Below are 57671 nucleotides of genomic sequence, written 5' to 3'. Positions count from 1 at the left end.
CGTAAAATTCTACGAACGTCAAGAAGTAAGGGATATAATTGCATATTTGAGGCTTGTTACAAATAATAATGATGATCTCGCTTTTGAAAGGATCGTAAATCGTCCAAAAAGAAGCATAGGAGCTACAACTCTAAAGAAAATATACACGACTGCTCAGGATAACAAAATTTCTTTTTTTCAGGCAGCAAAAATATTGGTTAATAGTGATCAAGTAACCGAAAGAATTAAACTCTCACTAAATGATTTTTTAAATAAAATTAAAGCTTGGGAAGAAATAGTAAGCGTAAAACCACTGCATGAATTTGTTAAAATCGTAGCAAATCAATCAGGATATATGGAAATGCTTGAGAATGAAGGAGTGACGGGTTTAGCGCGAATAGAAAATGTTAAAGAGCTCATTTCATCTTTGAAGAATTTTGACAGCACTATAACCTTCTTGGAGCATATTAGTTTGGTGATGGAAGTGGATAATATGAATAGCGATGACACTGTATATGTTATGACTCTTCATGCGGCTAAAGGGCTTGAATTCCCGTGCGTGTTTTTACCTGGTTGGGAAGAAGGATTATTTCCTCATCAAAGATCTTTTGAAGATAAAAATGGTAAAGCTTTAGAAGAAGAGAGAAGACTTGCATATGTTGGCATAACTAGAGCAAAAGAAAGGTTGATCATTTCATGTGCAGATAGGAGGGAAATTAATAATCAGTGGCAACCAATGCGCACTTCTCGATTTATTAAAGAATTGCCAAGAGAAAATGTTGAGGTGATCAAGAATAGTGCCTACTGTTGAAGCTATAACTGCAGCTCTTACGACAAACACATCTGAATTACTTCAATTATATATTTCTCCTGGCAAAAATTCTCTGATGGTCTTAAATAAAATTTTCAGTGAATGATTATCAGACATGTTGTGTTCTGCTGATTTTATTAAGTGTACTTCAACGTCTGTTGACTTAATTTTTTCAGCTAAATTCAATGAAGTTTGATAAGGAACATCTTTATCATTAATGCTATGCAATAAGCGCACAGGACAGTTTATATCTATTGCTTCTCTGTTTAAAAGAAGGTTCTTTCTACCGTCTTCGATCAGATTTTTAGTTATTTTGTATGCACAATGCTCCGAAGTAAAATCTATTACACCTTTAGAACCTAGTTCTTCTTTTTGCTTGCCTGACAATTGCTTGAATATCAAATCTTCAGTAAAATCAGGAGCAGACGATATGCCGATTAATGCTGCAATTTTTTCTGGAAATTGAAGAGCAGTGAGTAGCATCAGCCATCCTCCCATACTTGAACCTATAATTATTTGTTTATTGCTAGTTAATTCACTTATCACTTTAGCACAATTTTTTTGCCAATCACTTATTGTATAATCAGCAAAATCACCGCTTGAATTACCATGGCCAAAATAATCAAAGAGCACAAGTGCTATATCATTTTCTTGGCAAAATTTGTAAACGGCAGTTGCTTTAGTTCCATCCATATTGGATGCAAAACCACTAAAAAAAACTATAGAAGCCTTCTTTCCTTGTAGCTTTCGATATGCTATATGGCCATTACTTCCATCGAGTAATTTACAATAATTCATACTACTTTGGCAAGGCAACCGGACTATCGCTCATCGAACGCAAATAGCTGACTAGATCTGCAATCTCTTGTGGATTGGAAATGCCTGCAAATGCCATACGTGTACCTTTTATGTAGGCTTTTGGATTTTTTAAAAAAGCAAATAACTCCTCATACTCCCATTTCCCACCTTTTTCAAGTAGTGCTTTTGAGTAATTGAATGAGCTGCCAAGATGGGCCTTTTTATTTCCAACCACGTTCCATAAGTTTGGCCCCACTTTATTCATTCCACCTTTCTCAAAACTATGACAAGCTATACATTTTTTTGCTGCTGACTTGCCTTTTTCAAAGCTAGCATTCTGCATGAGCTCTCCAATATCAAGTGCCACTTGTTCAATCTTTTGTTGAGGCTCATTGCTGGCTGCTACTATTGTTTGGTGTTCAATTTTATAATCCTCTGGGTTGTAGAGCATATCAACTACATTACTAACTATCATAATTATTAATCCAGAAAGTAAAATCGATGCTGCAATCTTATTAAGCTCCATAGTTAATTCTTATCAAGTAATGTTACTTAAATTATGCAAATATTTTCGCAAACAGTAAACAATTACCTTTATTTCACCAAAGATAGAAATTTCTATTACTTAGCTAAGTTAGGAGACTGCAATTCTATTTCTATCGGAGTAACTTGTGGTTCAATTACATAATGATCTGGAATAACATATTAAAATAGATTTCCTGCAAACTTGTCTGCAATGATTGAAACTGGAACTACTTCTATAATGTTCGTTTGCTTGACCTAAGATTCAGGAGCATTTAAACTGAATTTTATAAAGTACTAGAAATGATAGGAAATCTAAGAGGAATAGTTGATGAGGTGTGTAGCGATCACATAATCCTGAATGTGAATGATGTTGGCTACATAGTATATCTTTCAGCCAAAACTTTAAGTGCTTGTTCAATTGGAAGTAGAGTAAAATTACTTATCGACACTTATGCAAATAGCAGAGAAAACGTTACTCAGCTATATGGCTTTATAAGTAAAGAAGAACAGCAGTGTCTGCGTTTATTAGTTAAAGTGAGCGGTGTCAGCTATAAAACCGCAATGTCAATTTTGAGCAAATTAACTCCAGAGCAACTGTTTTTGGCAATTATAAATGAGGATAAACTAGCACTTAAGGTGAGTGGACTTGGCCTGAAACTCATAAATCGAATTATTACTGAGCTGAATGGCAAAGTAAGTAAATTAGAGATAAATAACAATCATTTTCACTCAATTAGTGAAGATGCTCTTTCAGCTTTGATCAATCTTGGATATGAAAGAACAAAAGCTTATGATACAATAAAAAAAATAGAAGATGAATCACCAAACTTGGACACTAAAGATATTATTCGTATGGCGCTTAAAACAATATGAAGTCAATATCATGTAGTAAGGAATACTCTGAAGATGTACGTAATTTAAATATCCGGCCTGAGCAACTTGATGATTTTGTCGGGCAAAAAGACTTAATACAAAATTTAAAAGTGTTTATAAATGCTGCACAGACGAGAGCTGAAGCTTTGGATCACGTATTGCTCTATGGTCCTCCAGGGCTTGGTAAAACAACTTTAGCACAAATTGTCTCTAAGGAGTTAAGGGTTAGCTTTCGTGCAACTTCTGGTCCATTGCTTAGTAAAGCTGGGGACTTAGCTGCAGTGCTCACTACTTTAAATGCAAAAGATGTTCTATTTATCGATGAGATCCATAGATTAAATCGTAGCATTGAGGAAGTTTTATATACTGCTATGGAAGATTTTTGCCTAGATATACTAGTAGGTGAGGGCCCATCTACCAGAACTTTAAGAATAGATTTACCACCATTTACACTGATTGGGGCAACAACACGGCTTGGACTGCTTTCTGCACCGCTGAGGGATCGTTTTGGTATTCCCCTGCATCTTGAGTTTTATTCTTTTGAGGAACTGGTTGATATTATAAAAAGAGGTGCAAGAGTTCTTTGTGCTGAAATCGAAAAGGATGCTGTGCAGGAAATTGCCTGCCGCGCCCGTGGTACTCCAAGAATTGCTTTGAGATTACTCAGAAGAATAAGAGATTTTGTTGAAGTAAAAGATGATAAAAAAATTACCTGTGAAATTGCCGGTTCTGCACTATCAAAATTGGGTATAGATAAAATGGGACTAAATAAATTAGATATGGATTATCTGAGATTTTTGTTTAACACCTCAGGACCTGTTGGAATTGACACCATATCTATTGCACTATCTGAAGATGTTGGCAATATTGAAGAAACAGTAGAACCTTATTTAATCAAGGTCAGTTTTGTAAAGCGCACACCAAGAGGACGTGTTTTAACTGATCAAGCAAGGGAATATCTCAGCATTAATTCAGTGGTATGCTAGTATTATACTATATTTTATAACATTGTATAGTATTACATTAAACATTATAATATTCTTTTATTATATGATTTGCAGGTGTTTTAGAGGCAAATAAGAAAGTCTTCTGTTATAGTGAATATGTTCTTGAAAAATTACGTAATATATGCTAGGCTGTATATAGTATGAATGTAAAAATATCAATAATTTATTGATATTTTTTAAGATTAATACTTATTAAATACTTCATATTGTAAGATTGAGTTATTGTATTTTATAGACTTAAGATAAAATGGTAAAAAGCCTTCTAAACAATTATAGAAACAGTAATTCAATTAATGGAGAAAAAGCAATGAAAAATTTTTTAATCAATAACAACGAAGAGGACGGTAGCTCAATCTACATTAATCGAATCAGAGAGCAAGATCTCTCTGCAGAGCAGAAGCTCAATGAATTAAAAGGATTCATGGAGGAGCTTGCTAGGAAAGCTGAGCTCAAGAGAATAGAGCTTGAGCGTCAGGCTGCGAGTTGCATTGATGAAACATTATCTCAAGTAGAGCTACAGATACAAGATAATGAGGATTACTTTACTGATAATAATCAAGGGGTATTCGCAAATTTCTTTGAATCCCTCTTTAATCTTTTTGAAGTAAATGTAGATCCGAAAGTCTACAAAATGCTCAAGGAGAAGAAAGAGAAAAATCTGCTTCTTTCGATAATTAAGTTTTTGCGTGATAAGCTTAAGGAATTAGTTAAAAAGATCTTCAAAAAAGATTTAGATTTAAGTTGGGATAAAAGGCTAGACAAAGAGATAAAAGAATTGCAGGAGAAATTACTCAGCGGTGAGTTATCTCCTGAAGAAGAAATAGCAATACTCGAACGTTTGCAAGCGTTGCAAAATTTAAAATTGAAGCTTCAAACTTTTCTCGTGGGCTCAGTCATTGCAATGTTTGCAGAAATTTTTGCAGTTGATTTAGCAGCAGTAGTAGAGCAAGATGTAACTGAGGAAAAAAGAGACAAAAAAGCAGAAAAAACAGAATCAAAAGAAGTTCGTCAAGAAATAGAAACAAAAGTGAATGAAATCATACCAATTTCCCTATTTAATTTTTCATCTCAAGTTCCAATGCCAATTGTTCTAGACAAGCAAGAACGTGCTATTTTACCAAAGCCTATAGAAAAATTAGTAGACACTCTACCTAAACCTGTTATAAGTCACAAAAATAGTGAAGTACAAAAACTGGAAAAAATGAATAAAGAAAAGAAAGAAGCAAAAGAAGAGAAAACTGAAAAACCAAAATTAGCTGTCTGTCCACCTGCTCCACAGCAAAAGGAACACAGGAGAGTGAAAAGAAACAAAGAGAGGGATGCTTGTGGGAAGAAACACAAGAGAGCAGGATCTTCTGCTAAGAGTCAGCAAAAAGCTGCTAATGCTGCCGTGGAACTGCCAAGAGGATTAACTGATGATGTAAGAGTTGAAAACCATGCTTCTTCAGTCAAAGAGAGAGGTGTGTAAAGGTTCTCTCTCTTTTTTTCATTCCAGACTGGTTTTTTATCTGGATTCCAGCATCAAGTGCTGGAATGACATGACGGAATGTCATCTAAGTAGCTCTCTCTTGTCATTTCAGTAGCCCCTTTGATGTCATCCCAGTCTGGGATCCAGAGAACTTAGTTTAAAAGAGTTGTTATTTCAGTTTAGGATCCATTTTCTCTTCTAGATTCCAGACTGGAATGACACCGTCTTGAATGGAAGCCAGTGCCAACGATGCGCCATATTGCAATGTTCGTACAGTTGTGTACTCAGACACTGTCATCCAGACACAATTTCATCATATAAATCTTTCCATTCTTGATTTGTTTTTTCAATTAAGTTTATTTTCCATTTTCTCTGCCAGCTTTTTAGGAGTTTTTCTCTACTAATTGCTAAGTTTATTTCTTGAAATTCTTCAAAATAGACTAGTTTACAAACATTGTACTTTGACGTGAAACCAGAGATGGCTTTGCTTTTGTGTTCCCAAATTCGTTTAGTCAAATTTGATGTTATACCTGTATATAGGGTTCCATTGCGTTCACTTGCAAGTATATAAATATAATAACTTTTCATATATAATAAATAAGTTTACTAGATTCCAGTGTCAAGCACTGAAATGACATTAAAGGAGCTACTTGATGACACCAAAGAGGCTATTCTTTGATACCAAAGAGGCTACTTGAATGACAAGAGAGGAAGTACTGGAATGACATTGTCTTGAGTGCATAATGCACCAAAGGTTGTGTACCAAAAAGGTGTCATACCAATTTTAAAAGGCTGTCATGCAAGTGGCCCCTCCGTTGTCATCCAAGTAGCTGACACTGGGATCCAGAAAACTTAGTTTAAAAAAGTTGTCATTCCAGTTTAGGATCCATTTTTCTTCTAGATTCCAGCATCAAGTGCTGGAATGACATGGCGGACAAGTAGCTCTCTCTTGTCATTCCAGTACCTCCTCTCTTGTCATTCCAGTGCGTGACACTGGAATCCAGAAAAAAAGAAGAGTGGATCCCAGTGTCAGCTACTTTCATGACACCATTTGCTACGGAAATTGTCACAATGTTCGTATAGTTGTATACTTGACACTGGAATCCAGGAGTATAAAAATGGTGAATAAAATTTATGTTAAAAAACTGCTTGTGCTAGTAGTTGATTCTTAATATACTCATTACATAATAATTTAATTTAGAGGTTGATATGCATGGCAATAATGATCCAAATAAAAAAGTACCTGATTCAGGGAGAGTAAAGATTGATCTGAGCAAAATAGATCCAAAGAAAATAGATGATTTTAGAGACATGATTAGACGTGAAGAGGAAAGAAAGAAAAATCAATCTAGTGGTCAGGGCAGCAGTAAATAATTATATTAGTTTAGGGGGGTGGCGTTATGCCTAATAAAAGTAAAATAAATCGAGAATTAGTAAAAGCGTTTAATAGTGTTCTTCTTTTTGATAATACTGCTATTACTAATCTCACTATAGAAAAAGATCATGTTGTTCTCTCATTTGATAAAAATATGAATATTGATCAGCGCAGAGAGTACTTGAGCAATATGAGAGAGAGTATAGTAAGAAAATTTTGTGGAGATGAGGGTGGCAAAGCTGCTGCCGAAGAAGCTGCCAATGATCTTTTTTATACAGACTCTTTTCCTTTTAACTTTAATCAAGGAAAATGGATTACAGATAGTAGCAGACATAGGTTTTCAGTGCCAATTAAAAAAGAGGTAGTTTATAATCTAAAATATTTGCTAGCTAATGAACTTATACGGTTTACAATAGCACGTATTATAGACGATCATCCTGATGAAGATTATGTGGAAGACAATGTATACGATGTGGGTTTTGAAAGAAAATCTTATTTATACTGTAAGGGCTTTGATGATCAAGAATTAAAAGACTCTTTTGTAAAATCATTCTCATCAAGGATGGAAAGTTATGAAAATAGTCCTAAAAATTTTAAGGATTTGTTTTTAACACAGGATAATTTTCCAGGAAATAAGAAGGCTTATGTATATTTAAAGAAAGGCGTTTTTGATGATCTTAAGTTCGTCAAAGACATAGTAAGGCATGAAATATACTTGACATGTCGTTGTTTTGATACTCCAAAAGGCGAGATTGGAGTTACTGACATGCTGAAATTTGCAGTGGTTGATTTGCTTCGTAAAGCAAACATACCAGTTGATCGTATATTGCGTGACTCTTACTTGAACAGTGACAAAGATTCAATTTTAATTCCTATTGTAAGTTATAATAATGAGGAGGGATATTTAACAAGAGAAGAAGTGAATCACGTTAATAATATGTTTGGTATGGATATATTAAATAGCTTTGAAGGTCGGACTTCACAGAAATCGCTATTGGGCAGTAAAGGAATGTATGGAATAGATTTTGCTAACCCAGACATTGCTTACTGTGTGATGGATAAGATCATAGAGAGCTCTGTAATCAATGAGGATTATAAACTGTCCATTGATCCTGCGCGTGTGCCAGCTATGAAACCACAAACTCTTGCCCCTTCTGAAGAAAAAGTAGGGACGGATGGACCAAGTGCAGATACAAGTGCAGATAGTGGTTTTGGTGATTCACCTAAGAATTCAGTTATAGGTAAATCACATGCTAAAAACTCAAGCAAATTCCTTAGGCCCGACTACTATGGTGAAGGTAAAGGTGGGGATGATGCTTCGGCTAAAGATAGTGGCTTTGGCCCTTCTTCAGCACGATCTTCAGCACGATCTTCAGCACGATCTTCAGCACGATCTTCTTTTAATAAGCCCAAAACAACATTTAACCAACCTTCTATATCACAGCCTGACCAATGTTCTGCAAAAAAGCAGACATCAACTAATAAAAAATCAATTTGCTCTATTTCATAGCTAAAGAAAATTAGACTATTTGAGGACGAATTGTGAATGAAAGGTTATGTATCCGTTTAGATGCATGTGAGACCAGTGCCTTCTTTCTTGTTATACAAGTAGCTGACACTGGGATCACACTTGATTATGCAAGAAATCTAATGTTAAAAAACTCACAGTTATCCTAGTACTGCTTTATTATCTGCAGTCTTTTCAGGTTTGACGGAATGCAATTGAGAATCAATAGCAACAACTCCTTCTATCAATTTAGCCTGTTTATAGTCTTGACTTAGGAAATATATAGACAGTCCAACTGCTATTCCAGCAACAAGAGCAGATACTGCGAGTGCGCATAATATAATAGTCATTGAAGGGACTAAAGCACCACCAACACCGAGTCCAATGCCAAGAAAAACGCCAGGTATAATGCCAATCAAACTATTACATCTAGCACTTTCTTTTTTCGATTGAGCTTGGTCTTGCATACATTTAATGAGTACTTTTCTTGTATTTTCTTGAGCTAAATCTAATGGAATTTTATTTCCTTTATTCTTTAACAAAGGATTTGCATTCTTCTGAAAAAGAACTTTTATTGCGTCAGTGTTATTACGTATAACAGCTTGGTGTAATAACGTCTCTTGATCTTGATCTTGAAAATTGATCAATTTGTAGAAATACTGAGGAGTAACAAATCTATTCACCGCTTCATCTAAAATCTTCATCACGTCTTGAAATGATAATTTCTCTTTTTTCTCAGATATTGCACTATCGTGTTCAATACAGTAGTGCAAAATAAGATACACCATCTTTTTTCTTATATCTACAGTATCCTCTATAGATAAAGCTGATTTAAATAACTCCTTATCAATAGGTATTTCGATATTTTTATTAAGAAATGCCTTCAATTCTCTAATTTTTTCTTTATGCTTTATCCCTGGCCTACAGACGATTTCAAGTAAAGTATTCATACCATCTCCTTATTCTAGTTATATCAATAATATAATAAACTCTAATAAAAGTCAAATCATTGATTAAAAAATTAATATAATTAATTCTGTGAATGTCAAATAAATTCAAATAGCATCAAAAAAAACTCACAGGATCAACATCTATTGTTACTGCAATATTTGAATTCAAGTTGTAATTTTTAATCCAATATTTTAGCTTTTTCTTTATAGATAAACTATGTTTATTGTGTATTTTGAGTAGCACTCTATACCGATATTTATTATTTAAGAAATTTATTGCTGCTGGTGATGGGCCAAAAATTTCGAGTTCTTTTTTTCTAGTCACGCACTGGAATGACAACGCAGAAGGAATAGTAGCTGAACATTGATCATGCAAAAAGCTTGTTATCTCACTTGCTGCTTTCTGCGTTGCAAATTGATCCTTACCGCAAACTATAAGCGCTATTAATCTACTAAATGGTGGCATTTTAGCTTTGCGTCTTGACTCAAGTTCAACTTCATAAAACAAATCCCTTTTTTGCTGCTGCAATGCTTTTATTATCAAACTTTCAGGATTATTAGTTTGCACTATTACCGTTCCTTTTTCGTTGAACCTCCCAGATCTACCCGCAACTTGATGCAATAATTGATACGTCTTTTCTGCTGCCCTAAGATCAGAATTTTCAAGTCCTAAATCTGCATTTATCACTCCAACCAAAGTTAACTTAGGGAAATTATGCCCTTTGGCAATCACTTGTGTACCGATTATAATATTCACCTCTTCCTTAAGCACTGAGTCAATGACGCTACCAAGCGACTTCTGATCGCTGCTGATAATCGCAGTTTTTGCATTTGGTATTAATTTCACTATTTCTTCAACTAACCTTTCAATTCCCACACCATAAAGAAGCAATGACTGCTCACTTTGACAATTGGAGCATTTTTCTGGAAGTTTTGATTGATAAGAACAATGGTGACACAAAAGGACGTTCTTCTTTTTGTGGTATGTAAGCCAGACAGCACAATTTGAGCAGGAAATTTTGTATCCACACTTTTTACAAACTGCAAGTTGTGCGTATCCTCTGCGGTTTAGAAAGAGCATAACTTGCTGTTTTTTCTCTATGGTTTGTTTTATTCCTTCGAAAAGTTCATTGGAAATCCATTGCTTATTATTTACTACTTTTATTTGTGGCAACTCTGCACCACCGAATCGTTTAGTCAATTTTACATGATTGTAATTCCCTTTTTTAACATGATAAATTGTTTCAAGTAGCGGAGTGGCGGATGATAAAATAATCGAAATATTTTCGAGCTTGGCTAAGATAATTGCCATATCTCGAGCATTATATATAATTCCCTGTTCTTGTTTAAAGGATGAGTCATGCTCTTCATCAATGATGATCAATTTTAGGTTTTTATAAGGTAAAAAAAGTGCTGACCTTGCCCCAATAATGATCTGCGCACTTCCATTTGCAATACTAAGCCAATTATTTCGGCGAGCTTTGGGAGTAAGTCCTGAATGCCACTCAGCTATATTGCCAGATGTCTGACTGCGAACACGATTTACCAATTGTGAAGTTAGGACAATTTCTGGCAGAAGGATAAGGACTTGTGCATTACCTCCTTCTGTTGTCATTCCAGTGCTTGGCAAAGGCAGTATGCTAAGTGTTACAGTGGGTTTTGCCTTAAATACAAAGGTGTCATTCCAGTGTTTATCCAGGAATTTTGATTCTAAATTAGGTATTGGTCTTAAATTAAAATAAACGTTTGTGATGAGATTATATGAAAAACTGGATCCCAGTGTCGGAGCACTGGGATGACAAGAGAAGAGGGCACCTGGATAACAAGAGAAGAGAGCATTGGAATTGCAAAAAAAGTAGGCACTGGGATGACAGGAGAAGGAAACACTGGAATTACAGGAGAAGGATAGACAATGTTCGTAAATACTATGATTCTTAATTAACTGTGAAATTACAGAGAGATAAACTTCCGTTTTCCCAGACCCGGTTTCACCGTCAAGTAAAGTCACTGAATACTCACTCAAATTACTTATTATTTTATCTCGAGCTGCTTGCTGCTCAGGGTTTAATTGGTAATCTATTTCGCTTATTTCTTGCTTTTGCTTAGTGCAAACTAACTTATCTATTTGATTTACCTTTAACACTCCTCCCATTATCACTTTTGCAAGTATACCAATAGGTATTACATTATACTGCGCAACCCACTCTGCAAATTCGATCAGTTTTGGTCTAATACTCGGTAAATCGACCTTTTGTTCAATAAATTTTAATTCTCGATCGCTTTTGCTACTTTCTCTCCAAACTATTCCAATCAAACGCTTTCTGCCAAACGGCACCACTACGTAATCTCCAATTGAAACTTCAGTATCTTCCTCAACTGCATATGAAAATAGCTGATCAATTGGAAGTGGCAGTAATACGTCAACTGTTTTTGTCATAAGTTAGCGCTGTTTTTAGATACATAGAGAAGCCTTAATGCTTTTTTCATAGTACACAATTTATAATCATAAATACTGGAAATGTGAGGAAATTCTGTATGTTTAGCGATAAAATAGTCCTAGACTTTGAAATAGAAAAAGGTGACCGAATAGATCGGTGTTACTTCTCTACACGCATCAAACTTACAGATAAGAGCAAGAGTTTTCTACGTGAAAAGCTCGGTAAACCTAACAATTTAGATGATTACTTTAATCTTAATCCTGAGAATTTTTATATTTATTACAACAAATATAGTGGTCACTATGGTATAAATGAGCTATATGTCAGAGATAATAATGGTAGATATTTAGCTACTAAACTTCCACTTGATCAGAGCGGATTTTCGATAGAGTTATCATTCGACGAGGTGAATTATGGTTTTTATCCTCTGTATGCAATCTATAATCCCACTCAATATGACAAAAAGCAGGAAAAGAGCTTTGAAGATAATGGTGAATTGCAGCCGTTTGTGTCAAGTGTATTGGATTACTTTCTAAATGGCTTAACCATTCAAGATATGTTTTTGCAAATACAAAATGAGCTTGTTGAAAAAGAAACAAAATTAGAAGAAGACAGAAGAAAGGCAGAGGAAGAATTAAATCAAAAGAATGAAAAGTTAAGAGAACTCATAGAAAATGATGAGATTAAAGTACTTAAAGTAATAAAAGGCCATAGTATTGGGAATGGACGTTCAGCGGCAATTTTACAGCTTAATGGTGATCTTGATGCAAGTAAATACTACATAGCAGAGTATGAAAGCAATGAATACTTACATTGCACGAGCTCTGGTTATGACATACTGCTTGACCAGAGCGATTTATTTTTTGTTCTGAATAGCAGCTCTTATCTTGAACTTGAAAGCGGTTTTTACTCAATCCCTGAATTTAATTCTAGAAGCTATGCTAAATATCTCAATACTAAGAATCGGCTTTTCAGCGATGATCAACTATCTCAGCAGTTGTGCAAAAACAAGGTAAAGGCTGAATCTACAGTTAACGCATTTTTCTCAAGACTTATTTATAGTGAAAATTTTTAAGAGGTGGATATGAAATTTAAAACAAATTCTGAATATGATAAATCACAAACTTTGATTAAAAAATTATTTCCAAATAAAGAAAGTATAGTAATAAACGATCAGCTTACAATAGAAGTAAAATATGGGGGATTAGCTAGTTATACCCCTGAGTATATAAAACAAACTGTAAAAGATGCTTACGGAGCCTGGTCTGATAATTTCTATTCACAAAAAAGCGTTCATTCTGGTCCAGTAAAATTGCAGCTTTATGTGCTGAAAAATTACGATGATTACAAAGCTCACATCAAGGAACTTTCAGGTGGTAAGGACCATAGAGAATTATGGGGTGGTGGAACAGTAAGAGCACACGAAGCTGACGGCACGATAGCAAAGACTTTTATTGTTGGAGATGTAAATGGCTTACTTTGTGCAAAATCTAAAATTTTAATGGAAAAAATGAGCGATGCATTTCTTGAGTACTCTACCGGTAATATGGATACAGTACCTGAAGTTTTACGTACCGGTATGAAGCTTTTCATGTGGAGCTATGATGCAGCTAAAAAAGAAAGCACTCGCGATATGCATTATACAAAAGAAGCATACAATAAAATGCATGAATCTGGGCATGATACACCATATAAAATAGCAAGTATGTCTAACGACTATAGAATATCAGATTGCTTAGTGACATTCCTACAAGAAAAACATCCTCAATTCATAAAGCAATTGCTTACTGAGATGTCCTTCGATAGAGTAGAAGCGATATCAAAATTCAAGCATCTTTTGAATAACTCAGAAGTTGAAAAAGAATTTAAGCAGTGGATGGATGTAAAAAGTGGCGATAAAATTGTGCCAGATAGTGAAGTTATGACTTTTGGCGAACACAAGCTTCAAATAAATATAAAATATGATGATGAGGAATTAACTCAGAGCAAATTGAGTAGTGTAAAAAATGCCATCGAGAGTACTATAAAAGATTTTGATTCAGCATTTGGCATTAATAATTCTCAGCCTTGGCACAACATACCAAATAAAGTTAATGTTTTCGTATTTAATACAAAGAGTGACTACGAAAATTATCTTAAGGAGTTGAACGTTAACTATAAAGGCGCTTCTGGCTTAACAGTTCAAGGGCGTGGCTCAGAAATTCATGTTTATTTTTATCTACAAGACCAATTTGATGACTCGTGTAAAACTTTGAAACACGAATTGGGACACGCCTTAACTATCATTAATTCCTATTATGGTACAGGTGATGTCTTATCTAAGGCTATGCATGAAGGGGTTGCTAACTATATGGCAAGTTTAGAAGATGGTCGGCATGTCAATGACCACGTAGATAAAGAGGCCTTGATTGCAATAAAGAATAAAGGTCTCAAACCAGATGAAATATTGCGCAATAATATTTGGAGTAATAAAGGGGAACATTATCATTCGGATGCTGAACAAGTGATCAAATTTCTTGAAGATAAACACCCAGATATGATTGATAATTTGCTCAAGAGCCTTTCTAAATCTGGTGCAAATAGGTCTCAAGGTAATAAATTATTTGAGGATTTTTTGGCTGAGCTGAAAGGTTATGATCAAGAATTTAAACAATGGGTTAAGGCTGAGCTGAGTGGTGAACAACATATGGAATATAATGTTGTTGAATCTAACAGTGTTGAAAGTTCAACAAGCCAACAAAGTGCAGGCAAGGGTCTATATGGTTATAGCCCAGTACATAATGTAAGTGGTGATAAAACCAAGATAGAATCTAAATCAAGTGTCAGTAGAGAAGATTCTATGCAACCTGCTAAAAAAGCGAGTGAAGACGAACAAGGAAAAGCTGTTACAACAAAAGTTATGAAGTATAATAAACAGCCTTTCTTAAAGGTGAATATTGATGACAATAATGTAGAAAACGCAAACGAGATAAATAAGGTAACAGGTGCGACGAGTTTACATTCTGCTGCTTCATTGGGAGATTTAAGCAAAGTAGCAACGCTTCTAAAACACAATTCATATACTGATACAAGAGACCATAATGGACAAACGCCACTACATTATGCCATTCAGTCAGGAAATACGGAAGTAGCAAAATATCTTATTGATCATGGAGCAAATCTTAATGTTCATGACAATTATTATCAGAAAACTAATACTAAATATGTGTATTATAAGACACCTTTACACTATGCTATTGAGTCTGGAAATATAGAGATAGCTAAATACTTAATAGATCGTGGTGCAAATCCTAATATTCAAGATGCTTATTCCAAAACGCCATTATACAGTGCTATTTATTCAGGTAATACAGAAATAGTGAACTATCTATTAGATCATAACGCAGATCCTAATAGTAAAAGTTATTATACTTTTCCGTTACTTGCTGCTATTAAGCTAGGGCATGCGGAAATAGTTAAGAGTTTAGTTGAGCATGGCGCAGATCTTGGTATCAAAAACACGTCAGCTCAAACACTGCTGCACTATGCAATTGAGCTAAAACATACGGAAATTGCTAAATACTTAATAGATCGTGGTATAGATGTTGATACCCGTGATATTAGCTCTGGTAAATCTCCACTGCATTTTGCCATGCACATGAAAAATATGGAAGTAGTTAAATATCTCATAGAGCACAATGCGGATATTGATATTCAGGATAGCTACGGCTTAACACCTTTGCACCTTGCTGTTGATCTTGGAAATAAGGAAATAATAGAACATTTAGTTGAAAAAGGTGCGAATGTTAATGTGCAGGATAATGATGGCTGGACACCTTTAGTTCATGCAGTGAGGCATGGAAAGTTAGATACAATAGAATATCTAATAAAAAACAAAGCTGACGTTGATGTTGTGGGCAAAGATGGCAGGACACTTATTGAACATGCTGAGTTATGGGCAGAAGAGAAAGGACTAGCAAGAGATGTAATAGATAGCAAAGGCGATAATGATTCTTATTATCGTGAGCTTTCAAAAGAAGCTGCAACTTGGGAAAAAGCTGGAAAGGATATGCTTAGCTATCTCAAAAAAATTACTATGCAAGAAGAAGAATCTAACGATATAGACCAAATGCCAGCAGATCAACCTGCGAGTGAAGAAAGAAGTAAAAGATCGATAAGAGGAGACGAAGAGAAGCAAGAGGAAACAATTGTTATAGATAATGTGAAAGAAGAATCACAACATCCTTTAAAAATCAAAGTGGGTGAGGCTGTTGAAATAGGGAAATATAAGGTAGAACTGCAAGTTACGTATGATGATGTAAGAAATTTTTATGACACTATACGTGGTAAATATCATGATGGTAGTGGATACAATTATGAGCAAGTAATGGTTTTGTACAATGAAATTGTTAGGCCAGCATCACAGCATCATGATGAACCATTTACTCTTGCTGAGTCCTATATTGCAGATGGGCATCTATTTATTAAAAATCAAGATTTTGGAATTTTGAATGATTTTAATGAGATGTTCTATAAAAGTGATGAGTTTATGTAACATAAAAGGTGGATGAGAATTAATTGATATAAGGAATTAGATCTTCTATTTTTATTCCAGCGTTTCCTTATCCTGTCATCCCAGTGCTTCGACACTGGGATGGCTTTGTTGCATAGCACCTTAAGCAGTGATGGTTTACGACAAATTTATGTAATGATTTCAAATTTAGCCATACCAATACCTAATTTAGAATCAAAATTCCTGGATTCCAGTATCAAGTACTGGAATGACATCATCTACTATGCAACTTACTTTCAAAAATAAACGTTCCAGTGGTTTCATTTGCTTTCATCCCAGTGTTTCCTTCTCCTGCCATCCTATGGCTTGACCATAGGATGGCTTTGTTGCATCGCTCAAGTGAAAAGAACTGGCAGTTACTGACAAAATTCATTATAAATAGCCATTTAACTGTTGAAGAAAAAATATGCCACAAAAAATGAGAGTCAGTAACTGCCATGAATATAACAAATTTCTCCAAGAAAGAGGAAGCATTTTTTGTTATATCAATGACGCCATAGAAAATTGGTACGAGAATTGTCCAAAAATGCAGGGCGGCAACTATATTTATAGTGATAAAGTTGTGATTTTAGTGCATATAATCGTCAGTTTCTTTAGAATTGGTTTAAGACAAACAGTCGGGTTTATAAAAGGGTATTTGCAACAAATAGGAAGAGATTTGCAGCTATTCACAAGCATCAAAAAAAACTTAATATTAAGATAAATGATTGCAGAAAATAATATAGAAGATATCGAAATTGTTATAGACAGTACAGGAATTAGTATATACAACGACACACAGCAAGGAAAATAGCACTGACAGAGTGGCTATGAGCAAACGAGAAAATTGCACGGAATGTTAAATATAAACAACAAAAAAGCCATAGCTGTAAAATACAGTAACGGTGTCTACTCTGATCACTTGTGATTTGCTAAAAGAAGTTGATTTTCAGCATGCCATAAAAGCACTATATGCAGATAGGGCATACGATAGGCAAAAACTTTATAAATTGTGTAAGAAATACGATATAAAAACAAAAGTTCTACCAAAAAAGGATGCAGCAGAACATTCAAAAATAGATTATATGTCTGACAGGAATGCTGCTATTAGGTTAATAAAATTATACGGTGAAGATGGCATGAAAGAATGGAAAAAGAAGTAAATTATGGGAAAAGATCTTATATTGAAGGGTTTTTCTCAAGATTAAAGCAAATATTCGGATTTAGTTTTAGGAATAAATCTGAGATAAATCGAGAAAAAGAACTAAATGCTATTTGCTTAATAAATTCACTGATATTGGTATGGCTAAATTTGAGATAGTCACATGAATTTACCATAAATCACCATCTCATAAAGTGTGATGCAACAAAGCCAATCGGGAGTCGCAATAGTAAAAGTGAAAGAAATCTTCAAAGTAGAACTATCCCCCAAAGCTGCACATGGACATAGAATATCCTTTATCAGGGATGGACGTAAACATTGAAGATCTTCCCCTAGAGCTGGATATAGATATAAAGTCATTTATACCATTACCTATATTCGAGAAAAATATCACATGCCAAGAACCTTGTCAAAATTATATAATCTATCTCTAGAGCAGGTTATTAAGAATATCAATCCGCATAAAAGAGCTAGGTATTCCTAACACCACTAAACTCACAAATTCATTTGCTAGAGTTTATAAGTTCTTGTTTATAATAATTTTATTATATCGTAAAACCATCTATATCGGCCTATTTAAACAGTATTTTACTTTCCTTAAGGATTTTTTAAAGATCACCTATTGAATTCTATGATATTATTTTTTGTGAGATTGTTATACACGTTATAGCAAGGAAGGCAGAGAGATTTGTTAAGTAGTTTTTGCATCTATATGAGCTACTTGAATAATGGTTACAATATAATTGTACAGCATGAGCTGAGTTCGCTTAGCCCTTATCTACATATTCAGTTCCACCAACAGTTATTGCATCGACCTTGAGTGTTGGCTGACCAACTCCAACAGGCACATTTTGTCCGTCTTTTGAGCACGTACCAACACCAGGATCTAACTTTAGATCATTACCAATCATTGATACTTTTTTTAGCACTGTTGGCCCATCACCAATTAGCGTTGCTCCTTTGACTGGTTGTGTAATTTTACCATTTTTTATTAGGTAAGCTTCCGAAGATGAGAAAACAAATTTTCCTGATGTTATATCAACTTGTCCACCACCAAAATTTACTGCATATAGGCCTCTCTTTACACTGGATATTATTTCTTCTGGTGTATATTTTCCTGGCAACATATAGGTGTTTGTCATGCGTGGCATGGTAACTTCTTTGTAACTTTCTCTTCTACCATTACCAGTTGGGCTTACACCCATGAGTTTAGCGTTCATATGATCTTGCATATATCCTTTTAGAATTCCATCTTCTATAAGCACATTATAGCCAGGTAAAGTACCCTCATCGTCTATGCTAATAGAACCACGCAAATTAGGTAGAGTTCCATCATCAATTACAGTAATGTTACTGGCTGCCACTTGTTTACCCATAGAATTTGAAAATGCCGAGATTCCTTTACGGTTAAAATCGCCTTCAAGTCCATGACCTACAGCTTCATGCAATAATATTCCTGGCCAACCTGAACCTAAAACAACTGTCATCTCTCCAGCCGGAGCTGGAATTGCCTCAAGATTTACCAGCGCTTGCTCTAACGCTTGATTTGCAACTTCTTTCCACTTCTTCTCAGAAACAAACTTACTATAAGAGTCTCTTCCACCGTGCCCTGAAGAGCCTTTCTCAGCTCGGCCATTTTTCTCTAGGATGACTAATACATTAAAACGTACCAAAGGCCTAATATCGCTTAACCTGTGATCACCCTTTATTATTTGTACAACTTGCCATTCTCCACTTAGAGTTATTTTTACTTGCTTCACGTAGTTATTCTTGGACCTTACATACTCATTAACCTCATTGAGTAGTTTAATCTTTGAGTTCAGATCCATTTCATTTATGGGGTTAATCTTTGAATACAGCTCTCTTGTTCCCTCATTTAAGTTTATTGAATTTGTTTTGTTTAAAGATACTGAGTTTTTCACTATAGAAGCAGCGTTACTAATTTCCTTTTCGCTAATTTCAGAAGAGCAAACAAAAGACGTACTATCCTCACAAAAGGACCTTAACCCAAATCCCCTTCTGATATTCAAATCCATGTGTTTCAATATGTTATCATCAAAAACCAGGGACTCTGATTGGCAAAACTCTAAAAATAGCTCACCACCATCACTATTGCTCAAAGCGTTGTTGACTATTTTATATACATTATTAATATTAACATTGTTCTGAGCAAAAAATATTTGATCTAGATTTGGCATTACCTTTGAGCTAAAAATTGTTTAAGTATACTATTTAATTTTAACATAGTAAATCACAAAAAGCCCGGGTGGCGGAATTGGTAGACGCGCTAGCTTCAGGTGCTAGTAAATTTTTAAGTTGTGGAAGTTCAAGTCTTCTCTCGGGCACTCTATATTGATTTTTGAGTTAATTAATGCTATAATATAACATATTTACTATACTTAAGTTTATGAGTTGCGACAAAGAGAGGCTTGTTTACAGAAAGAAAATAAGAACTTATTCAAAACGCTTAGTTACTGCATTATCTATTGCTTCTTTGAGTGGGTACATAGCAGCATTAGCTTTGAATATTTCTGCCTTAAGCTTGTATTTTACTATTGCCAGCACTATACTAAGTGCACTTTCTCTTGTCTTAAATGTATGGTCATTAACTGATCATTTCAGGCAGCGTGACCTTAATAAGCAACTCGTTCCTCGGCAAGAGAAACTAATGAAGATCTGTCTTGATATTGCATCTAGCGTTTCATTTTTAATAGGAGGAATAATATATATATTACCTCTCGAATCTCCTATTATTCCTTTCATTTCTACTGCTTTTTTTATTCTAGGCTGTACCTTTATGGCAACCAATTTCGTTTGTACTATGATTAGTCAGCCGCAAATAGATGAAAGTAATAATCTAAAATCTAGTAGTCATTTGAACATTTAATCCACGATAGCTGTCTAATTATCACATGTTAATAAATTAGCTTATTTAACTTGACAAATTACGCCATCCCCCTTACTATGAAAGTAAGAGTATTTATCCTTGTTTTTAATCTCTGCAGATTTAACAACAAAATTCAGTAAAAAACTCAAATATTTATTGGCAAATTACATAAAAATTATAGCGGCTGTATGTCTTTTAAATTTTTTCTACATTCAGCCAAATCGCGCTTATTTTAAGCGTTAGCACATTATCAATTTACATTATTAAAACTCGCTATACGGGTTTTTTTTGTCTTTTTTTTATTTAGTAAATTTCTTAATATTTGTAGCTAAAGTAATTTTAGAGAGCCAGCGCGTGACGCTGGTTCCTGGATCCCAGTGTCGGAGCACTGGGATGACAACAAAGGGCTACTTGAATGATACCCATATTCCGGCATTTGATGCTGAAATCCAGAAATTTTTAATATAAACAAGCATATTGAGCACAAAATTATGCTAAAACACAACGTTTTTTGAGATTACGGAAAGCCAGTGTAAGCTACTTGGATGACATCAAAGAGAGGGTACTGGGATTACACAAAAAGGGCTACTTAAATGACAGGATAGATAGAACTGGCATGAATTGGATTTGAGTAACTCAAATGACCAATGAAAACTGTAACCCTAAACATTGAAGCACTATTATGCACTAAATGATAACTTTCATACACTTGTCATGGTAGTCGTGAAAGAAATAATTCATACAATAAGCATGAATGAAATGATTTGGAAATTTATATATTATAAAGTATTAATAGTTAGTTAATTTATGAGGTGGAGACATGGGCTATAAGCTAAGAAAAAGAGAATATGATTATAATGAAAGTTTATTTAAAGAGATAGGCATTCAAGTGCAAGAAGTAGAAGGTCGTAACTTCTTAGAAATATCTAATATAATAGCAAAAATTATAGAAGGTTATCAATAAAGTGTCACCCAGATAAACCAGGAGGTAGCGATGAAAAAATACAGGCCCTTAACAGAAATAAAGCAGCACTTTTGCAATATATTAAACCACTAAGTGGAAAGAATCAGGGATTAATCATTCCTGAGGAATGGAAAAGGTATTTACAATCAATTTAGCAAGGTCAGAATGATAAGCATACAAAGTATTATGTTGTTTTTAGTTTAGTAAGCTTCCTACTGTTCATCTCGTCATTAGTGTCGTATATTTACTTGGGGTGTAAGCTATATAAGGCTGCTAATTTTACTGATACACCTGGCATTTTGTTTAGTGCGAGCCTAATAACATTTGTTACAACTTTTTTCTTATCTATTTATTTGATATCACCTTTAATGAAAGAAATTGTAGATTTGCAAAATTCTCAACGGGAACAAGGTGAAAATTTAGATCAAGAAGAGAGATGGGAAGAAATATTAAAAAGTAAAAGATTTAAATATTTCATTTTTACTTCCCAATGTTCGAGTTATCTCCCTCCTATTTTATTAATAGCAGGTTTGGTGTTACAGTATCAATCTAGTTGCGTAGACAGTAAAATACTCATTGGATTTGCTACAGTACTAGGTTGTAGTTTATTACTACACTTAGCAAGTGAAATCTACGAGAGAAAAGTTGTAAATCTTGTAAAAACTGAAGGAATAGGTGATGAACAAAATGTACCTATAGGAGCATCAACCGAAAAGCCAAGCAGCATTGTAAATCCTGATGGTGCTTTTAACGTCTCGGCTTATCAAGTAGGTTGATTATTCTCCATACTCAAATCTCTGGCTAAAAATAACGAGCCACAAATTAGTATGGTTTTGACGTTTTGAATAGAGGCTTTTAGTATGTGATTTGATATTGCATCACCGATTGATTCACATTCAATAGCATTTACTCCTATATTATTAGCTCCTTCTCTGATTAAATCTGTACTTGTTGCTTTAGGTTCAGATTTAACACAAACGGCGCATAGTAGTTTGATGTATGGCTTTAAGTGCTCTAAGAACTCTGCGACGTTTCTGTTACGAGTGACACCAAAGATCATATAAACACCTTCAGCAAAATTGTCTTTTACCCACCTAGCTAACACTCTGGCACCATCATTGTTGTGTGCACCATCTAGAAATAATTGCCAATCTTTTGGTAATAAAGAAATTAAATTACCTTCTTTTATAGACTCTAGCCGCGCAGGCCAATAAGTGCTCTGTAAACCTGAAGCAATGTCCTCTTCTCCAATATCAAATCCATATTTTCCACTCAAAATGCTACATGCTGCAATGGCGTTTCCTGCATTGATTATTTGGTGTTCACCCTTTAAAGATGGCAAAGAAAATTCTATTGATTGAATAGCCGATTGAAAGACCATTCTGTTATTCTGTTTTTCGCAATTCCATTCAAGTCCTCCTCTATACAGAGGAGATTTCTTATTTATTGCATGATGCTCTAGCGTGTTCATTATAGATTTTTCTTGTGGTGCTATTACGCAAGGAACATTAGGTTTCATTATTCCAGCCTTTTCACCTGCTATGGTTTCTACGGTAGGACCAAGATATTCTGTATGGTCAAGGGCAATTGAAGTGATGATCGTTAGAATTGGATTATCTATAACATTTGTTGCATCAAGCCTTCCACCCAGACCCACTTCAACTAAAGTAATATCAGCTTTATGACGAGAAAAAGCTAAGAAGGCTGCAGTCGTTGCGGCTTCAAATAGAGTGATGGGTTGTTCTGCGACTGCTATACGGCATTCTTCTAGTGAGTTATGTAATTCACTATCATCGATATCATTGCCTGCAATAACTATTCTTTCATTAAAATTCACTAAATGTGGAGAAGTGTAGGTATGAACTTTATACCCTGCTGCTTGCATTATATATCTTAGAAATGATAGTGTCGATCCTTTGCCATTAGTGCCAGCTATGTGAATTATTGGCGGTATTTTTTTCTCAGGATTGCCTAATCTATTGAGAGAGCTTTTTATGCGATCAAGAGAAAAATCCTTTGGTCTACTGCCAAGCGGCTTAGGCCAATGAGGCATGTATATCATAGATTATTGTTACATTTTAATTCATCTATTACACTTGCCATGCCGTGCGTGTCGATTTTTTCACTAAATTGAGAACGTTGATTAATAGCAATACTTATCCCACTCATTACAACATCGTTTATTAAGAAAGAATTGTCATTTTTAGTCACTTTAAAGTCAATGTTTGTAAATTCTTCATCACCATAAGAAAATCTTGTTCCTATCAGACAAGTTTCATCGTCAACTGCTTTTGTACTCATTATGGTCATTTCACTATTATTTATGTATTTATACAAAATTTTAGCGCACAAGCGCGCGAGATATACTTCATATTCTTTTAGAAACTCTTCTTTTTCTTTCTGAGTAGATAAATTCCAATATTTCCCTATGACAAATCGAGATATTCCTTTGAGGTCAACATTATTCTGAATAATTTTCAGAAGTTCTTCTTGTACATGTTCTAGATTTTTTCTATTCCCTTTCATAGACGTGTTGTCTACTTGCTGCTTCATGGCAAGCACAAAAGTTTTGTGCCCTATACAATTCGCGTAAGCACTTGAGGAGATTACAATAAAAATGGTTAAGAACTTAATAAGATTCATAAGATATATTTATTAGCTATGATACTTAAAATGCAAAATTTAACAAAGGCAAAATAATGATCGCTAGTTTTAATATATCTATAGACATACTCTATATAAATAATCTATAATTAATTTAGGGGTCTGTGCTATGCGTTATGAGTTAAGTTAAATTTCCCGAGCGATAATTTCTGATCAAGGGAATTGCCTCTGTTAATTTCATTGAAATTAGTACGTGATGCCCACCTTAACTTTAGGTCTCAGGAATCTACTAAGACTGACGGTAGATATGGATCCCTTTTCCATTATTTAGGTTTATGTTACACCAATATAAAGAACAAGGTGTTTTTTTCTGTTCATCTCATGAGATATTTCAAGTTGTAATTGACGTTGAGAAGTATCCTGATTTTGTTCCTTGGTGCAAAGCTGTTTATATAAAAGAAAAAACTGATAGCCAAATGATTGTGGACCTCCTTGCAGCTTTTCATGGCATTAAAGGAAGTTACACATCAGAAGTGACCTTTCTTTCTCCAAATGGAGCAAATAAAAGTTGGATAAAAGCTGTGTCGTCAAATGGAATATTTAAACATTTATACAACGAATGGAAATTCACTCCTATAGATGAAAGTAAAACTATGGTAGAGTTCTATATAAAGTTTGAATTTAAATCCAATTTGTTTTCCACCTTATTAAACTCAGTTTATAAATACACACAAAGTAAAATAATTGCTGCATTTAAAGACAGAGTAGAAAGTGTTGCCGAGAAAAAGTTATCTTGACATTATTTATATAAATGCATAAATTCTTTAATAAGTTAAGTGTTTCCATTGTAATGATTTTTAGATTATTGTTCTTACTTATTTTTATAAGTGTTAGTTCTTATGCAGCTATTGAACAAAACTTACCCAACACTCAAAAAACTGATGAAATAACATCAAAAGAACTACTGTCACTACTGCCTGATGATAAATTATTAGGTGATCCAAAAGCACCAATTTTAATGATAGAATATGCTTCGCTCACTTGTTATCACTGTTCTCTTTTTCATAAGAAAGTTTTTCCTAAAATCAAAGAGAAGTACATAGATACAGGTAAGATGTTATACATATTCCGTCATTTTCCTCTAGATTACAGAGGATTAAAAGCTGCAATGCTAAGTTATTGCTATGAAAAAGAAGAAGACTATTTTAATTTTAACAAAGCTGTGTTTAATGTAATAGACTCGTGGAACTACTCTAATTTTAGTGATTTAACTATACTACAAAAAATTGCTGCACTAAGCAATTTGAAGCAAGATGTATTTAACCAATGCATTAATGATAAAAAGATGATGGACAAAATTATAAATGATAAATCACTTGCAATTAATAAACTTGGTATAACAGCTACTCCAGTATTTATCGTCAAGCTTAACAATAATAAATCATATGTAGAGAATAATAAAATTAAACATGAAGGATATAGAGAGCTGGAATATTTCACTAATGTAATAGATGAGTTATATGGAAAAGCTATAGTGAAGTAATAACACTTTAGCTTACCATATAAAAACCCTATGCTGAATCAGTATTTTTTGATACTGTTTGTTGCTTTTTACGCTCAAACTCTCTTTTTTTACTGTGCCAAGCATAATAATACATAGCAATTTTATTCTCTATTAATACTATCGTTCCATCATAAAATTGGACCATATCCATAACTTTTTTCTGAGCTTCGTTAAAGCGTTCTTTGTACTTCTCGCGATAAGCTGGATTGTGCAGTAATTTCACTCCTTCATTATTATTAGATTTCTTGCTTAACGTTTCAACTTCGTTAGCAATGTTATAAGACATATAACCCCCTCTAATTGATTATAAAAATTACATTTTAAGAGAGATGTAAATAAACGATCCCTTAATTCTAGTATAACAATTGGTTATTATACTAATTAACCATAGTAAAATATATAATAATCTTTGTCACTTAAAATTTTACTTTATAAAATAACAACTTAAAATAAAAAAATTTTATTATTCTTAACTCTATTGTTATATTTATAAATCTTATATAGATTAAACCTCCTTAGTTTATATTATAAAACTTAATGCGTCATAACTTTAGCAGAAAATCGTTGTACATAAGAAGCTTATTTGCAAAAGAGTATAAAAAAATAGAAGAACATTGTACTCTTGATAAGAAACAACGTATTCAAATCACTCCTGAAGAAGGAAAATTATTAAATTTATTTATCAAAATCCATAAAGTTAAAAGCATAGTTGAAATTGGCACGTTATATGGTTATTCGTCAATTTGTATGGTAAAAGCTTTACCGAAAGATGGTCATATATATACAATAGAAAATAATCCTCAACACTCAAGAATAGCAAAAAAAAATTTTAGTGCTTTTAATCTAAGTGATAAAATTACTCTAATAGAAGGTGATGCACTGGAAAAAATTAATGAATTATCAGCAAAGGCACCATTTGACATGATATTCATCGATGCTGACAAAAGTAGTTATCCTAAGTATTTAGATTGGGCAGAGTCATACATTAAACAAGATGGGCTAATCGTTGCAGATAACACTCTATTATTTGATACAGTATTTTTAGAATCTCCTCCAAAAGAAGTATCAGAAAAGTCATGGCGTGCTATGAGAGAGTTTAACGATAGATTGTCAGATGAAAAAAAATATTTCTCCATATTGATTCCTACTGACGAAGGAATGACTGTAGCTTTAAAACTCACGCAAGTTAAAAATCAAGGTCAGCGTAATGTCTAGGGGGAGTTAAGCCAAAAACTCTCTCTAATAATATTTCGCGAAAACAAGGCCTTGATTTAACAATGGAGTACCATTCTTTTAAAATCTTACTTTTTTCCCATGGGAAACTATTTACGTAGTCTATTATAGAAATATGTGATGCTAAAGTAATATCGGCTAAAGTGAACTTATCGGTTGCAAGCCAAACGTTCTTGTTAATTAAGTGTTCGATGTATTCCATATGGCAAGGCAGGTTATTCTGAGCTGCATGAAGAAATCTAGAGTCAGGGCTGCGGTTAGTAATTACTTTTTCATTCATAATATACTTAGTAACTTCATTGTAAAATTTGCTATCGAACCAATTGATTAAAGCGCGTATTTTAGACTTAATAATAGTGGATGAACCAAGTAATTTGACGTCGCTATTGTAAGTCTCTTCTATATATTCACAAATGGCATTACTATCCGCTATTACAAAGTTATTATCTATTAATACTGGTACTTGTCCGATTGGATTGATCTCCATGAATTCATTCCGCTTTTCCCATGGATTTTCATATACCAAATCACAACTCAGCTTTTTTTCCTTGAGAAGAGCTCTAACTTTTCGTGAAAACGGACAAAGAGGAAAATGATATAAAATCATAATATTCCTCTTTTGTTATTCCAATACCTATATGTTGTCATTCCAGTACGTGACATTGGAATCCAGCTTATTTCATTATGTTTAACATATACTCCTAGAATCCATTGTCCATTGTATAATTTCCAAATATTTTTATACTTGAATCCCAGTACAACTGTACGAACATTGTAGTCTGAGAGCAATCCCCACCGGAAGGGTGTCATTTCAGTGATTGACACTGGGATGGCTTTGTTGCATCGCTCAAGTGAAAAGAACTGGCAGTTACTGACAAAATTCATTATAAATAGCCATTTAACTGTTGAAGAAAAAATATGCCACAAAAAATGAGAGTCAGTAACTGCCATGAATATAACAAATTTCTCCAAGAAAGAGGAAGCATTTTTTGTTATATCAATGACGCCATAGAAAATTGGTACGAGAATTGTCCAAAAATGCAGGGCGGCAACTATATTTATAGTGATAAAGTTGTGATTTTAGTGCATATAATCGTCAGTTTCTTTAGAATTGGTTTAAGACAAACAGTCGGGTTTATAAAAGGGTATTTGCAACAAATAGGAAGAGATTTGCAGCTATTCACAAGCATCAAAAAAAACTTAATATTAAGATAAATGATTGCAGAAAATAATATAGAAGATATCGAAATTGTTATAGACAGTACAGGAATTAGTATATACAACGACACACAGCAAGGAAAATAGCACTGACAGAGTGGCTATGAGCAAACGAGAAAATTGCACGGAATGTTAAATATAAACAACAAAAAAGCCATAGCTGTAAAATACAGTAACGGTGTCTACTCTGATCACTTGTGATTTGCTAAAAGAAGTTGATTTTCAGCATGCCATAAAAGCACTATATGCAGATAGGGCATACGATAGGCAAAAACTTTATAAATTGTGTAAGAAATACGATATAAAAACAAAAGTTCTACCAAAAAAGGATGCAGCAGAACATTCAAAAATAGATTATATGTCTGACAGGAATGCTGCTATTAGGTTAATAAAATTATACGGTGAAGATGGCATGAAAGAATGGAAAAAGAAGTAAATTATGGGAAAAGATCTTATATTGAAGGGTTTTTCTCAAGATTAAAGCAAATATTCGGATTTAGTTTTAGGAATAAATCTGAGATAAATCGAGAAAAAGAACTAAATGCTATTTGCTTAATAAATTCACTGATATTGGTATGGCTAAATTTGAGATAGTCACATGAATTTACCATAAATCACCATCTCATAAAGTGTGATGCAACAAAGCCATCCCAGACTGGGATGACAGGAAAAAAAGGCATTCTGATGACACTATTAGTGATGATTGTTTTTATACAGAGTTTTTTCCTTTTAACTCTTACCAAAAGAAATTGCCTGAAGGTAATAAATTTTTGGTGCCAATGAGGAAAGAGGTGGTTTCTAATCTAAAGTTTTTACTAGCCAATGAAATCGCGCGATTTGCAACAGATCTTATTAAAGAGCAAAAAAAAGAAGACAAAAAATCGGAACTAGGTTTTGAGGAGCTACCAAATGATATAGAGAAGGAGATAGAAAAGTATGTAGATTATAATATAATTGATGAAGTCTTTGATAAGGGATCTTATCTATATGGTGCGGAGTGTGTTGATAGAAATTTGCAACGTTCTTTTGTAGATTTGCTCTCATCGAGGATAACAGGTTATGAAAATGGTCCTAAAAAAACTAAGGATTTTTTAGAAGAGAAAGGAAATTATGTATATCTAAAGAAAAGCATTTTTGATAATCCTAAGCTTGTTAAAGACATAGTAAAGCATATAGTATCTCTGACATGCCGTTGTTTTGATACTCCAAATACCGAGGATGAAATGAATAAAACTCTGAAGTTCGCAATTGTTGATTTAATTTGTAAGGCACTACCGCACCTACCAATTGATTCTATGTGGCATACTTCCCATAAAGAAAGTGAAGATGAGTATTCAATTTTGGCTCCTGTTATTGATTATGATAATTACATAGAGTTTTTAAATGAAAAAGAAGTTGATCATATTAATAATAAGGTGTTTGGTGGTACAAAAGTATTGCGTGATGTAAAAGATGATATTGCAGAAAGAGGTCTGCCAACATATGGTGACGGACGAATATATGCAATAGACTTTTTTAACCGAGACATTGCTTACTGCGTGATGGATAAGATCATAGAGAGCTCTGTAATCAATGAGGATTATAAACTGTCCATTGATCCTGCGCGTGTGCCAGCTATGAAACCACAAACTCTTGCCCCTTCTGAAGAAAAAGTAGGGACGGATGGACCAAGTGCAGATACAAGTGCAGATAGTGGTTTTGGTGATTCACCTAAGAATTCAGTTATAGGTAAATCACATGCTAAAAACTCAAGCAAATTCCTTAGGCCCGACTACTATGGTGAAGGTAAAGGTGGGGATGATGCTTCGGCTAAAGATAGTGGCTTTGGCCCTTCTTCAGCACGATCTTCTTTTAATAAGCCCAAAACAACATTTAACCAACCTTCTATATCACAGCCTGACCAATGTTCTGCAAAAAAGCAGACATCAACTAGTAAAAAATCAATTTGCTGTATTTTATAGCTAAAGAAAATTAGACTATTTGAGGACGAATTGTGAATGAAAGTTTATTTGCCAAGGTATAGCTGCCTTGGCCTACAAATCTTGGTTTCTTTATCGTTTACCATTTCATACCACTGGGCAACCCAACCAGTGGTTCTTGCAAGTGCAAAAATGGGTGTAAACATACTTGAAGGGATACCGATAGCATTCATTATTATACCTGAGTAAAAATCAACATTTGGATACAACTTACGTGTAATGAAATACTCATCCTTTAAAGCTATTTCTTCAAGTTTTTTTGCAATTTTAAGTAATTTATTGTTTTGCTCTAGTTTGCTTAAAATCTCATGACAAGCATCCTTTAATATAAGCGCGCGCGGATCATAGTTTTTATAAACACGATGTCCAAATCCCATTAGCTTAAATGGATCTTTATCATCTTTAGCTTTCTCAATGAATCTATCTACATCTCCACTTTGCTCTATCTCTTTTAGCATATTTATAACTGCCTCATTAGCTCCACCGTGTGCTGGACCCCAAAGTGTAGCAACTCCTGCAGACAGGCTTGCAAATAGATTAGAACCAGCTGACCCTACCAATCTGACAGCTGCTGTAGAAGCATTCTGTTCATGATCAGCATGAAGAGTAAATATTTTATCCAGAGCTTTTACAAAAAGGGTATTATTAACAGCACTGCCAAATATCATATTTAAGAAATTCTCACTATAACTTAATTTATTATTAGCATTTATGAATTCCTGATTGTTGATATGTCTATAAATCATTGCAACAATTGCAGGAACTTTTGCTATTGCAGAAATTCCAAAATCTAAATCTTCACCATTGACATTGTTGCCATGCATTTCATGGTAAGACGCTGACAAATTTGCAAAACATGCAACTAAAATCGACATAGGGTGAGCAGTTTTTGGAAATGCTTTGATTACATTTGTAACTTGCTCTGATACTTTGGATGATTCTTGTATTTTGAGAAGAAATTTTTTGTGTTGCTCTGAACTGGGTAATTCACCATAGAGCAATAAATAAATCACAGCAGTAAAATTATTATTCTCTGCCAAATCAGCTATATTATGTCCCCTATATTTAAGAACTCCTTCATCTCCATCAATGAATGTAATTGTAGAAGAGCATGAAGCTGTAGAAACAAACCCTGGATCGTAAGTGAATAATCCTGTCTTCTTATATAAATCCTTGATATTTAACACGCCAGGACCTACTGTTCCATTTAATACGGGTAGATCAATTTTTGACCCATTACTTAGTTCCAATAATGCTTTTTTATCCATCACTTAAGCTACTTAATTTTATACAGAATATACAAACTGAAGAGTATATATTAATACAGCTAACTTTACATTAACCGTATTAAGCGGTCATCAATGCTTTTACTTTTGCATTTAAGCGACTTATTTTACGCGCAGCGGTATTCCTATGAATGACACCTTTATTTACACATTTATGTAAATTGGATTCAGCATTCCGAAATGCCAAGACAACATTCTCTTTATCACCAGACTTGATTATATCAACTAATCTTCTAATAGCAGTACGAGTTTTGCTTTTTCGCATCTTATTTACTAAAGTACGCTTTGCTATTACCTTCATCATTTTTTTAGCACTCTTATGATTTGCCATATATTAATACCTGTACTTTTCTTTTAATTATAAAGTTTTTTTGTTAATTTGCAATATCAGTTTTTTCTGCAATTAATCTACTACTTCTTTCTTCAATGATTTTTTCTAAACTTTGCAAGAATTCATTTTTGTTTAACCCAGGATATATGGGAGGTAATATTTCTATTACCGCCTTTCCGGGATTCTTTCTCAGAGAAAGTATGCTTTTTGGCCAAAACAAACCAGTGTTTAAAGCAATCGGTAACACAGGAACAGATAATACGCTATATAAAGCAGCAATACCCGATTGATATTTTATATTTTGGTTTATAGTTGTTCTTGTACCTTCAGGAAATATTATTATGCCTCTATTTTCTTTTATACACACTTTTGCTAATTTCATGATATGACGCACAGAACTAATACCATCTGAGCGGTTAATAAAAATCATTTTTAATGCCATGAGATGCAAACCAATGAATGGAATCCATTTCAATTCACGTTTTAAAATAAAAACTGCTTTTCTAAAAAGTAGTATAAAAATAAATGTTTCAAATGGAGATTGGTGTTTAGATGCAATTATAAAAGGTTGCTTAGGAATGTTTTCCATTCCCCTCACTTCATATTTAATGCCACATAATAAACGCAACATGAATAATACAACTCTCACCGAGCAAACAAGGAAAATGGTTATTACACACTCAGGAAAGAAAATTACAGGGAGAGTAATTAAAGTATAGAATACTTCCCATAATATAAGGAGTAAATTAAATAATAAACTTGCAATCACAAACACACGTAAACTTATTTGAATTTAACTTTACTACAAAACTAAAAGCAATAAGTTTAATTATTGATCATCTGAGTAATAGGATGAGAATCAGCTAATTTGTCCTTTAACTTTTCGTTAGCAATATGAGTATATATTTGTGTTGTAGAAAGATTAGTATGGCCAAGAATTTTTTGTATCAGCACAATATTTGCTCCGCTATTCAGTAGATGGGTAGCAAGAGAATGCCTAATCACATGTGGAGAGATTTTATTTTCATCAATATCGCACTTTCTTGCTAATTCCTTTATTAATTGACCAACTCTTTGCCTTGTAATTGGTTTATTAGGTTTATCACCTGGGAATAGCCAATCAGATTTTTTGTTGTTAGGGAGCAGATTGTCACGAATTGATAAATAATCTTTAAGGCTTTGCAATGCTTGTTGATTAAAAAAGATTTGCCTTTCTCTGCCACTTTTTCCCTTTATTATTATGTAGCCTTCCTTACCATTACTGTTTACTAAATGTGATACTTCACATAACTTCATATTGATTAGTTCAGAAACACGCATCCCGGAAGAGTAAAGAATATCTAAAATTGCACATAGCCTTTTACTGCTTATCTCTTTATTCGATCCGCTTGCTGATTTTTTTACTGTTTCCATGAGCAAAAATATTTCTTGAACACTTAAATACTTAGGCAAAGGACGGGAAACCTTTGGATTTCTTAATTCATTATCATTAGCCGGTGCTGGATTAAAATCTATTATTCCATCATTAAATAGGCACTTATAGAAATTTTTGATAGCAGATATTTTTCTTGATATAGAGCTAGTTTTATATTTCTTTTGTGTACGTAAAAAGTTTACATAATCTTTAATATTAGCTTTACTTGCACCAACTAAGGTAGTGCCTCCTTCTAATAAAAATTTTTCAAGTTGGTGTAAATCTGAACGATAACTTTCCAAAGTATTTTGTGTAGAGGATTTTTCGGAAACCAAAGTATCTATGTAATACGTTATGTAAAGATCCTCTTTTTTATTTTGTGGTTGTTTATTTTTCATTATCAGCTCCTATATTTATTTCTTTGACTATAATTTGATTAAAAGTATTTTTTGTATTTTTTATAAGAAAATATGAGATAAATAAAACATTTATCAATAAAGTAAGTACTACAAACCTTTGTTTTAACCTTTTTTTTAAATTTGATCTTATTTTTACCATATTTCAATTATAACATCAAATCTATAAAAAACATCCTGTAAAGTAAGTTTTACTATCATATAAAATATCCCTTAGCTATGTCTGTTTATGCTTATTACATCATAGCATTTATTATAATTTTAACATAAAGAGATAGTGATTTCAACTTCATTATTGTATGGGTATTAATAAATCTTTAATATATATAACAAATGTCTTGAGCAGAAGGAATCACTTGGGACTTATTTTTTAATAAAGTGTTAATAAAAGGAATGGTTACATTTGATCCTATGGATTCACTATCTATTTTTTCTATAATTTTATTAATGCTGTGGAAAGAACGTTCTATTCTTGCTAGAATATAATTAATCACTTTTAAATCAATTTTTAACTGTTTATCTGAAAATCGTTTTATTAGCATAATTCTTAATAATTCCTCGCTTGCAGGCAAAATTTTTACGCTGGTAGTTGACAATATTCGGGAGCTTAAATCTCTTAGTTTGAAGTTAAGCTTTTTTGGTGAAATTGAAGAAGTGATTAGCAGTCTCTTATCATTTTCTTTCATATAATTATAACAATGTAACAACATTTCCTCATCTTTAATGTTTTGTACATCCTCTAAAATAAACGCATCGCTATACCTCATTTCGCTTACAAAATTATTCACATTGATAAAAATTGCATTGTTTATTGATTGCCAAATATGAGCAAGGTGAGTTTTTCCAGAGCTGTTAGGTCCAAAAAGAATCAGGCATTTCCAAGATAAATCGTTAACTATTGAGTTATATACGTGCTTATTTTCGTCTAAGGTGATATAGTTTTGCCAGCAATAATCAACTTGATTATTGCTAAATAAATTTAGTTGCACGTAAAGCCTCTTACATTACTACTTTTTGATAATAATTTTTGCATAAAAATTTACTTGGTCAGGTAAGGAAGCAGTATTACTACTACCCCCTCCCTTAGAAACGCAGCATGCAGGTTTCCCAACACTACGCTTGAGCCCCTTATCTAAGTTCTTCTTTTCTAGAACCGGCTTGTCCTTCATGATTCCTCAGGAAACATCATTCTTAATGGTGACACCAACAGTAGAGAACCTTCTCTTGAGAAAGAGCTTGCTAACATTCTTGTTCGTTTCACTCTCTCATCAAAATACTTTTTCCATTTTAAGTCAAGGGGATTTGCATCCGCTCTGATTTTAACATGTCGTCTGATAGGTATATCAATCAGCTTAAGCAGTCTTAAATACCGTATCTCTTTTGGTTTGTTCTTGCATAGGGGTGCAGCAAAAACCCATTGGCGTTGACCCATTACTTTGAAGTAACGATTCTTTATCCAACGTAATCCTTTACGAGGATGTCTTTTCTTTGCCCATTTCCATAAACTATGCCAAATTTCATTGTCGATCTTTCTAAACGCTTTTTTAGCACACACATGGTGATAGTAATTTCCCCATCCTCTCAGTAGAGAGTTGAGTGACTTAATTACTATAGCCTGAGTGTTCGCTATATTTGCTTTTATCAATGTACGTGCTTTATTCAGAAGTCTTTTAATACTTTCTTTCGAAGGTTTAATAATTAACTTCTTATTATATCTACGTACATTACAACCAAGAAAGTCAAACCCTGTTGTGATAGATGTAATCTTTGTCTTCTCTTCTGACAGAATTAAACCTCGCTCATGAAGAAAAGATGATACTAAAGGCTTAACTTCCTTTTCCAGTACTTCATGTGTGAAACCTGAAATAATAAGGAGAGTAGACCGGCGGAGCTTCCCCACCAGTCTCTCGCAGAACTGCACGGAAACCTCTCGGCTTATACAGCTCCCATTATTTAGCCTTTTGATCCTAACCCAAGTGTCCAATGATAGAAAATACTTGGAGACCTCTTTCTCACTTTTCCTAGAAATTGCTTTGCTAGTCTTCCGTGATCACGAAGTTTCTTATATTTTGTCCTGACCCATCTTATGAGGTATCTCTCTATATTTCTAAGAGATGGATACATCTCTGATTTATAAAACCTGCCATAGTACTGAAACCAGCCTCTGACTATTGGATCTATCTTCTTCGATATTTCCTCTAGTGTGGTCCATGTAATCCGATGTATTCTCCATGACTTTATGGTTTTCTTGATCTTCTTCTTGGCTTTGTTACTAATTGCAGGTAGAAATGAGATGAAATAATTCCTCATCTTATTCTTTGCTACTCTAGGTCTAAAAGTATAACCTAGAAAATCAAAGCTTTGTTTAGGAAATTGTTCTTTTCTATCATCATCCTTACTGTACACAATCTGTGTCTTTTCAGGATGTAACTTCAATTTACACTTAGCCAATCTTTCTTCAATCATTACTTTCATAAATCCTGCCTGTCTTTTAGTTCTGCAGTGCACTATCGCATCATCTACATATCTTTCAAATGGTACTGTTGGATAATTTTGTTTCATCCACATATCAAACGCATGGTGCATAAATATGCTTGAAATGATTGGGCTTATAGAACCTCCTTGCGGAACTCCTTTATCCCTTGTTACCCTACTGCCATCTGCTTGCTGAATGGGGGCTTTCATCCACCTCTCAACATACAGTATGACCCATTTGCAGTCTGTGTGTTTCTTGATAGCCTGCAGTGCTAAATCGTGGTCCAGATTGTCGAAAAATCCAGATATATCAAGATCTACCGTCCAATCATTTTTCCAACATCTCTTCCGTGCTGTGTATACCGCATCCAGCGCAGACTTATTTGGTCTATAACCATATGAATCTTCGTGAAATTTCGGTTCTACTAACGGCTCAAGATACATTGTAGCTGCTGTTTGCGCTATTCTGTCGAATACTGAAGGCACACATAAAATTCTTTGCCCTCCTGTATCTTTTGGTATCGCAACAGCTTTTACCGGCTCTGGAAAATAACTTCCGGATGACATCCGATTCCATAATTTGTATAGATTATCCTTTAGATTTTCTTCAAACTTTGTTATCGAGACCTCATCTACACCTGCTGCACCTTTATTTTTCGATACTTGTTTATAAGCTCTCCAAATAAGTTGCTTCGGTATATCAAAAGACTTTGTTTTATTCATTGACTCCTCCCTTTCGGTTGATAAATAATTAAAACTAAATAACTTAGCCCCTTCACTCCATTTCCATTACAGAAACTTCTTCGCTACTACGAGCTAATCCGCCCCTGTTTTTCGCATCGGTACTCTCATCCTCAGAGATCAGCTCTTTGGACTTCTCCCTTTTCATCGAAACGACAGGTTCCCGTAGTTCCATGCAATAGCCTAAAATAGATTCACGCCACTTTTATGCCGGACGCCACCTACCCAGTAAACAAGCTCCCAGTAGATTCATCCCAGGTTAACGACTACCCCCTGGTTTTGACGTCGTCTCTACGCTTTCGACACTTCATCAGTGGTTCACTTGCGTTCGTCTCTCTATTTCATACATGACACATAATTGTGCCTTTTCCATAACGCTCACTACCTTAGCTCTTTACCAAAGCAGCTTATGGCTGTTTGAAGCCTGCTCTTGCAAACCGGCTCCGAGGGGCCCTCCCTCATCTACTGCACAGCTTCAACACTTTCCGTGTTTCTACGGCGCACAGTCGTCTGCGTATCTGATTACATTCACTCCACTTCTGATTTTGTTTCTTTTTCTACTGCCGAGTTTACCAAATCGACTTTCCAATAACTTTTCAAGTCCGTTTAAGGCTAAATTGGCTAGTATTGGAGAAATTATACCACCTTGCGGGGTACCTGCAGTTGTGGGATACAGAGTTTTTGATTCTAGGAAGCCAGCTTTTAACCAACTATGCAGAATTTTTTTCTCCATAGGAATATGCTTCATAAGCCATTCATGATTAATGTTGTCAAAGCATCCTTTGATATCACCTTCAAGTATCCATTGTAGTTGATTACGACTTGCCAGTAACAAATGACAAGCTACTGTAGCATCTGCACAGGATCTTTTAGGTCTAAAGCCATAGGAGTGACGATCACTGATCGTTTCAGCTATCGGTTCCAGAGCAAACAGATATAATGCTTGCATGGCTCTATCTTTTATCGTGGGTATTCCAAGAGGTCTTCTTTTGCCATTAGATTTACTGATATAAATCCGTTTTAGCGGAGAAGGTTTATATCCTCTTTGCTTTAACTGCTTTATTCCTTGAAATTTAGCATTGCAAGTTGACCATAGTTGACGATCTACACCCGCTGTGTTTTTTCCTTGGTTTTCAGTTACTCTCTTAACAGCCAAAGCTTTTCCGCTAAAAGAGCGTGTGAGAAGATGTTGTAAAGTTTTTACCTTACCCCATCTTCCTTCTTGGACAGCCTTAACAATACGTCTTTGTAGCCTCACAATAACTTTCTGGCATTTCTTCCATGGCAACTGCTTCCATGCTTCAAAGCTTTTGGTAGATGCACTTACAGGTTTACTTGTAATCATCTGCTTTCCTCCCTTAAGTGGTTAACAAAGTTTCTTGTCACGAGGGACCAAACGGAAGTCTGCTCGTTTTCACGCGAATTAATGTTACAAATTCTATCCATTTCGTTACAAAATGGCATTCGCTTTCTCCATTCTCCTTTACCTGCACTTCCATCAGCATTCCTTGCGGTTTGCTTGCCATGTAGGCGAAAATACAGGCTTACCCTGTTTCTCCAGTCATACAATAGTGGGTTAGGTGGCTTCTCTATACCGGTGGAGTTATTATTTGCGTACATCTAGAAATGAAAAATGTAACTTATCCACATTACCTTTTGGTCAGAGCTTATCAGCATCTTTAGCTCTTTCATCGTATCGGTACTTATAAAGCTTCACTTACGTTCACCATACCACTAGCCTAGCCCTCCAACCACATGATGCTTGCAGTTTATGCCCCTCTCACGATTGAGCATCTTCTTTTTCAAGAGGAGGTTCATTGTCCGCATCGCTTGGCACCAACCGGTTGCCCGATTCGCACTGATGCGTAGACTCAGACGGCAAAACATCTGGTTTAATAAGTTTTAGAATCCTTTCAGTTTCTTTCTGAATGAATTCCTCTCCTTTTAAACAATATGACCGAAGACTTTCAGGTCGCACCATCTCTCAAATGTATCAGAGGTCCTTTTTCTTTTTATCGTGAACTAATTAGCCATTTTTATAAAGCTCACTTTCAAAATATTTATTGATTGCATATTCTACTAATACACTGAACATTCCTATTATTGGAATAAAAAATAATATACCTATAAACCCAAAATATGAGGTGCATATGACAACTCCTAAAATAATGATAGTTGGATGTATATGAACTTTTTTTCCTATTAATAAAGGCACTAATATGCTTGAGTCTATTAATTGACCAACACTAAATAATAGCAAGACAGCAGTACTTTCAAACCATCCACTAAATTGAGTAATGGCGCTCAAAAATCCGATAATAGTGTATAATAATGGCCCTATATAGGGTATAAATGTTAATGTTCCTGATAAAATTCCAATAGCTACAGAATGCTTCAGCCCAATTATGCTAAGGCCCACGGAGTAAAAGATCATCATGACTATACATACGTTTAACTGTCCCTTTAGGTAATTAGATATAATGAAATCTACTTTGGAAAAATAACCTGCAGCTTTTTCTCTGTAAAGAATGGGAATTAGTTTATTAGCCTTTTCTACAATTGCAGGCCAATCACGTAATACATAAAAAAATACCACAAGCGTAATAGCTATTAATGATACCATGTAAATCAAATTAAAGCTTGAATTTAGCACTTGAATTATAAGATTACTGCCCATGCTAAGAGCATTTATAAAATAAGATATATAATCACTGTAATTTTCTACTAGATTTTTAGACAAGTGATCAAATAAACTATCTTCAGTTTTTATATTAAGAAATTCTAGCACAGAAGGAATCACTTTAAGCTTTAATGAAGGTACCTTATTCACTAAGAAATTTAATATTAAAGTAATTTGAAAATATATAATAGGTAAAACAAATGTGATAACTAATATAAAAGCTATCAATAAGGTAAGTATTATAAAAACTACAGAACATGAACGTGGTATTCTATATTTTTCAAACTTGGTTACTAGCGGGTTAAATAGATGTGCAACAAAAACAGATATTAGACACGGAACAATCATAGGACGCATCAAAAATAATGCCCCTATTATGAAAAGCAGTACACAACAAATAGTTATATGACGTTTTTGCATGTGTTTAGAATAGTTAATTTACCGAAAAATATACAGTTTTTTGTAAGTACTATCTATTCATTATTTTATTAGGCATGAGATCAGCCAAATTTTCACTCAATTGCCAACTAGATAAAACTCCGTTATGCGGGTTATCTGTAAAGCCTCTCAGATTAACGATCTTAATCGAATTTCTATTTAACAATAGATCATCTACTGCCTTTGCCAATTGTACAGGATATGGTATTAAGGTGTCTCTTTCATGATTAATGACTACTATTGGTATATTATCATTTTGTAGCTTTTGTATATTGCTTACTATATCAAAATCTAAATTTAGGACCTTAAGCATCTTTTTCAATAAGCATGAGGGCAGTACACTTAAAATTTTTGCTTGAGGAATTGGAAAATGCTTTATTGCATTATGAAAAGAGCTGAAAGTGCTAGTAAAAATAACGCCTCCAAGTTTAATATTTTTGTCTGTAAAATATTTTAATGCTTCTGATGCAACTGCTCCTCCAAAGGAATGGCCGAAAAGTATGATGTTTTCAGGTTTTACACCCTTGTCCATTAATTCATTGATTTTTTTTATCGAAGACTGAGATAAGCTTTTATTCTTATTTATAAATGGAATCATGAGTATTGATATAGACAAAAAAGTGCAAATCAAAGCTGCTAATATTGCTGAATTCGCTGTCCTAGACGTCATTGGGTTGGTAAATAATATCAGAGCGGGTGATAATATGGATATTCCTAAAAATAAGAAACTAGCTATTGCGTAAGTTATATAGTTTTGAAATGCAATTGGGTATTTATGTGCATGAGTGTAGAAATTAGACCTATGGAGATATGTAGATCTATCTTGTATATACCTGGACGCATTTTTATAATTATCACCTATTCCATGAAAAAATATAAGATGTATCTCATTTTCTTTATTATACTTAGCAACGTGCATTATTTCCCTCTAACATATATTACACCTAGTAAAAGAATATTCTTTTTTGAGAATTGGATCAAACTTTTTTAAAATGCTAGATAACTTGTATTAACAACGAAAATGATAAGCATGTACACTAACAGACTTGAGGAATACAAGATAGCAGCATTAATAGTTGCAGCAGGAGTAGGCAGTAGATGCAATGCCAAAATCCCTAAACAGTATATAAAACTGGCAGGTAAGTCTGTTTTATTTCACACAATTAGAAAATTCTTAGCTAATCAGTACATAAGTTACATAAGAGTGGTAGTAAATGAAAATCAAAAAGATTTCTATAAAGAAGTTACGTCATCAACTATAGATACTAAATTGCTGAGTCCAGTATGTGGAGAAAAAAGCAGGCAGAGTTCAGTTAAACTTGGACTGGAGAGTTTGCAAAAGATCAATCCAGATTTTGTTATTATACATGATGCTTGTAGGCCTTTTGTATCAAATATTCTAATAAATAACTTGATTGAATCTATGATTAATGGTCAATATACAGGAGTAGTTCCAGCAATAGAAGTCGAGGATACTATATCGTTGGTGAGTAATAATTTCGTTGAATCTACGATTTCAAGAGAAAAACTTAGAGCCATACAAACCCCTCAAATTTTTAATTTCAGAGAATTATTATCGTGCTATCAGTCAGTCAAAGAATTTACTGATGATTCATCACTAATGGTGGAGCATAAAAAACATGTTGCGATTATTGAAGGTGAGAAAAAGAATTTTAAGTTAACTACAAAAGAGGATATCAATATGGCAAAACTTCTCTTTGGAGAGCCAAAATTCCGTGTCGGAACCGGTTATGATATACATAAATTTGTTAAAATTCAAAATGATGCTAAGAGCTTTATAAAAATTTGCGGTGTGGAAATTGAGCATAATATGGCAATAGAGGCACATTCCGATGGTGATGTTGCAATACATGCAATCGTTGATGCAATACTCGGAGCACTAGGATGTGGCGATATAGGAGAACATTTTCCTCCTAATTCCTCTAAATGGAAGGATTGCAATTCATCTCATTTTCTTGACTTTGCTGCTAAAAAAGCACAGGAAAAAGGATATAGCGTGTCTAATTTAGATATTACTATAGTTTGTGAAGAGCCTAAAATATCGCCTTACAAAGCAGGAATGAAGGAATTCATATCAAAAATATTAGAAATTAATGGTGAATTCGTAAATATCAAAGCAACCACAGCGGAAAAATTAGGTTCTATTGGAAGAAATGAGGGAATAGCAACGTATGCTTCTGTGCTATTGCGTGCAAATTTTTATTGAAGGTAGAAACGAAATAACTTACTTGACAAACTCCACCATTTCACTTCCATTGCAAGGAAAGTGGGAAGGTTTGTCAAGAAATTTCTATGAGCTACTTTCGACATTAATAGCTGATTCAAGTCTTCTATTCAAAATTTTCAATATAAAATCCAATTCATTTGAGTTGTTATAACGTATCATGACTTTACCCTTAGAATTACTGTCATTAATTTTGATCTTTAAACCAAGCTGAGAAGATATAGCTCCTTCTAATGCTGCCATATCTTGATTTTTAGTACAATTATGCTCTTTTCGGTCGTTATTTTGTTGTAAGTCTTTTATCAATTTTTCAGTTTGTCTAACGCTCAGGCCCTGAGAAACTATTCTTTCTGCAATACTTTCCGCATTTTCAACATTAATCAATGCTCTTGCATGACCCATAGACAATTTTTTCTCGTTGATCATTGTTTTTACTCCATTAGGGAGTGACAGCATTCGTATCATATTGGTTATGTGACTGCGGCTTTTACCTAAAGTTAAGGCGAATTCTTCGTGTGTATAGGAGAATTCATCTATTAGTTTTCTGTACGCCTCACCTTCTTCTATTGGATTAATATCTTGCCTCTGTATGTTTTCAATTATCGATACTTCTAAGCATTCCTTGTCATTTAAATCTTTTATGATGACTGGCACACTATCAAGATTTGCAATTTTACTTGCCCGCCAACGACGTTCCCCTGCTACTATTTCATAACCTTCATTATTTGGATCTTTGCGCACCACAACAGGTTGTATTATACCATTTTTCTCTATCGAACCTGCAAGTTCTTTTAATGACTCCTCATCAAAATATTTTCTCGGCTGAAATTTGCTCGGGTGTAGTAATGAAATAGGTAACCGATCTTCTTTATTACCATAATTATCGCCTATGAGGCCAGCAAGACCTCTACCTAAGCGCCTATTGTCCTTCACGCTGCACCCTCACTTATCAGCTTTTTCTCTTTACAGATGCTCATGTGTTTCTTTAAAATTTCTTTTGCCAAACTTATATATGCTTGTGCACCAGGACACTTAAGATCATATACAATAGCAGGTTTTCCATGAGAAGGCGCTTCTGATAACCGTACATTACGTGGAATAATGGTCACATACAAGGGGATAATAGTTTTATATACTTTATCATTTAAATATTGGCAAATATCATTTTTAATCTGCTCACTAAGTTTGTTGCGTCTGTCATACATTGTGAGCAATATTCCTTCTATTAACAGGAAAGGGTTTAGGTTATTTCTTTTTATCAGCTCTACAGTCTTAACTAAATGGCTCAATCCTTCCAGAGCGAAAAATTCACACTGAAGAGGAACAATAATCGAGTCAGCAGCGGTCAGAGCATTGATAGTAAGCAGACCAAGTGATGGAGGACAATCGATAATTATGTACTCATAATTATTACGTACTTTCTCTAGCGTATCTTTTAGTACGAATTTTCCCTGCTCAAGTTGTGATAGCTCAATTTCTGCAGCTGATAAGTCAACCACTGATGAAATCAGCGATAGATTTGGAATTTCCTTTATATTGAAAATTGCCGATTCCACCAATTCACTTTCGCTGCTCAGCAGTATTTTATATATATTTTTTTCTTCCCTGCTACGATAAGAAATCCCAAGTCCTGTACTAGCATTTCCTTGAGGGTCAAGATCTACCAGTAAAGTACTTTTTCCCACAGCAGCAAAGGCTGTTGATAAATTTATACTAGTTGTAGTTTTACCAACTCCACCCTTTTGATTTACTATTGCAATGATCTTGCTCACGCCTTTTATCTTATGTATAAAATAACTCTATTGTATATATGCAAGAAATTTTTGCATTAGAAAAATTTTTTTGTTGCCAATCATACTCAAAGTAAACTGCCTTTTTTTGTCTTGTGTAACACACTTTGAACCTTATTTCCTAACTCATTCAGAGTAAATGGTTTGGGTAAAAAATGGAAGTCTTCTATATTGATTTCATCGCTCTTTAAAAAAGCATCCTCTGTATACCCAGAAATAAAAATAACTTTGATGTTTGGCCTATGTATCAATGTTTCTTTAACTATTTCTGGACCACTCACCTCTGGCATGATTACATCAGTGATTATTAGATCTATGTGTTGATTTTTTTTTCTAATGATCTCTAGTGCCTCGCTGCCTATACTCGCTTCTATTACATTAAATCCTTTTCTTGTAAGAGCCTTAGCAGTAAATTCCCTTACTGAATCTTCATCTTCAATTAATAAAATTATACCATTACCTTTAATCTCTACCGGTTTCTCTATTTCTTTACTATCTTCCTCTTTATCATTTTCATCCGATATGTAAACTATGGGCAAAAATATGCTAAATTTAGTTCCATGATTCACTTTGCTAGCAACATAGATGTATCCTTCGGTTTGTTTAATAATGCCATATACAGTAGAGAGGCCAAGACCTGTACCAGAAGTAATATCTTTGGTAGAAAAAAATGGATCAAATGCCTTTTCAATTATATCACTCGTCATTCCACATCCAGTATCAATCACTTCAATCACAACATAATTCCCATGTTCAATCGTTTCCTTATCTGGAGAAAACATATCCTGAGGTGTAGAATTTAATGAATCAACCTTTTGATTAAAGGTTCGTATAGTTAACTCTCCCCCCTTTTCCATAGCAGCACCAGCATTAACTGCTAAGTTAAGCATAACTTGCTCTAATTGTCCTTGGTCAGCCCTAACAGCACCCAAATCGCTACCATAATAAATATTAAATTTTATATTTTCACCTATTAATCTTTTGATCATTTCATAAAGATTAGCTATCGTACCATTTACATTAATAATCTTTGGCTGCAAAGTCTGTCTTCTTGAAAAAGCAAGCAGTTGTCTTACTAAATTTGACCCACGTTTTGCATTTTGCTGTATCTGTATTATATCTCCAAAAGATGGATCGCTAGCTGAGTGCTGGAGTAAAAGCAAATCACAAAATCCTATTATTCCGGTTAATATATTATTGAAATCATGTGCAATACCACCTGCTAATTGCCCTATAGCTTGCACCTTTTGATAATGCTCAAGTTTTATCTCTAGTTTTTTACGTTCAGTATTATCAATAAAATAACAAAGTATGAACATCACTTTATTATGAAGAAACTTATTAAAATATATTTTCATGTTATTACCGCAATTGAGCTGCACATCAAAGGACGCATTATTTATCCTATTACTTGAAAAATATTCACGCACTTTCATATGATAACCATCTGATATCAATGCAAAGATAGAACCATTATTTGACCCCGCAAGTTTTACTAATGCTATATTTTTCTTTATAAAATTGCCATTTATGTCGCATTGTGCAATAGCAATTGACGAATTTGTAAAACAAGGGTGTAGTTGATAATCAACAATATTTGATTCAGTTGGTGTTATAAAGCCGTGTATATAGCTATGATTGTATTTATCACAAAATATAGCAGTACTCATATAAGCCTTAAATGGAGCACCGCTTATAGTAAAAAACATAATTTCATTTTTGGTTATTGTATCGTCATACTTAGATTGAGATATAAAATCATTGATTGAGCTACCTTTTTCCAATTTTTTTAGTTCAAACATGTCTAAAAATCTTTTATTTACAGATAAGATACCTCCTTTTGTATTTGCAACGTAAGTTGCTATATTGTGTTTCTCTATCAACTCTTCATATACCTGCTCTTTGTTTACCTGTGTTGCCTTCAGTACAAAATACCCATTCGGTCTTGCTATTGGGGCTAATGATAAATTTAAAGTCTTATTACTATTTATAGCAATTTGTGGATTATCCGGTATTGGTTCAGAGAGCAAAAGAAAGTTAGATATTCTACTCTTCTTGCTTAATGAAATGCATACTTTTACAGAAGTGTTATTTCTTAACGCATGATAGAGTGATTTTCTGTCTTTTTCTGACACATCTCCTGCTTCAAGAATTTTATCTAGCGTAACATCATCGTTTATGTGATCTTTAAACCTTTCGTAGAACCTCGCATCAGCATAAATAATACCCTCATCTTTATGTAAAATGAGACAAAACTCTGTATTATGATTCAGCGCATTTGCAAATATTGCATTTTGAAACTCTATGATATTAAGTAGATACTTGTAACGTTTTATATTATATGCCACAAAGAGAGTCATTAGAATGCTAATTAATAAATTAATCTCTATATTAACATGCTGACTATATACATTAGAAAAATAGAGTACTGATATTGCTATTGGAGGTAAGAACATAATGACTGCCATCACAATAATTGACATCCCATAATTTCTTAGTATGAAGTCAACTCTGTTCTCTTTTTTGTTATCTATGTATCTTTTACTCATTATTATTGCTTGGCATCCTTGCACATATAAAAATATTCTACTATATTGATTGAATTATTATAGATTTATTAACATCCTTGATGGGTAGTTACTATCCCAATCTAATTAATTCCTGTAAATATAGAGTACAATAATATTAATAAGCCAACAGAAGGCATTATGGAAAAACAAAAGACACAAGCATTTGAATGGTTCTGCGCACTGAGAAACAAGATCACCGAATCTTTCTTATCAATTGAGTTACAGTCATTCACAGAACCAAAAATCGAAAAAAGAAATTGGAACCGACCAGGTGGAGGAAGTGGTGAATCTACAATTATCTTTGGTAATATTTTTGAAAAAGTTGGAGTAAACGTTTCAAGAGTATACGGAAAGCTCGCAGACTCAGACATTAATGAAATTCCTGGTGCAAGTGAAAGCAATGGAGAGTTTTGGGCAAGCGGTATATCTTTAGTGTCTCACATGCAATCTCCCCTTATCCCTGCAGCACATATGAACACAAGGCTGATATATACCTCAAAACAATGGTTTGGTGGAGGAATGGACTTTACTCCAATTTATAAAGATGAGGGAGATTGCAAGTATATTCACGAATCAATTAAAGCAACTTGCGATGAGTTCAACATCGAATATTATCCGAAATTTAAAAAGCAATGTGATGATTACTTTTTTTTACAACATAGAAAAGAGCCACGTGGTATTGGTGGAATTTTTTATGACAATCTAACTTCTGGCAACTGGAAAAATGATTTTGAGTTCACAAAAGCAGTAGGTGAAGCCTTTTTAGAAATTTACTTACACATCATACACAAACATATGCAAAAATCTTGGACAAAAGAACAACGAGAAGAACAATTGATAAAACGTGGCAGATATGTGGAGTTCAATCTTCTTTATGATCGTGGTACAAGGTTTGGTTTAATGACTAATGGTAACCCCGATGCAATTATGATGTCGATGCCGCCTCTTGTCAAGTGGGTGTGAAAAGCGGTTATTAATATAAAATAAATCGTTATAGTTTAAAATTGTACCACAATGGTGAGCTTTTATATAGAGGGGTACAATCATGGGTATAGTAGATAGTTTTTTAATTAAATCCGCTAGAAATAGCAATATAAGAGGCGTGAGGCTAGCTTTAAGTCTTCATAATATAGTAAACAGCTTTGAAAAACTCTTTTCTAGAATTAATCCTTTTAGGAACAAGGGGTCATTTGACTTGAATAATGATCAAACTTTAAATCGAGCTTTAGAGTATGCAGTAACAAATCTTGATCATAATGTAATGACGTTACTTATTAGTGCTGGAGCAAATATTAATGAAATAAATAATAGTATAGGAAATGTAATCCTTCAATACAAAATAGCATCAGAAGCTATGCAGTACGGAGATAAGGACAGTCTCAAAGATCGTAAAGAAAAATGTTGTTTAGTGCTTGGTGAGCTAATAAAAAAAGAAAGAAAAGAAATATTGGAGATTTTGAAACAAACGGAAAGTTGTGACAAGCTTAAAGAGGAAGTAGAGCTAAAATTTAAGGCCAACTCACCTAAAAAACCTCCTAGAATTTTTGAGCATGATGATATTTTACTTTTAAAAGAGCCCATTTATGATGAGGTATATGACGCTAAGGTTAGTAACTCATTAGAAGAGTTGAGCGTATCGGAAGAATCCATTTATGCTGAAGTATATGATTTGCATAAAAGATCTACTGAAAATTTATCATTGAAAGATAGTGGTTATTCTAGTATATCAGGAGAACCTATTTATGAAGATGTAGATGATTTCTCAGAGCAAAAAAAGCCCACTAGCTTAAATCATAAAGAGCAACCAGAGCCTATTTATGCTAAAGTAGATTTATCGAAAAAGAGATCAGAAAGACAAGCAAAACATATAAAAGATAATTCTGGGACTTATCATGGATTAGTGCAGGATAAAGTGAATAATTTGCAAGTAAAACTAAATGAGCAAAGTGCTAATAAGCCAGCGAGTCAGCAAATCAAGACCAAGGCTGGCTTTAACGTAAAAGAAATAAGGCAAAATTTTGAGCGTAGAGATTCTGGATACGATTCTGGCTATGATTCAGATACAAAAGTTGAACAAAAATTAGATTTAGGATCTAAAGCTCCTAAATCTGAGATAGGTTCAGTAAGCATTGAACATGGGGTAATAGGAGGCTGTCGATATAAAATCACTGATATATCACTCTAACTGTGTGATTCAAAATAATTGAATTGACTTTATATGTATAATCGATATAACTCAGTTAGATTCAAGTCGACTCTTTCGTCTAGTGGTTAGGACACCACCCTTTCACGGTGGTAACACGGGTTCAAATCCCGTAAGAGTCACTCAAACAGAATGCAAATAACTAAAGTTTTGAATGAAAAAAATTAGGCTTTATGTTGAAGAAGCTTTATCACAAAATGTAAGTTTGGCTCTTCATCCACGACAAAGTCACTATATTTACAATGTAATGCGGCTTAAGAAGCATGATAACATCTATCTTTTTAATGGAAAGGATGGAGAATGGTTAGGAGAAGTAGTGAATATATCAAGTAAATCGACAAAAATTATAATAAAAGAACGCACTAAACAACAACAACATGAAAAAAATCTATATTTGTATTGTGCTCTGGTAAAAAGCGGCGCCTTAAGCAACATAGTAAGACAAGCAACTGAAATGGGAGTAACCTGCATTCAATTTATTTCAACAGAACGTACAGTAGTAAAAAACATTAACCTAAGTAGAGCGAAATTACAGGCAATTGAAGCTGCGGAACAATCCGGTAGGACAAGTATACCACAGATTTTTCTTCCTATTAATTTTTGTGAATTATCCGATTCCCAGAATAAAAATTTTGTTTTGTGTGATGAAACAGGTGAAGGACAACCTCCTAATAAAGTTCTAAAAGGCAAGAAAAACGTTGCTATTATTGTTGGCCCCGAAGGTGGTTTTTCATCTTACGAACTTGATTCTGCCAATAAATTTTGTCAGAAACTGAGTCTAGGAAAAAGAATTTTGAGAGTTGATACTGCTGTAGTTGCTGCATTAACCTTCACCAATTGGTATAGCTAGATTTTTTAATATGGCTAGTGCAACTTGACACTCTATATAAAGAAATCTGCATTATATTTTTCCTAAAAGAAATAAATGAAACTTGCATTTTTCCGAACTATCGATACTCTTAGTAAAGAAGTCGGGGCGTAGCGCAGCCTGGTAGCGCATTTGGTTTGGGACCAAAGGGTCGGGAGTTCAAATCTCTCCGCCCCGAGATTAGAAAAATTACAAGAGCACTGTAACCTAAGAGCAATTTTTATCAGCAAGTAAATGATTGACAGCAGAATGAAGCTTTTTTCATATAAATCACTGCATATCATATTCTATCGCTCAAGTTTATAAAATAATTGACAATGTTAATTTTCTAATTTATAAATGGATTTTGAAGTGATTACCGAAGGAGGTATAGAGTTTGATTGAAGTATCAGTCCATTATGGTGATGTAGATAGAGCTCTTCCAGTGTTGAGAAAAATAATTCAAAAGGAAGGAAGAGGGCTCAAAATGAAAAAAAAATATCACGAAAAGAAATCAGAGAAAACAGCTAAAAAAAAAGCTGAAGCAAGGAAAAAGAGGTATCAGCAAGAATGCAGAAGACAGCGTTATGGTTGGTAGTTTTTACTAAGGTTAATAATTAGTTATCTTATGAATATTCATGAATATCAAGCAAAGGAAATTTTACACAAGTTTAATGTCCCGGTACCAAAGGGTTTTGTTGCTACATCTGCAGAAGGAGTAGAAACTCAAATAAATCAACTAAAATCTGACGTGTTTGTGGTTAAAGCTCAGATTCATGCAGGTGGTAGGGGTAAGGCTGGTGGCGTAAAGCTAGCAAAGTCAACTAAAGAAGCTCAACAACTTGTAAAGGACATGCTTGGCATAACTTTAGTTACTCATCAAACAGGGCCTAGTGGACAGCAGGTAAGAAGAGTATACATTGAGGAAGGTTCAAGCATTAAAAAAGAGTACTATTTGAGTCTAGTAGTTGATCCAAAGCTCAGTAGGTTAGTATTTATATTTTCCTCAGAAGGTGGAATGGATATTGAAGAAGTGGCAAAAAATTCTCCTACAAAAATTGTGAAATTTGATATTGACCCTGCTACTGGTTTTACAAATCTTGGTAACAGTAAACTTGCCAATAATTTTAATTTGAATTCAGAACAAATAGAAAGAATAACAAATATTGCAAAAAATATATATGATGCGTTTATTACAACTGATGCAAGCCAAATAGAAATTAACCCACTAGTTGAAACAAATTCCGGGGATTTTGTTGCACTTGATGCTAAAATTAATTTTGATGACAACGCTTTATATCGTCATCCAGAAATCGTGCAGCTTCGTGATTATGATGAAGAAGTTAAAGAAGAGATAGAAGCTTCAAAACATGGACTTAGTTACATCAAAATGGATGGCAATATTGGTTGCATGGTGAACGGTGCAGGTCTTGCTATGGCAACAATGGATATAATAAAGTACTATGGAGCAGAGCCTGCTAACTTTCTAGATGTTGGTGGTGGAGCAAGTAAGGAAACTGTCACTGAAGCATTTAAAATTATATTATCTGATAGTAATGTACAAGGAATTTTGGTTAATATATTTGGCGGTATAATGCGTTGTGATATCATTGCAAATGGAATAGTTGAAGCTGCAAAAGAAATAGATATTAAGGTCCCTTTAGTGGTTAGATTATCAGGCACTAACTTTAAAGAAGGAAAAAGAATTTTAGAAGAGTCAGGGCTAAATATTATTGCTGCAGACGAACTTGACGAGGCTGCACAGAAAATAGTACAAGAGGTGAAGTAGAGTATGTCTGTTTTAGTAAATAAAGATACAAGATTAATATGCCAGGGCTTTACTGGTGCACAAGGTACATTTCATTCAGAACAAGCAATTAGCTATGGAACCAAAATGGTTGGCGGTGTAACTCCTAGCAAGGGTGGAAGCACTCACCTTAATTTACCAGTTTTTAATACCGTAGCAGAAGCTAAAGAAAAAACTGATGTGAATGCTACTGTGATATATGTACCTGCTAAATTTGCAGCTGATGCAATACTTGAGGCAATAGATGCAGAGATAGAATTAATAGTTTGCATCACAGAGGGCATTCCTATACTTGACATGGTAAAGGTAAAGCACGCTCTCGCTGGTTCAAACAGTCGATTGATTGGCCCAAACTGTCCAGGGGTTATTACACCCGAAGAATGCAAAATAGGAATTATGCCAGGACATATTCACAGACGTGGACATATAGGAATTATGTCTCGTTCTGGAACTTTAACTTATGAAGCGGTAGCACAAACAACCGCTGTTGGTCTTGGTCAGTCAACATGTATAGGAATTGGAGGGGATCCTGTTCATGGTATGACGTTTGTTGACTGTATGGAGCTCTTTTTAAAAGATGACGATACTCATGGTATTGTAGTTATTGGTGAAATAGGTGGAAACGAAGAAGAGGATGTATCACATTTTGTGAAAACAGAAAAAACTAAAAAGCCAATCGTTGGTTTTGTAGCAGGTCAAACAGCACCTCCAGGAAGACGTATGGGGCACGCTGGGGCTATTATCTCCTCTAGTGGCGGAAGTGCTGGTGCAAAGTTAGAGGTTATGCGCAGTGCTGGGATTGCGATTGCAGAAACCCCTGCTGTGATTGGTAAAAAGGTGTTAGAAGTAATGAGTGTCAGTGCCTAGCCTAGGTCATAAAAACCCTATATCCCCAGTCATCAGTATATTTTTTGACCACTCAATCAGTAACTGACCTCCTGGTAAATGCACTGAAGTTTGTTTAGTAGCCAAACACTTACGAAGTATAGATGCAACAAATGCTGCACAAGCCGCACTACCACATGAAGCAGTAATACCTGTTCCTCTTTCCCAAACTCTTAAGTTTATTTCTCCAGATTTTTCTATTTGTGCAATACTAACATTTGTTTTCTGAGGAAATAATTCGTGATTTTCTAGCTTTGGTCCTAAATTCTGCAATGGTATTTCGCTTATGTTATCAACAAAAAAAACTATATGAGGGTTACCAATATTTACTGCAACTGGCTCTTTCAGCATTTCAAGCTCTATAGGTAGATAAAGGGGATCGCATTCACAAGAAAGAGGAATTTCATTCCATTTAAGCAGTGGTTTACCCATATTGACCTTTATTGATTTATCACCTACTTTAAAACATTCTAAGATACGATTATTTATCAGCTCAATAGTGATATATTCAGTACCTTTTTCTAACATTATCAAATATCCAACACAGCGTGCTGCGTTTCCACACATTTCAGCTCGACTACCGTCAGCATTGTAGATATGCATAAAGCAGTTTGCAGCATTAGACATTGTTATAATTATCACTTGATCACAACTGCCTTGATCAGCAATTTGTCTATAATTCCAGTCTAAATTATTTGCTGAACGTGAGTCTATGATAACAAAACTATTGCCAGTACCATGCATCTTTACAAACGGGATCTTGTCTGTTAGGTTACTTACCATTATAGCAAAATTATATAAGTGAAAATTTTTCTTCTAATTACAGCTGTTTTGTATTCTATAGTTTTCTGTAATGTGAGTGCTAAGTCAATACCGGAGAACAGCAAAATGCTCTTTTGGCAAACTGGAGTTAGAAAGGGAGCAAATGTTTTCAATAGAAAAGTTGATAGTGACTTAATCAAAGCAGCAAAGGAATACAAAATTGGTTTTATTCGTCTTGCTCCTGACAAATTTGAAACTACGCAACGTGACTTCCTCTTAGGCAATGCAGACAATTATCCGGGCCTGATTTCCAAAGACCTGAAAGTTCTGAAAGATGTTTTAGATGCTTTTCATCAACAAAAAATACCAGTAGTGTTAACGATGCTTAGCTTACCTGGATCTAGATGGAAGCAAAATAATAACGATAAAGATGATTTACGTTTATGGTCAGATCAAGCTTTTCAAAAACAAGCAGCAAAATTTTGGCAAGATCTTGCAAGAGAACTTAAGGACCATCCTGCCATTGTTGTATATAATATCTTAAATGAACCACATCCAGAAAGGCTTTATAATACTAACAATTCTGCCATTCATAATGTAGAACAAAGTCGAATTCAGAAAGATTTATTTAGGTTTTATAGCAGCATGGTATATAGCATCCGCCGAATTGACCTAAAAACCCCTATCATACTGGACAGCGCCGGACAGATAAAACCTGTCAAACCAAAAAGAAACTTCCTAGCTGAGTGTATGGCAAATTTTATGTATAATTTTGTAGAGAAGAGCTTTTTGCAGTTATAGCCGAACTGTGCAATGGTGCCTTAAGTGTCCGTAGGACAGCGTGGCTTTGGAGGAACGGTCGAACCACTGATTGAGCCTTTTGGGCTACCTCGATTAGAAGAATGTATAACTCAACCGTCCCAAGCTTAAGCACTTCTCAATTATGGATTATTATATAATGGAGATTAAAAATGGCAAAGTTCAAAAGTAAATTAGAGATCTAATGCAGCAGGAATCGATGTTGGCTCGGCTGTACATTATGTATGTGTACCCGAAGGAAGCGATGAACAACGTATACAAAAATTTAGCTGCTTTACGGAAGATCTCTACAACATAGCAAAATGGTTGAAAAAATGTAAAGTTAATACAGTAGCCATGGAGTCAACAGGAGTGTACTGGATTCCTTTGTTTCAAGTACTTGAATCACACGGATTTGAAGTAAAACTGGTAAACGCAAAACATGTTAAAAATGTACCTGGGAGAAAATCAGATGTGCAAATGGATTCAACAACTACACAGTTACGGGTTACTCCAAGGGTCATTTAGGCCAGATGATCAAATGTGTGTATTGCGTAGTTATGTTCGGCAACGTAAAAATTTAATTGAAAATGCTTCTACACATACTTTGCGTATGCAAAAAGCGCTAACACAAATGAATATTCAACTACATAAAGTTATAAGCGATACAACTGGTGTAACTGGAATGCAAATTATTAAAGCAATAATAGATGGTGAGAATAATCCTGAAAAATTGGCTGAACTAAGAGATGGACGAATAAAAAGTGATAAATCTGTTATTGCAAAAGCATTAGCAGGAAACTATAGAAAAGAACACCTATTTACATTAAAGCAAGAATTTGAGCTATATAATATTTATCAGGAAAAAGTAGCAGAATGTGACAGGAGCATTTAAGAATATTATAAAACATTTGAGATAAAGTCTGATGAGAGTAAAAAGTTAGGTGAAGAGAAAAATAAGCACAGAAAAAGTAAACCAAACTTTGCTTTGCATGAAGAATTATATCGAGTAACTGGTATAGATTTTACCAAAATTCCTGGATTGGATATACTATAGCTCTTTTCATAATAGTCCGAAAAGCTTATAGAAAAGCGGAATCAACAGCATGACGAAAAGATGTGAATAGAGGGATGTTTTTCCTAGCTCTGTTTTTTATAGCAAACCAATAATGCTCAATTTTGTTAAAATCGGGAGAATAAGGCGGTAGATATAAAATTTCTGCGCCAACTCCTTTAGCAAATCTTATTAGACTTATGAAAAGTAGCATTATCAAGGATAACAGTTTGTCCAGGTTTCAAAATCGGTGTCAGAAACTGCTCAAACCATTTATTAAAGATATCCATATTACAGTGGCCTTCAAATGTTAACGGAACAACTATTTTTCTGCCGTTTAAGGCTGCAATCATACTGATTCGTTGAATTTTTTTACCAGATTTTAGAGCATAAAACCTCTGTCCCTTCTGGCAATATCCATAACTCGGTGTTATCAATGCCAGACTCATCTATATAAACTAAGTTTTGAGGTTCTTTTGTTGCTATAATTTTCAAAAATTCAGCGCGTTTTTCTTCGTTTCTTTCTTTGTATCCATATGTCTTTTTTTGCGTGTGAGTCCAATTTTTTTAAGAGCTCGATGGATCGTTGGGATACTAACATTGCTCCAAAGCTTAGCCATTTCCGATACCACCATATTTTTTAGCAAATTCAGTAAATTTATTCCAGTCAGTAATTTTGTGATTATAACCTCCATTTCCAAGTTTTTTTGACTGAAAATCTCCTGTTTCTTTTCTTCTTTGCTGCCACTCCCATAACGTAGTTCTTCCAATTTTAAATCTTGCTGCCACCGTTTCCCTGCTTTCTCCTTCTTCTAGTGCTTCCATTGCTTTTTTTATAACTATATGCTGCTGGCATCCTTACCTTCACTACTATAAAACCTTATTTTACCTCGTTTGGACTATTATGAAAAGAGCTATACTTACCAGATAATCCTATTTTTAAGGTATTGAGAGAGGGGTGGTCAAAGTAAGTTAACTAGTTTTTGGCCACTCATCATAAAAAAATATTTCTTCTATTGGTCTTCTTTTCTTCTTACTTGTTTCAGCGCCATCTTCTTCGTAACCAACCGCTATCACTGACATTACATTAAAATCATCGGATATGTTGAATTTTTCTACTATTTTATCTCTATCAAATCCACCCATTTGATGAGCCATTAAGTTCATAGCTGCAGCCTGTAGCATAAGTGTATAATTTGCTGCACCAGTATCGTGATTAGCCCAAAAATTTTCACCTTTATCAGATTTACGGAAATTCTTAGCGCTTAGAGATATAATTAGTATTTGTGCATCTTTTGCCCACTTTTGATTAGATTCATCAAGGCAATTTAGCAGCTTTTCCCATGCGCTTTGATTGTTCTGTTTGTTGCATATTACGTATCTCCAGGGTTCATCACCAAAACATGAGGGAGTCAGCCTTACAGCTTCCATTAAAATATCCATGTCTTCCTGAGATATTGCTCTTGTAGGATCGTATGAACGTCCGCTGTGTCTTGCTTTCATCAACGATAATAGATCTTGTTTACTCATCATTTTTAATTTAATAGTGCATAAATAATTCATTGTAGCACAATATGAGCAAAATTTAAATTGCAAAACCTCTCATACACATATATGACATTTAATAAGTTATTTTTATTGGGAAAGTATGTTTATAACACAATCTAGCAGCAGATCAACACTGGCTGAAATATTGTCTTGCGTTTTACTTTTATTCTTGATGGCTCAAATAAGCATACCATTGCAGCCTGTGCCTATCACATTGCAAACTTTAGGAGTAATGCTTATTGGGCTTAAATTTAACCGCAGAACAGCATTCTATTCTGTGCTTACATATCTATCACTTGGTGCAGCAGGATTGCCTGTTTTTGCGAATTTTTCTGGTGGTTATCACATTTTTCTCGGGCCAACAGGTGGATATTTGATTGGCTGTTTAGTTGCTGTTGTAGTAATGAGCAGAGTAAATGAATTACTGAACTCTAAATATAAATCATTTATGTGTAATTCTTTAAGTTGTCTGGCGGGTACAGTCGTAATCTTTATTTGTGGTATGAGTTGGCTTACTATTTACGTGGGTCTGAAACAAGCAATAATGGTGGGTGTTTTACCATTCATCCTTCCTGGTTTGGTAAAAATTTTTCTACTTGTAGCAGCTTTGCAGTATTTGAAAAAGTGATAAGGTTTCGTCCTCATCATTTTATGTGCACTCTTGCATTTCAAGGGTATGGATATTCTCAGAGCTTTGTAGAAAATTACAAAAAGATAGCAAGTAAAGTAATTAGTGATCCTAATACTAAAATCGAAGTAGTTGATAATCTTGACACTATTTGTAGTGTTTGCCCAAACCAGACTAAACAAGGTAAATGTACCACACAAGCTAAAGTTTTAGAGCTAGATAGAAGGCATATGGAAATTTTAGGAATAAAAATTGGCGAGATTTTGACCTGGAGTAAAGCAGTAAAAAGAATTAGAAAGAAAATGTCTTTAGAGAAATTTGACTACGCATGTGAGGAGTGTAATTGGCAACCATATGGAATGTGTAGAAGTGCTCTTTTAACTCATTCTAAATAGTATCTGCCAATTAATAATATCTTTATTATTATATTAGATAAGTAATTTAGCATTTATGAATTTGTAATGTGTTGCGTATAGTTCAAAGAAATAAGATTTACTGGTTACGCGCTGCAGCCAATGCCACAACACTAGGATCTATGTTTGTCTGCATGTTAATTTGCGTTGTGATTTTATGGAGGTCTTCTGTTACCTATGCTAGTGAAAATTTGGAGATACAGAAGGTCTTTGATAGTGTTGTCAAGCATATAAAAGCTGATAAAAAATATAAAGATCTTGATGTTCTCGAGAGAAAAAGTGACAAATTTAATATCAAAATTTCGCAGAATTCTGGCAAGAATTTTGACATATACTCTATTTTAAAAAAAGCAAAAGATTCCTTTGAGTTAGGAGATAGTGAAACAGCTACTTCTCTCCTCAATCAGATTATCGCAAGATTTCCTTATCATGAAAGTGCTTTAATTGGACTAGGGAATATCTATTAC

The 57671-nt window shown here is 34.2% G+C and carries 55 protein-coding genes, 3 tRNA genes, 1 other RNA gene and 5 pseudogenes (2 of these 64 cut by a window edge); 35 read left to right on the top strand and 29 right to left on the bottom strand.

Features of this window, described 5'->3' with window-relative positions; all coding sequences use genetic code 11:
• Positions 1-790, top strand: the 3' portion of a protein-coding gene (locus tag OOL01_RS08045; protein WP_264686772.1) for an ATP-dependent helicase. Its footprint begins 1124 nt before the window's first position; the window shows 790 of its 1914 coding nt (coding positions 1125-1914); its start codon lies beyond the left edge, outside the window; it ends in the stop codon at positions 788-790.
• Positions 791-832: 42 nt separating this feature from the next.
• Here OOL01_RS08045 and OOL01_RS08040 read toward each other — a convergent pair whose 3' ends face one another.
• Positions 833-1588, bottom strand: a complete 756-nt coding sequence (locus tag OOL01_RS08040; RefSeq protein WP_007302377.1) for an alpha/beta hydrolase — start codon at positions 1586-1588, stop codon at positions 833-835.
• Position 1589: 1 nt separating this feature from the next.
• Positions 1590-2114 carry a c-type cytochrome gene (locus OOL01_RS08035; protein WP_007302376.1) on the bottom strand — a complete coding sequence of 175 codons (525 nt, stop codon included), beginning with the start codon at positions 2112-2114 and terminating at the stop codon, positions 1590-1592.
• Positions 2115-2413: 299 nt separating this feature from the next.
• Between OOL01_RS08035 and ruvA the strand changes: the two genes are divergently transcribed.
• The 3 genes from ruvA to OOL01_RS08020 all read left to right on the top strand — a co-directional run bounded on the left by ruvA (position 2414) and on the right by OOL01_RS08020 (position 5461).
• Positions 2414-2986 carry a Holliday junction branch migration protein RuvA gene (ruvA, locus tag OOL01_RS08030; protein WP_007302375.1) on the top strand — a complete coding sequence of 191 codons (573 nt, stop codon included), beginning with the start codon at positions 2414-2416 and terminating at the stop codon, positions 2984-2986.
• Complete coding sequence (gene ruvB, locus OOL01_RS08025) at positions 2983-3972, top strand: Holliday junction branch migration DNA helicase RuvB (RefSeq protein WP_007302374.1); 990 nt, start codon at positions 2983-2985, stop codon at positions 3970-3972. Before ruvA ends, ruvB begins: the two co-directional genes overlap by 4 nt.
• Positions 3973-4240: 268 nt before the next feature.
• Complete coding sequence (locus OOL01_RS08020) at positions 4241-5461, top strand: hypothetical protein (RefSeq protein WP_264686771.1); 1221 nt, start codon at positions 4241-4243, stop codon at positions 5459-5461.
• A gap of 294 nt (positions 5462-5755) precedes the next feature.
• On the opposite strand, the gene OOL01_RS08015 is transcribed toward OOL01_RS08020, so the two are convergent.
• Positions 5756-6049 carry a GIY-YIG nuclease family protein gene (locus OOL01_RS08015; protein WP_139686762.1) on the bottom strand — a complete coding sequence of 98 codons (294 nt, stop codon included), beginning with the start codon at positions 6047-6049 and terminating at the stop codon, positions 5756-5758.
• A 381-nt stretch (positions 6050-6430) separates the two neighbouring features.
• On the opposite strand from OOL01_RS08015, the pseudogene OOL01_RS08580 reads away from it, so the two are divergent.
• The 3 genes and pseudogenes from OOL01_RS08580 to OOL01_RS08005 form a co-directional block, all read left to right on the top strand.
• Positions 6431-6508: pseudogene (locus tag OOL01_RS08580) on the top strand (WPE palindromic element domain-containing protein); the annotation flags it as partial.
• A 162-nt stretch (positions 6509-6670) separates the two neighbouring features.
• Positions 6671-6835: a hypothetical protein gene (locus OOL01_RS08010; protein WP_010404042.1), complete on the top strand. Its 165-nt coding sequence runs from the start codon at positions 6671-6673 to the stop codon at positions 6833-6835.
• A gap of 26 nt (positions 6836-6861) precedes the next feature.
• Positions 6862-8346: a hypothetical protein gene (locus OOL01_RS08005; RefSeq protein ID WP_264686770.1), complete on the top strand. Its 1485-nt coding sequence runs from the start codon at positions 6862-6864 to the stop codon at positions 8344-8346.
• Between the two features lie 158 nt (positions 8347-8504).
• Here the strand turns inward: OOL01_RS08005 and OOL01_RS08000 are convergent, their stop codons facing one another.
• Together OOL01_RS08000 and priA are read right to left on the bottom strand one after the other, a co-directional pair.
• On the bottom strand, positions 8505-9293 hold the full coding sequence (locus OOL01_RS08000) for an ankyrin repeat domain-containing protein (protein WP_264686769.1): 789 nt from the start codon (positions 9291-9293) through the stop codon (positions 8505-8507).
• 115 nt (positions 9294-9408) lie between these two features.
• Positions 9409-11730 carry a replication restart helicase PriA gene (gene priA / locus OOL01_RS07995; RefSeq protein ID WP_264686768.1) on the bottom strand — a complete coding sequence of 774 codons (2322 nt, stop codon included), beginning with the start codon at positions 11728-11730 and terminating at the stop codon, positions 9409-9411.
• A 98-nt stretch (positions 11731-11828) separates the two neighbouring features.
• Here priA and OOL01_RS07990 point away from each other — a divergent pair, with 98 nt between their 5' ends.
• The 4 genes and pseudogenes from OOL01_RS07990 to OOL01_RS07970 all read left to right on the top strand — a co-directional run bounded on the left by OOL01_RS07990 (position 11829) and on the right by OOL01_RS07970 (position 17858).
• Entirely contained in the window at positions 11829-12806 is a 978-nt protein-coding gene (locus OOL01_RS07990; RefSeq protein ID WP_264686767.1) for a hypothetical protein, read from the top strand.
• A gap of 9 nt (positions 12807-12815) precedes the next feature.
• A complete protein-coding gene (locus OOL01_RS07985) occupies positions 12816-16265 on the top strand; it encodes an ankyrin repeat domain-containing protein (protein WP_264686766.1) in 3450 nt (1149 codons plus the stop codon).
• A 424-nt stretch (positions 16266-16689) separates the two neighbouring features.
• Positions 16690-17591, top strand: a pseudogene (locus OOL01_RS08640) (IS5 family transposase).
• A gap of 111 nt (positions 17592-17702) precedes the next feature.
• Entirely contained in the window at positions 17703-17858 is a 156-nt protein-coding gene (locus OOL01_RS07970) for a hypothetical protein (protein WP_264686765.1), read from the top strand.
• Positions 17859-18191: 333 nt separating this feature from the next.
• Here the strand turns inward: OOL01_RS07970 and tldD are convergent, their stop codons facing one another.
• The gene (tldD, locus tag OOL01_RS07965) at positions 18192-19622 is read right to left on the bottom strand and encodes a metalloprotease TldD (protein WP_264686764.1); all 1431 of its coding nucleotides are present in this window, start codon (positions 19620-19622) and stop codon (positions 18192-18194) included.
• 62 nt (positions 19623-19684) lie between these two features.
• Here tldD and OOL01_RS07960 point away from each other — a divergent pair.
• From OOL01_RS07960 to OOL01_RS07945, 4 genes are all read left to right on the top strand, one after another.
• Positions 19685-19769, top strand: a tRNA-Leu gene (locus OOL01_RS07960).
• 62 nt (positions 19770-19831) lie between these two features.
• A complete protein-coding gene (locus tag OOL01_RS07955) occupies positions 19832-20311 on the top strand; it encodes a DUF4231 domain-containing protein (protein WP_264376144.1) in 480 nt (159 codons plus the stop codon).
• A gap of 820 nt (positions 20312-21131) precedes the next feature.
• Positions 21132-21275 (top strand): hypothetical protein, encoded by a 144-nt coding sequence (locus OOL01_RS07950; RefSeq protein WP_264686763.1) that lies wholly within the window; start codon positions 21132-21134, stop codon positions 21273-21275.
• Positions 21276-21643: 368 nt separating this feature from the next.
• A complete protein-coding gene (locus OOL01_RS07945) occupies positions 21644-22051 on the top strand; it encodes a hypothetical protein (RefSeq protein ID WP_264686762.1) in 408 nt (135 codons plus the stop codon).
• On the opposite strand, the gene OOL01_RS07940 is transcribed toward OOL01_RS07945, so the two are convergent.
• Positions 22039-23337, bottom strand: coding sequence for a bifunctional folylpolyglutamate synthase/dihydrofolate synthase (locus OOL01_RS07940; protein ID WP_064085350.1), 1299 nt, complete (start codon positions 23335-23337; stop codon positions 22039-22041). The two genes, OOL01_RS07945 and OOL01_RS07940, sit on opposite strands and share 13 nt — an antisense overlap.
• Positions 23334-23918 carry an MlaC/ttg2D family ABC transporter substrate-binding protein gene (locus OOL01_RS07935; RefSeq protein ID WP_264686761.1) on the bottom strand — a complete coding sequence of 195 codons (585 nt, stop codon included), beginning with the start codon at positions 23916-23918 and terminating at the stop codon, positions 23334-23336. The genes OOL01_RS07940 and OOL01_RS07935 overlap by 4 nt, the downstream gene beginning before the upstream one ends.
• Positions 23919-24035: 117 nt before the next feature.
• Here OOL01_RS07935 and ssrS point away from each other — a divergent pair.
• From ssrS to OOL01_RS07920, 3 genes are all read left to right on the top strand, one after another.
• A non-coding RNA gene (gene ssrS / locus OOL01_RS07930) (6S RNA) lies at positions 24036-24197 on the top strand.
• 17 nt (positions 24198-24214) lie between these two features.
• Positions 24215-24676 carry a type II toxin-antitoxin system RatA family toxin gene (locus OOL01_RS07925; RefSeq protein WP_254229976.1) on the top strand — a complete coding sequence of 154 codons (462 nt, stop codon included), beginning with the start codon at positions 24215-24217 and terminating at the stop codon, positions 24674-24676.
• A gap of 53 nt (positions 24677-24729) precedes the next feature.
• Positions 24730-25422, top strand: a complete 693-nt coding sequence (locus OOL01_RS07920; protein WP_264686760.1) for a DsbA family protein — start codon at positions 24730-24732, stop codon at positions 25420-25422.
• Between the two features lie 28 nt (positions 25423-25450).
• Here the strand turns inward: OOL01_RS07920 and OOL01_RS07915 are convergent, their stop codons facing one another.
• A complete protein-coding gene (locus OOL01_RS07915) occupies positions 25451-25729 on the bottom strand; it encodes a DUF2671 domain-containing protein (protein ID WP_010403908.1) in 279 nt (92 codons plus the stop codon).
• A 251-nt stretch (positions 25730-25980) separates the two neighbouring features.
• On the opposite strand from OOL01_RS07915, the gene OOL01_RS07910 reads away from it, so the two are divergent.
• Positions 25981-26658, top strand: a complete 678-nt coding sequence (locus OOL01_RS07910; protein ID WP_264686759.1) for an O-methyltransferase — start codon at positions 25981-25983, stop codon at positions 26656-26658.
• Here the strand turns inward: OOL01_RS07910 and OOL01_RS07905 are convergent.
• Positions 26630-27283 (bottom strand): glutathione S-transferase family protein, encoded by a 654-nt coding sequence (locus OOL01_RS07905; RefSeq protein ID WP_010403901.1) that lies wholly within the window; start codon positions 27281-27283, stop codon positions 26630-26632. The genes OOL01_RS07910 and OOL01_RS07905 overlap by 29 nt on opposite strands.
• Before the next feature lie 311 nt (positions 27284-27594).
• Between OOL01_RS07905 and OOL01_RS08635 the strand changes: the two are divergent.
• Positions 27595-28496 (top strand): annotated as a pseudogene (locus OOL01_RS08635) (IS5 family transposase).
• Positions 28497-28685: 189 nt separating this feature from the next.
• On the top strand, positions 28686-29855 hold the full coding sequence (locus OOL01_RS07890) for a hypothetical protein (RefSeq protein WP_264686757.1): 1170 nt from the start codon (positions 28686-28688) through the stop codon (positions 29853-29855).
• Between the two features lie 44 nt (positions 29856-29899).
• Here the strand turns inward: OOL01_RS07890 and OOL01_RS07885 are convergent, their stop codons facing one another.
• The 13 genes from OOL01_RS07885 to OOL01_RS08630 form a co-directional block, all read right to left on the bottom strand.
• On the bottom strand, positions 29900-31141 hold the full coding sequence (locus tag OOL01_RS07885; protein WP_264686756.1) for a citrate synthase: 1242 nt from the start codon (positions 31139-31141) through the stop codon (positions 29900-29902).
• Between the two features lie 79 nt (positions 31142-31220).
• On the bottom strand, positions 31221-31490 hold the full coding sequence (rpsT, locus tag OOL01_RS07880; protein WP_007302369.1) for a 30S ribosomal protein S20: 270 nt from the start codon (positions 31488-31490) through the stop codon (positions 31221-31223).
• A gap of 43 nt (positions 31491-31533) precedes the next feature.
• Positions 31534-32259 (bottom strand): lysophospholipid acyltransferase family protein, encoded by a 726-nt coding sequence (locus OOL01_RS07875; RefSeq protein ID WP_029237643.1) that lies wholly within the window; start codon positions 32257-32259, stop codon positions 31534-31536.
• 56 nt (positions 32260-32315) lie between these two features.
• Positions 32316-33302 (bottom strand): site-specific tyrosine recombinase, encoded by a 987-nt coding sequence (locus OOL01_RS07870; protein WP_010404031.1) that lies wholly within the window; start codon positions 33300-33302, stop codon positions 32316-32318.
• A gap of 335 nt (positions 33303-33637) precedes the next feature.
• Entirely contained in the window at positions 33638-34309 is a 672-nt protein-coding gene (locus tag OOL01_RS07865) for a DnaA ATPase domain-containing protein (RefSeq protein ID WP_264686755.1), read from the bottom strand.
• 18 nt (positions 34310-34327) lie between these two features.
• Positions 34328-34489 carry a hypothetical protein gene (locus OOL01_RS07860; RefSeq protein WP_012481963.1) on the bottom strand — a complete coding sequence of 54 codons (162 nt, stop codon included), beginning with the start codon at positions 34487-34489 and terminating at the stop codon, positions 34328-34330.
• Positions 34486-35220, bottom strand: coding sequence for a group II intron maturase-specific domain-containing protein (locus tag OOL01_RS07855; RefSeq protein ID WP_264686754.1), 735 nt, complete (start codon positions 35218-35220; stop codon positions 34486-34488). The genes OOL01_RS07860 and OOL01_RS07855 overlap by 4 nt, the downstream gene beginning before the upstream one ends.
• Before the next feature lie 53 nt (positions 35221-35273).
• Complete coding sequence (ltrA, locus tag OOL01_RS07850; protein ID WP_007302363.1) at positions 35274-36518, bottom strand: group II intron reverse transcriptase/maturase; 1245 nt, start codon at positions 36516-36518, stop codon at positions 35274-35276.
• A gap of 52 nt (positions 36519-36570) precedes the next feature.
• Positions 36571-36711: a hypothetical protein gene (locus OOL01_RS07845; RefSeq protein ID WP_019078704.1), complete on the bottom strand. Its 141-nt coding sequence runs from the start codon at positions 36709-36711 to the stop codon at positions 36571-36573.
• Positions 36712-37029: 318 nt separating this feature from the next.
• Positions 37030-37881: a reverse transcriptase domain-containing protein gene (locus OOL01_RS07840; protein ID WP_264686753.1), complete on the bottom strand. Its 852-nt coding sequence runs from the start codon at positions 37879-37881 to the stop codon at positions 37030-37032.
• A gap of 435 nt (positions 37882-38316) precedes the next feature.
• Positions 38317-38514: a hypothetical protein gene (locus tag OOL01_RS07835; RefSeq protein ID WP_230609272.1), complete on the bottom strand. Its 198-nt coding sequence runs from the start codon at positions 38512-38514 to the stop codon at positions 38317-38319.
• 48 nt (positions 38515-38562) lie between these two features.
• On the bottom strand, positions 38563-39636 hold the full coding sequence (locus tag OOL01_RS07830) for an AI-2E family transporter (protein ID WP_319803542.1): 1074 nt from the start codon (positions 39634-39636) through the stop codon (positions 38563-38565).
• Positions 39637-39685: 49 nt separating this feature from the next.
• On the bottom strand, positions 39686-40573 hold the full coding sequence (locus OOL01_RS08630; protein ID WP_458694737.1) for an alpha/beta hydrolase family protein: 888 nt from the start codon (positions 40571-40573) through the stop codon (positions 39686-39688).
• A 102-nt stretch (positions 40574-40675) separates the two neighbouring features.
• Here OOL01_RS08630 and ispD point away from each other — a divergent pair, with 102 nt between their 5' ends.
• Positions 40676-41881, top strand: coding sequence for a 2-C-methyl-D-erythritol 4-phosphate cytidylyltransferase (ispD, locus tag OOL01_RS07815; RefSeq protein ID WP_264686750.1), 1206 nt, complete (start codon positions 40676-40678; stop codon positions 41879-41881).
• Between the two features lie 84 nt (positions 41882-41965).
• Here ispD and OOL01_RS07810 read toward each other — a convergent pair whose 3' ends face one another.
• From OOL01_RS07810 to OOL01_RS07800, 3 genes are all read right to left on the bottom strand, one after another.
• The gene (locus tag OOL01_RS07810) at positions 41966-42832 is read right to left on the bottom strand and encodes a ParB/RepB/Spo0J family partition protein (protein WP_264686749.1); all 867 of its coding nucleotides are present in this window, start codon (positions 42830-42832) and stop codon (positions 41966-41968) included.
• Entirely contained in the window at positions 42829-43671 is an 843-nt protein-coding gene (locus OOL01_RS07805; protein WP_010404000.1) for a ParA family protein, read from the bottom strand. Before OOL01_RS07805 ends, OOL01_RS07810 begins: the two co-directional genes overlap by 4 nt.
• Before the next feature lie 86 nt (positions 43672-43757).
• Positions 43758-46238 (bottom strand): response regulator, encoded by a 2481-nt coding sequence (locus OOL01_RS07800; protein ID WP_264686748.1) that lies wholly within the window; start codon positions 46236-46238, stop codon positions 43758-43760.
• Positions 46239-46397: 159 nt separating this feature from the next.
• Here OOL01_RS07800 and hemF point away from each other — a divergent pair, with 159 nt between their 5' ends.
• From hemF to sucD, 8 genes are all read left to right on the top strand, one after another.
• Entirely contained in the window at positions 46398-47222 is an 825-nt protein-coding gene (hemF, locus tag OOL01_RS07795) for an oxygen-dependent coproporphyrinogen oxidase (protein WP_264686747.1), read from the top strand.
• 82 nt (positions 47223-47304) lie between these two features.
• Positions 47305-48444 (top strand): hypothetical protein, encoded by a 1140-nt coding sequence (locus OOL01_RS07790; protein WP_179949529.1) that lies wholly within the window; start codon positions 47305-47307, stop codon positions 48442-48444.
• A gap of 68 nt (positions 48445-48512) precedes the next feature.
• Positions 48513-48584 (top strand) — tRNA-Glu (locus OOL01_RS07785).
• Between the two features lie 32 nt (positions 48585-48616).
• Positions 48617-49312: a 16S rRNA (uracil(1498)-N(3))-methyltransferase gene (locus tag OOL01_RS07780; RefSeq protein ID WP_015588133.1), complete on the top strand. Its 696-nt coding sequence runs from the start codon at positions 48617-48619 to the stop codon at positions 49310-49312.
• A 122-nt stretch (positions 49313-49434) separates the two neighbouring features.
• Positions 49435-49508: transfer RNA gene (locus tag OOL01_RS07775), tRNA-Pro, on the top strand.
• A gap of 198 nt (positions 49509-49706) precedes the next feature.
• Positions 49707-49907, top strand: coding sequence for a 30S ribosomal protein S21 (gene rpsU, locus OOL01_RS07770; protein ID WP_007302350.1), 201 nt, complete (start codon positions 49707-49709; stop codon positions 49905-49907).
• A gap of 30 nt (positions 49908-49937) precedes the next feature.
• Positions 49938-51098 (top strand): ADP-forming succinate--CoA ligase subunit beta, encoded by a 1161-nt coding sequence (gene sucC, locus OOL01_RS07765; protein ID WP_264686746.1) that lies wholly within the window; start codon positions 49938-49940, stop codon positions 51096-51098.
• Between the two features lie 3 nt (positions 51099-51101).
• Entirely contained in the window at positions 51102-51983 is an 882-nt protein-coding gene (gene sucD / locus OOL01_RS07760) for a succinate--CoA ligase subunit alpha (protein WP_064085491.1), read from the top strand.
• A gap of 6 nt (positions 51984-51989) precedes the next feature.
• Here the strand turns inward: sucD and dapF are convergent, their stop codons facing one another.
• Positions 51990-52784: a diaminopimelate epimerase gene (dapF, locus tag OOL01_RS07755; protein ID WP_010403976.1), complete on the bottom strand. Its 795-nt coding sequence runs from the start codon at positions 52782-52784 to the stop codon at positions 51990-51992.
• A gap of 72 nt (positions 52785-52856) precedes the next feature.
• On the opposite strand from dapF, the gene OOL01_RS07750 reads away from it, so the two are divergent.
• Together OOL01_RS07750 and OOL01_RS07745 are read left to right on the top strand one after the other, a co-directional pair.
• The gene (locus OOL01_RS07750) at positions 52857-53564 is read left to right on the top strand and encodes a glycoside hydrolase family 5 protein (RefSeq protein ID WP_264686745.1); all 708 of its coding nucleotides are present in this window, start codon (positions 52857-52859) and stop codon (positions 53562-53564) included.
• Positions 53565-53734: 170 nt separating this feature from the next.
• Positions 53735-54615, top strand: a pseudogene (locus tag OOL01_RS07745) (IS110 family RNA-guided transposase); the annotation flags it as partial.
• A 28-nt stretch (positions 54616-54643) separates the two neighbouring features.
• On the opposite strand, the pseudogene OOL01_RS07740 reads toward OOL01_RS07745, so the two are convergent.
• A pseudogene (locus OOL01_RS07740) lies at positions 54644-55471 on the bottom strand (IS630 family transposase).
• Between the two features lie 116 nt (positions 55472-55587).
• Positions 55588-56178, bottom strand: a complete 591-nt coding sequence (locus OOL01_RS07735; protein ID WP_264686744.1) for a nitroreductase family protein — start codon at positions 56176-56178, stop codon at positions 55588-55590.
• An 85-nt stretch (positions 56179-56263) separates the two neighbouring features.
• Here OOL01_RS07735 and OOL01_RS07730 point away from each other — a divergent pair, with 85 nt between their 5' ends.
• The 3 genes from OOL01_RS07730 to OOL01_RS07720 form a co-directional block, all read left to right on the top strand.
• On the top strand, positions 56264-56791 hold the full coding sequence (locus OOL01_RS07730; protein WP_264686743.1) for a biotin transporter BioY: 528 nt from the start codon (positions 56264-56266) through the stop codon (positions 56789-56791).
• Positions 56788-57186 carry a DUF1284 domain-containing protein gene (locus tag OOL01_RS07725; RefSeq protein WP_029237639.1) on the top strand — a complete coding sequence of 133 codons (399 nt, stop codon included), beginning with the start codon at positions 56788-56790 and terminating at the stop codon, positions 57184-57186. Before OOL01_RS07730 ends, OOL01_RS07725 begins: the two co-directional genes overlap by 4 nt.
• A 68-nt stretch (positions 57187-57254) precedes the next feature.
• Positions 57255-57671, top strand: the 5' portion of a protein-coding gene (locus OOL01_RS07720; protein WP_264686742.1) for a tetratricopeptide repeat protein. 450 nt of this gene lie beyond the right edge of the window; only the first 417 of its 867 coding nucleotides appear in the window; the start codon lies at positions 57255-57257; its stop codon lies beyond the right edge, outside the window.

The sequence above is a fragment of the Wolbachia endosymbiont (group B) of Rhopobota naevana genome, from assembly GCF_947250615.1.
Classification (GTDB): Bacteria; Pseudomonadota; Alphaproteobacteria; order Rickettsiales; family Anaplasmataceae; genus Wolbachia.
Note: the sequence above shows the minus strand (reverse complement) of the source record. Positions and strands in the feature narration are given on the sequence as shown.

What these genes read in the sequence shown, in the direction of transcription:
- OOL01_RS08040 (WP_007302377.1), bottom strand. Translation starts at nt 1,588, where the DNA reads ATGAATTATTGTAAATTACTCGATGGAAGTAATGGCCATATAGCATAT.
- OOL01_RS08035 (WP_007302376.1), bottom strand. Translation starts at nt 2,114, where the DNA reads ATGGAGCTTAATAAGATTGCAGCATCGATTTTACTTTCTGGATTAATA.
- ruvA (WP_007302375.1), top strand. Translation starts at nt 2,414, where the DNA reads ATGATAGGAAATCTAAGAGGAATAGTTGATGAGGTGTGTAGCGATCAC.
- ruvB (WP_007302374.1), top strand. Translation starts at nt 2,983, where the DNA reads ATGAAGTCAATATCATGTAGTAAGGAATACTCTGAAGATGTACGTAAT.
- OOL01_RS08020 (WP_264686771.1), top strand. Translation starts at nt 4,241, where the DNA reads ATGGTAAAAAGCCTTCTAAACAATTATAGAAACAGTAATTCAATTAAT.
- OOL01_RS08015 (WP_139686762.1), bottom strand. Translation starts at nt 6,049, where the DNA reads ATGAAAAGTTATTATATTTATATACTTGCAAGTGAACGCAATGGAACC.
- OOL01_RS08010 (WP_010404042.1), top strand. Translation starts at nt 6,671, where the DNA reads ATGCATGGCAATAATGATCCAAATAAAAAAGTACCTGATTCAGGGAGA.
- OOL01_RS08005 (WP_264686770.1), top strand. Translation starts at nt 6,862, where the DNA reads ATGCCTAATAAAAGTAAAATAAATCGAGAATTAGTAAAAGCGTTTAAT.
- OOL01_RS08000 (WP_264686769.1), bottom strand. Translation starts at nt 9,293, where the DNA reads ATGAATACTTTACTTGAAATCGTCTGTAGGCCAGGGATAAAGCATAAA.
- priA (WP_264686768.1), bottom strand. Translation starts at nt 11,730, where the DNA reads ATGACAAAAACAGTTGACGTATTACTGCCACTTCCAATTGATCAGCTA.
- OOL01_RS07990 (WP_264686767.1), top strand. Translation starts at nt 11,829, where the DNA reads ATGTTTAGCGATAAAATAGTCCTAGACTTTGAAATAGAAAAAGGTGAC.
- OOL01_RS07985 (WP_264686766.1), top strand. Translation starts at nt 12,816, where the DNA reads ATGAAATTTAAAACAAATTCTGAATATGATAAATCACAAACTTTGATT.
- OOL01_RS07970 (WP_264686765.1), top strand. Translation starts at nt 17,703, where the DNA reads ATGGACATAGAATATCCTTTATCAGGGATGGACGTAAACATTGAAGAT.
- tldD (WP_264686764.1), bottom strand. Translation starts at nt 19,622, where the DNA reads ATGCCAAATCTAGATCAAATATTTTTTGCTCAGAACAATGTTAATATT.
- OOL01_RS07955 (WP_264376144.1), top strand. Translation starts at nt 19,832, where the DNA reads ATGAGTTGCGACAAAGAGAGGCTTGTTTACAGAAAGAAAATAAGAACT.
- OOL01_RS07950 (WP_264686763.1), top strand. Translation starts at nt 21,132, where the DNA reads ATGGGCTATAAGCTAAGAAAAAGAGAATATGATTATAATGAAAGTTTA.
- OOL01_RS07945 (WP_264686762.1), top strand. Translation starts at nt 21,644, where the DNA reads ATGAAAGAAATTGTAGATTTGCAAAATTCTCAACGGGAACAAGGTGAA.
- OOL01_RS07940 (WP_064085350.1), bottom strand. Translation starts at nt 23,337, where the DNA reads ATGATATACATGCCTCATTGGCCTAAGCCGCTTGGCAGTAGACCAAAG.
- OOL01_RS07935 (WP_264686761.1), bottom strand. Translation starts at nt 23,918, where the DNA reads ATGAATCTTATTAAGTTCTTAACCATTTTTATTGTAATCTCCTCAAGT.
- OOL01_RS07925 (WP_254229976.1), top strand. Translation starts at nt 24,215, where the DNA reads ATGTTACACCAATATAAAGAACAAGGTGTTTTTTTCTGTTCATCTCAT.
- OOL01_RS07920 (WP_264686760.1), top strand. Translation starts at nt 24,730, where the DNA reads ATGATTTTTAGATTATTGTTCTTACTTATTTTTATAAGTGTTAGTTCT.
- OOL01_RS07915 (WP_010403908.1), bottom strand. Translation starts at nt 25,729, where the DNA reads ATGTCTTATAACATTGCTAACGAAGTTGAAACGTTAAGCAAGAAATCT.
- OOL01_RS07910 (WP_264686759.1), top strand. Translation starts at nt 25,981, where the DNA reads ATGCGTCATAACTTTAGCAGAAAATCGTTGTACATAAGAAGCTTATTT.
- OOL01_RS07905 (WP_010403901.1), bottom strand. Translation starts at nt 27,283, where the DNA reads ATGATTTTATATCATTTTCCTCTTTGTCCGTTTTCACGAAAAGTTAGA.
- OOL01_RS07885 (WP_264686756.1), bottom strand. Translation starts at nt 31,141, where the DNA reads ATGGATAAAAAAGCATTATTGGAACTAAGTAATGGGTCAAAAATTGAT.
- rpsT (WP_007302369.1), bottom strand. Translation starts at nt 31,490, where the DNA reads ATGGCAAATCATAAGAGTGCTAAAAAAATGATGAAGGTAATAGCAAAG.
- OOL01_RS07870 (WP_010404031.1), bottom strand. Translation starts at nt 33,302, where the DNA reads ATGAAAAATAAACAACCACAAAATAAAAAAGAGGATCTTTACATAACG.
- OOL01_RS07860 (WP_012481963.1), bottom strand. Translation starts at nt 34,489, where the DNA reads ATGAAGGACAAGCCGGTTCTAGAAAAGAAGAACTTAGATAAGGGGCTC.
- ltrA (WP_007302363.1), bottom strand. Translation starts at nt 36,518, where the DNA reads ATGAATAAAACAAAGTCTTTTGATATACCGAAGCAACTTATTTGGAGA.
- OOL01_RS07845 (WP_019078704.1), bottom strand. Translation starts at nt 36,711, where the DNA reads ATGGAACTACGGGAACCTGTCGTTTCGATGAAAAGGGAGAAGTCCAAA.
- OOL01_RS07840 (WP_264686753.1), bottom strand. Translation starts at nt 37,881, where the DNA reads ATGATTACAAGTAAACCTGTAAGTGCATCTACCAAAAGCTTTGAAGCA.
- OOL01_RS07830 (WP_319803542.1), bottom strand. Translation starts at nt 39,636, where the DNA reads ATGCAAAAACGTCATATAACTATTTGTTGTGTACTGCTTTTCATAATA.
- OOL01_RS08630 (WP_458694737.1), bottom strand. Translation starts at nt 40,573, where the DNA reads ATGCACGTTGCTAAGTATAATAAAGAAAATGAGATACATCTTATATTT.
- ispD (WP_264686750.1), top strand. Translation starts at nt 40,676, where the DNA reads ATGATAAGCATGTACACTAACAGACTTGAGGAATACAAGATAGCAGCA.
- OOL01_RS07800 (WP_264686748.1), bottom strand. Translation starts at nt 46,238, where the DNA reads ATGAGTAAAAGATACATAGATAACAAAAAAGAGAACAGAGTTGACTTC.
- hemF (WP_264686747.1), top strand. Translation starts at nt 46,398, where the DNA reads ATGGAAAAACAAAAGACACAAGCATTTGAATGGTTCTGCGCACTGAGA.
- OOL01_RS07790 (WP_179949529.1), top strand. Translation starts at nt 47,305, where the DNA reads ATGGGTATAGTAGATAGTTTTTTAATTAAATCCGCTAGAAATAGCAAT.
- OOL01_RS07780 (WP_015588133.1), top strand. Translation starts at nt 48,617, where the DNA reads ATGAAAAAAATTAGGCTTTATGTTGAAGAAGCTTTATCACAAAATGTA.
- sucC (WP_264686746.1), top strand. Translation starts at nt 49,938, where the DNA reads ATGAATATTCATGAATATCAAGCAAAGGAAATTTTACACAAGTTTAAT.
- sucD (WP_064085491.1), top strand. Translation starts at nt 51,102, where the DNA reads ATGTCTGTTTTAGTAAATAAAGATACAAGATTAATATGCCAGGGCTTT.
- dapF (WP_010403976.1), bottom strand. Translation starts at nt 52,784, where the DNA reads ATGGTAAGTAACCTAACAGACAAGATCCCGTTTGTAAAGATGCATGGT.
- OOL01_RS07735 (WP_264686744.1), bottom strand. Translation starts at nt 56,178, where the DNA reads ATGAATTATTTATGCACTATTAAATTAAAAATGATGAGTAAACAAGAT.
- OOL01_RS07730 (WP_264686743.1), top strand. Translation starts at nt 56,264, where the DNA reads ATGTTTATAACACAATCTAGCAGCAGATCAACACTGGCTGAAATATTG.